The following is a 56,960-nucleotide window of genomic DNA, read 5'->3' as shown; positions in this document are numbered from 1 at the left end:
TCTCGCGGTAGCTGGACTGATCCGAGGGAGAGTGGCCGCTAAACCGGTAGGTGACGGTATCCAGAAGCACCGGCCCTTCGCCCGCTTCGATCAGCGCTTTTTTGCGTGCAATGGCATCAATCACCGCAAGGGGGTTGTAGCCATCCACGCGCTCCGCGTTCATCTGATCCGCGTTCAGTCCGGCTCCGAGGCGTGCTAGGACGCCAAAGCCGCCGGTCTCGCCCACGGGCTGGCCGCCCATCCCGTAGAAGTTATTGACAAAGTTAAAGATAATTGGCAGGCCGCCGCGTACGTGCTCGGGCCAGAGGGTCTTGAACTGGTCCATGGTCGCAAAACAGAGCGCCTCCCAGACAGGGCCGCAGTTGGCGCTTGCATCACCGATATTGGCAATCACGATGCCTTTTTTCTGGTTCACCCGCTTGTAGAGCGCCGCGCCCGTGGCAATATCCGCGGATCCCCCGACAATGGCGTTGTTGGGGAAGACACCAAAGGGGGTAAAGAAGGCATGCATGGAGCCGCCCATGCCTTTGTTAAAGCCCGTTTCACGCCCGAAGATCTCCGCGAGGGTGCCGTAGAGCAAGAAGTCAATCGCGAGGCTCTGAACCGTGTCCGCCGCGGCGTCTTTTTCCACAACTCGCAGTACGGAACCATGGTCATAGCTGCGCATGATCTCCAGAAGTGTCTCGTCGTCGAGCTTATCAATGGCGGAGAGGCTCTTGGCGAGAATTTCCCCATGACTTCTGTGGGAGCCGTAGAGATGGTCGTTGGTGTCGAGAAGATAGGCCTGTCCTACCGCGGTCGCTTCCTGACCAATTGAGAGGTGCGCGGGGCCGCGATGGTCGTAGACGAGGCCACCGAACTGACGCTGTGTCTTGACTTCCTGCAGCAGGCTCTCAAAGACTCGGATAACAGCCATATCTCGGTGGATACGGCGCAGGTCGGAGTCGGAGTAGCGCCCCCGCTCTTCGGTGAGGGACTTCTGGTACTGATTGACGGGAATGGGATCGAAGGTGACTTGCCCCGGTTTTCGAACATCTTCCGGGACAATGGAGATAGACTTTGGCATAGCGCCCCTATTGTACCGTGAGCAGGGTTTTAGAGGTGCTGGGCCTCGGTGCGGGAATGGTGGGGAGCGAGATCAGCCGGGGATAGAGCACTTGCCGGGCTTTCTCCTCTTTCGTCTCGATCCGATCCGCGATCTCGTCGGCCTCACGTGAAGGCAGACCGGCGCTCTTGAGCTGTGTGCGGCTAATTTGTAGGTCTTCCAGAATCGGCTTGCGGATCTTGGACAGATACATCTTGGGGCCGTAGATCCCCGACGCCTCTATCTCCGCACCGCGTTTTTCCCACTCGGGTATCAGGGCGTGTGCGGGCATGGCGAAGTTATCGAAGACATACTTCAGGTCCACAATCGTGCCCTCGGGATCGAGTGCGAGGTAGGTCTTGACACCTTTGCGGAAGAAGTTATAGTGTGCGCTCTCGTCGGCGGAGACCCAGCGCAGGGTTTTATCGAGACAGGGGTCGCCCTCGCCCGTCTGGTGAACCAGGCGGCGCAGGTTGATGTAGTTCAGACCCGTGGCGAGCTCCTGGATCATGGTGTAGCAGATCATCTGGCGTGGTGTCTCGAACGGCAGGTTCCACTCGGCCCCCAGCAGCGAGCGCTCGAAATCCTTCATCTCGTCCTCGGTGCGCTTGCCCGAGGCGATCAGCCAGCGCTCCAGTGCCATCGAGTGCTTGCTCTCTTCGTAGCCCCAGTTGGCCTGGAAGAGCGCCCGGCCCCGCGAGCGGCGAATCAGTGCCATGATCTTGCTGGTGTAGTCCGGCAAGAACGACTCCACGGCGCAGAACGACTCCAAAATCGAGACCACCAGCTCTGAGGCGTTGCCTTGTGCCTCGGCCCAGGGAATGTCGTCCACGACACTCCAGCGACGTTTTTCCTCGGCATTCTGGAAGTAGCGTAGGTACTGCTCGTAGAAAGCCTCCTCAATTTGGCACTGGATACTGGTGCTCTTCTGAGGCGTTAGAGGCTCGTCGGGCCAGTGGGTACGTCCGTTGGCGCAGAGATCAGCTATTGTCTCATCGTCGTTTTGTCCACCGTTTGGCAGCTCGTCATTCTGGTCATTTTTCATGGTCGTTACCAGCATATCGTATCTCTGACAGGGGGCAAGAGCATGGGACCAAAGTCCCTATTTGGGGTCTGCGGTACAATACAAGCCATGCGAAGGATCGGTATCGTGGCGTGTGTGGCGATTGTTGCCCCGGCCCAGGCACAGACCTACCAGGCATCGTTGAACTACGCGGTGGCGGCTGACCAGACTGTTGCCTCCCCAGCGGATGGGAAGGCGGCGGCGATGGAGGGCTGGCAGCAACCTCTTGCCGCCTGGGCGGGCCTGGAAAACCCCGTGGCCGGGCAGGCATCCCGAAGCGACTCTGTCGTCTGGGTGACACGGGGGGCGGCGTATCTCGGGCTGGCAGTTACCAATCCTAGCCCCACGGAAAATGCGATGGTGGAGGTGAAACTCAAGCTCAAGCGTGGTGCGTGGCGGCTGGAGTTCGCGGCGGGCAGCGAGAACGAGAGTACCCGTGCCTGGAAAGCGGGCGGTGTGTTTTTTGCCCAGCCGGGCACTGTCTCAAAGACTATCTTTGTTCGTGCGGGGGAGACGCTCTTTGTCCGCGCTGTGGAGACTCTGGCGGAGGCTGATGCTGCGTGTCGAGCCGCGCAGCAGGCACTGCCCGGGAAGCTTATTAGCACACGTGCAAAGATTGGCGAGGCTCAGGAGTTCTGTGGGCGTGCCAAGCCGGACCGGGTGATCGAGCGGGTGCACGAGGCACTCTCGGATATCGAGGGAGTGGCTGGCCTGCCCGTTGCACGGCTGCGGACGGCGCTCTCCGAGGTCAGTGCTGCTGTCTTAAATCTTCGCGTGCAGGCTCGTGTACAGGCCGTGGGGACAAAGCTGCTGTTAGTCAATGGAGAGAGCCGGGCATTGGCAGGAGGACGATTCTTCCTGGGGACGGCGGCGAAGCCCTTTGGGAAGACCTTGCCCAAGGCCGTGGCCTCAGCGGATTTCCCCGGGAGCGGATTGGGGCTCGTCCAGTATAAAGTCGGTGGCGGGACGGCAACCCTCTCCGCACGCGTCGGACCTGGCACCGAGCTGCCACTCATACTCTCACAGGCCACGGCGGCTCCCGGGAAGGTGGCGGTTGCAGTTGCCACACCGCCGACTCCTAAACCCACCCCTAAACCCAGCGCCTCGCGCACAGTAAACCCGATTACTCCTATGACCAAAGTGATTTATCCGACCTCCCGAACGGTAGACGTGACCGATACCTACCATGGCACGAGCGTGGCCGACCCCTACCGCTGGCTGGAAGATGCCAACAGTGATGAGACGGCGGCCTGGGTGAGCGCGCAGAACGAGGCGACGGGGGCGTTGTTAAAAGCTCTCCCTGCCCGCGAGGTGCTCCAGAAACGCCTGACGGAGCTGTGGAACTACGAGCGCTACGGTCTGCCGAGCCGCCACGGGAGTCGCTACTTCTTCAGCCGCAATGATGGTCTTCAGAACCAGGCGGTGCAGTATGTCGCGGACGATCTGGAGGCGGAGCCGCGTATCTTGATTGACCCCAACACCCTCTCTGAGGATGGCACGGTGGCGCTGGGAGGGATGAGCATCTCCGAGGACGGTGGCCTGGTTGCCTACTCAATTGCACGCTCCGGCTCGGACTGGCAGGAGTGGCATGTCCGCGATGTGGCCACAGGAAAAGACCTCTCCGACAAGATCGAGTGGGGCAAGTTCAGCGGCGCCTCGTGGCGCAAGGACGGTTCTGGATTTTACTACAGCCGCTACGCCGCCCCCGAAGCGAGCACCGCACTTCAGGGAGCCAACTACAACCACAAGCTCTACTACCACGCGCTGGGAACGCCCCAGAGCGCCGACACTCTGGTCTACGAGCGTCCGGACCACCCGGACTGGAACCTCGGAGGAAGCGTTAGCGAGGATGGTAAGTGGCTCGTGATCTATGCCAGCAAGGGCACCGAGCGGCGCAACTCTCTGTTTCTCAAGGACTTAACCCGGCCTGATGCCCCTGTTCGCGATTTTTTGACCGCCGGGGATGCGTCTTATAGCGTAGTGGGCAACGACGGCTCAGTGTTCTATGTGATTACCGACAAAGAGGCACCGCTTAAGAAACTCATTGCCGTAGACAGCCGCACCCCGGGCGCAGCCGCGTGGCGCCCCATACTCCCCGAGAGCCGCGACACACTTCAGTCGGCAAGCATCTTTGGCGATAAGCTGATTGTCAGCTACCTTAAAGATGCACGCTCACAGGTTCGGCTTCATAGCCTTGCTACGGGAGAGCTGCTGCGTGAGGTGGCTCTGCCAGGAATCGGAACCGCGAGTGGCTTTGATGGCAAGCGAGAAGACACGGAGACGTTTTTTGCCTTCTCCAGCTACACCAGCCCGACCACTCTCTACCGCTACGATATCGAGGAGGGAGTGAGCACTGTCTTCCGATCTCCCAAAGTCGCCTTCGACCCGCGCCAGTTTGAGACAAAGCAAGTTTTTGCCACCAGTAAAGATGGCACCAAAGTACCGATGTTCCTCACCTACAAAAAGGGGCTAGAGCTCACGGGCAACAACCCGGTCTATCTCTATGCCTACGGGGGCTTCAATATCTCGCTGACACCGGGTTTTGCGCTGAGTATGGTGCCATGGCTGGAGCAAGGGGGAGTCTACGCCGTGGCGAACCTTCGCGGTGGCGGCGAGTATGGCAAGGACTGGTACGAGGCGGGGACGAAGCTGCGTAAGCAAAATGTCTTCGATGACTTTATCGGCTGCGCGGAGTGGCTGATCGCGCAGAAGTACACGCGCCCGGGGAAGCTCGCGATTGCGGGCGGTAGCAACGGTGGTCTCTTAGTGGGAGCGTGCATGACCCAGCGCCCGGAGCTTTTTGCCGTGGCACTGCCCGCCGTGGGCGTCTTAGACATGCTGCGCTTCGATCAGTTCACGATTGGCTGGGCCTGGAAGAGCGACTACGGTGACCCAGCTAACAAGGCGGACTTCAAGGCGCTGCTGGCCTACTCGCCGTACCACAATCTCAAGCCCGGCACGCGCTACCCGGCGACACTGATCACGACATCGGATCATGATGATAGAGTGGTGCCCGCGCACTCTTTCAAGTTCGCGGCACGGCTCCAGGCCGCGCAAGACCCGAGCGGCCCGCCCACGCTCATTCGGATCGAGACCAAGGCGGGGCATGGCGCGGGGAAACCCACTGCAAAGATCATTGAGGAGCAAGCTGATGTCTTTGCCTTCGTGATGCGTGCCCTGGGAATGTAAGTCGTCTCCCCGGGTGGGCTTATCGGGCTACGGGTTATCCACGCCGTGAGTGCGAGTTTTGATGGCGTAGAGCCCTTTGCTGGCGGTGATAAATAGGGTTTTTCGATCGCGGCCTCCGAAGCAGACATTGGCGCTCCAGCCCTCGGGGACGGGGATGTTCTCGATAAGCTGGCCGTTTTTATCCACCACGGTGACGCCTTTGCCCGTGAGGTAGAGATTGCCCTCGTTATCGAGCGTCATGCCATCGGAGCCGAGTGCGTAGTGAAGCTTCTTGCCCGAGAGGGAGCCGTCTTTCTCGATCTTGTAGGAGTAGGTCTTATTGTCTCCGATATCGGCCACGTAGAGTGTCTTGCCGTCGGGCGTTCCCACAATACCGTTGGGCTTTTTGAGATCCGTGGCCACAGCCTTGAGTGTCTTGAAGTCCGCGCTGACAAAGTAGACATACTCCCCAGCGGGCTGACGGGCAGGGTCGCGCTTCCAGTAGGGGCGGACATAGAGTGGGTCTGTGAAGTAGTAGCCGCCCTTTTTCGGGTGCACCCAGACATCGTTGGGGCCATTGAGCAGCTTGCCGTCGGGATCGCTCTTGACAACAACTGTCACTTTCTTGTCCATCCCAATCTTCCAGAGCTGGTTGTTCTCATCGGCACAGCTCCAGAGGCTCCCGGCCTTGTCAAAAAACATCCCGTTCGAGCGCCCGGCGGGCTGCATAAAAGTAGAAAGCTTTCCGTCAAGGCTCCAGAGCATAATCCGATCATTGGGCTGATCGGTGAAATAGACATTGCCTTTCGCATCAGCGGCGGGGCCTTCGGTAAACGAAAACTCTCCGGCGAGTTTCTCAAGCGCCGCGCCCGGGGCAATCACAGAGGGAGTAGAATTGGTGTTCATGCGCACAGTGTACCCGCCTTGACAAGTGTTAAAACAAATGTTATAACTTTTGCTATGAAACTAAAAATTGTTAGTGTCGGAAACTCGGCAGGAGTGATCTTGCCAAAAGATGTTTTGGATCACCTGAAGCTGGAAAAAGGCGATACGCTCTATTTGCGAGAGACTCAGAATGGCTATGAAGTCTCCCCCTACGACCCGGATTTCGATGAATATATGGAGGCGGCTCGTATTATCATGCGTGAGAACAGGGACGCTCTGCACCGTCTGGCAGGTCATGATGACTGAGCCAAGATGGGTTTCTTTGCGCTGGGTAGTGGCAGTTCATGACGAACAGCTTGCAGAGCATGGGGGTGGGACGGGAATGCGTGATCAAGGGCTTCTAGAGTCGGCACTAGCTCGTCCACAGCATCTCTGGAGCTATGGTGAGCCTGCACCCGATTTAGCGGCACTAGCAGCAGCATATGCCTATGGGACCGCTAAAAATCATGCCTTTGTTGATGGTAATAAACGTACGGCTCTTGTAGTATCCTTCGGTTTCCTCTGGGTGAATGGTTATCGCGTGACGACACCACAGAGTGAAAACGCAGTTGTCTTTGAGCAGCTTGCGGCAGGGGAGCGGGACGAAGAGGAACTGGCAAGCTGGTTCAGGAACCACTCGGAGCCGAGGCAGAGATGAGACTACTACCGATTCAATACGAAGACACCGTTCGGGCGGCGCTGATCGAGGACATTGGTGCGGGGGATGTGACGACGCTTCTTTCCGTGCCCGCCCAGAACACAGCAAGTGGCGTTTTTCTCGTGAAGGCGGAGGGGGTGATCTGTGGTTTAGAGATCGCGGCCTGTGCATTTAAGCTGGTAGACCCCACGGTGATTTTCACCCCATTGGTCGCTGATGGCACCCGAGTGCAGTACGGCGATATCGTTGCAACTATCTCGGGCCCGGCGCAGAGCTTGCTCACGGGGGAGCGGGTGGCGCTGAACTTTTCGCAGCGGCTCTCTGGAACGGCGAGCTTGACCCAGAAATTCGTGGATATCGTGGCCGGGACGAAAGCGCGGATCGTGGACACGCGTAAAACCACACCCGGCCTGCGAACGCTAGAGAAATATGCCGTGCGCTGTGGCGGCGGGCACAACCACCGCTACGGTCTGGGTGATGGTGTGCTGATTAAAGACAACCATCTGGCGGCGGGTGGTGGAGTTACTGCGTGTGTGGCACGTGCGCGGGAGCATGCCCCGCATCCTCTGCGAATCGAAGTCGAGTGCAAGAATCTAGCGCAAGTGGACGAGGCAATTGCTGCGGGCGCGGATATTTTGCTGCTTGATAACATGAGTAATGAAATGCTGCGCGAGGCCGTGGCGAAGATCGCGGGGCGAGCGCTTGCCGAGGCATCGGGGGGCGTGAGCCTTGCCACGGTGCGTGGGATCGCGGAGACGGGCGTGGACATTATCTCCGTCGGGGCGCTCACGCACTCCGCGGCGGCGCTGGATATCTCCCTGGACTTTACCGAGTGAGGTTTGGGGAGCCGCTGATCGCTCTGGAGAGCTGTGTTTCCACACAAGACAGCGCCCGGGAGTTCCTGACGCAGCCCGGCGCAGTTGTTACGGCACGGAGCATGACGGTGGGGCGGGGGCGGCTCGGGCGGCGCTGGACAGCACCTGTCGGTGCAAATGTCGCGTTTACAGCAGTCGGGGAGCCTGTTGCCCCGGAGCAGCTCTGGGAGCTGGCACCCCTGGTGGGATTGGCCGTCGTGGAGGCCGTACGTCGCTTCGGATTCGACGTGAGAATACGCTTTCCCAATGATATTTTCCTGAATCACCGCAAGCTCGGCGGAGTGCTGATCGAGGCGCAGAACAACACGCCCCTCATCGGAGTGGGGGTGAATGTACTCCCCCGCGTCTGGCCGCAAGAATTGGAAGGAATCGCTATTGCGCTGGAGACCGGCCCGAACGTCCAAGTGCTGCAAGAGGCGATCTGGGAGCGCCTCACCGAGCGCTGGAGGGCGTGGCGGCAAGAGGGATTGTACACGGCTCTTCCAGACTGGCACGCGCTTCTTGACACCGAGGCCCGGCGGATTTTTGTGCTCGATAGTCAGCCCATGCTCTGCAAAGTGGCTCTGCTTAGCGCCTCGGGCCATGTCACATTGGAGCTCCCAAACGGCTCGCTCCATACGATTCTAGCCTCCGAGGTAATCTTCGGTGAGGACTGAGCTGATCGTCACCACCAGCCATAAGCCCGATGCCGCGCTTCGGGCGCGGGCGGAGCACTTTGCAAGAGAGCTTGGCTGCGAGGTGGCAGGACGGCACGCCGAGGGAATGCCCGTGGTCTTTGGGCGCTACCCGGACGCGCAGAAAGCGCTGGTTGTCCAGAGTGGGCGCTTGCTGTTGGTAAACCGTGCCGGAAACGAAGTCTTCTTCCACCCTAATTTAGGTGCGATGCGCCTGCGTAATGTGCTGCGGGGCCAGCCCGATTATCTCCTCGAAGCCATGCAGCTTGTGCCCGGGGAGTCGGTGCTTGACTGCACGCTGGGCTACGCGGGCGAGGCGACGCTCTGTGCCCATGTGGTGGGCGACACCGGCGAGGTACACGGAATCGAGGGCAGCCAGGAGCTAGGGGTTGTGGTGCGTGAGGGCTTGAAAGTGTTTGAGACCGATAAAGCGGCGCTGAACGAGGCGATGCGCCGGGTGCAAGTGATCCATCTGGGCCATCATCTGGAGTTTCTGAAAACCTGCCCGGACAAGCGCTACGATGTGGTCTACTTCGATCCGTTCTTTGATGTGGCGGTGGATACCGAGGAGACACTCGTGCCGCTGAAGGCTTTTGGCGACCATAGCCCGCTCACAACCGAGGCACTCACCCACGCCCGGCGTATCGCACGGCGGCGCGTGGTGGTGAAGGCGGCGCGCTGGTCTGCGCAACTGTCGGACTTTGGGATCACGGAGCTGGTAGGGGCAAAGGCTCGCCGCGTGGTCTACGGGATCCTCTCTGTGCAAGATTCGGAAAAATCTGCACCAGAAGAGTGAGAATGCTGTCTTAAGAAAGCGTGAGATACACTGCCCCCTTCCTCTGCCTGCTCTTTTCGGGTTGTGTGCCGCGTCAGCCGCCCACCGTCATCTCCACCCCGCGCCCGCAGCCATCGTCCACTCCGTTTCCCGTTTCCGGGGAACTCTCTGGGGCAAAGACCGTTCTCTCGGATGGAAAGGGGAACCGTCTGCTGGAGCTCACGGGCCTGCGTGCCTCCGTGGCTCCGGGAGCCACGGAGGCAACCCTGGAAGGGACACGTGCTGTCCTCTATAAATTGGGGAAGCCCGTCTTGATCATCACTGCGAAAAACGTTCGTGTGGAGGCTGGTGCCTCTAAACTAACCGCTCAGGGCAGTGTCTCCGCACAGACACCCGATGCGCGGGTCGTGCGCTGCGATAGCCTAACCTGGTTTCCCGGGGGAAGCCTCACGAAAGCGATCGGGAAGCTGGAGGGGGTCGGGAATGTTGCCTTTCTCGCTGGTTCAAACTTCGCACTCTACGGCTCCCGATTCACAGCGGATACACTGTTACAGACACTTAAGATCTTGCCATGAAAAAACGTACTCTTGCCTTGCTGCTTCTCACTCTGCCTTTGCTTCTCACTCTGCCGCTGGCGGTTGCCGCCCAGAAAACCACGGATACTTCTGCGAAAGCGAATATCTCGCGCATTGGCGAGTTTATACTCGATTGGAAAGAGGGGGTCATTGAGATTGTCGGCCCCACCCCGAGCGGGAAACTTACCGCGACTCTGACAGGCGGCACTTCTCCCGTTTCGCTGGTTGCGCGGGAGAATGGCGGTGAGGTTCTCAAAAAGACAAGTCTGAAATCACGACGTCGGGAGCTCAGTGGGCAAAAAATTGTTGTCGGAGCCGTTAACGTAGGAGTCAAGGGCAAGAAGCCCTTGGTGACAGGGGCGACCCTGGCTCGCAATGTGACTATTATTGTGGAGCAGATCAGCCTGGCGGATGAAAAGACCAGCATTAAGGTGCGTTGCGATAATGCAAGCTACAAGGCGGGGGCCAAGCTAGGCACGGGGCGAATTGACTTCTCCGGCAATGCCCGCATCTGGTACTACGGCGGTCTGGAGCTAGAGACGACGATGCAGAGTGGGTGGATTGATCTGGGCGATCCCGATGATGCCGAAAACAAGCCCCCCACGCTGAACCTCAGTGGAGGCAGCACAACCGGGACACCGGGTAAGGGCAAGGGATGAGCGCCGTGACACGTCGGATTGAGGTGACAGAGCTTACTAAGGTCTACCGAAAGCGCCGTGTGGTGGACGGGGTCTCGCTAAATTTTGAGCAAGGTGAGATTGTCGGGCTACTCGGCCCAAACGGCGCGGGTAAGTCCACGACATTTTATATGATTGTCGGGCTGATCCGGCCCGATACGGGCAAAGTGATACTGGATGGAAAAGACGTGACGAAGATGCCGATGTACCAGCGGGCCCGTCACGGGATCGGCTATCTGGCGCAGGAGGCCAGTGTTTTTCGCAAGCTCACGGTGCGTGAGAACGTGATGCTGGTGCTGGAGATGACCGGCTTCCCTCGCAAGGACCGCAAGGCGCGTGCGGAGCAGCTCATGGAGGATCTTAAAGTGACTCACCGTGCCACGGCGCGTGGTGCCGAGCTCTCAGGCGGTGAGCGGCGGCGCGTCGAGATCGCTCGGGCCCTGGCCGCGAACCCGTCGTTTTTGCTGCTCGATGAGCCCTTCGCCGGAATTGATCCGAAGGCTATTGAAGACATTCAGGAGATGGTTCAGCAGCTAAAAACACACGGCTACGGTGTCCTTATCACCGACCACAACGCTGCCGCTACTCTGAACCTCACGGATCGGACGTACGTGATCGTGGATGGCAAAGTGGTCTTTGAGGGCACGCGCGATGCCGTGGCGGAGAACGAGGATGTTCGCCGGTTCTACCTCGGGGAGAACTTCAAGCTGTGACTCGCACAGATCGAGTCGTGCTAATGGAGATTGTTGGGCCGTTCTTCGGCTCGGTGATGCTCTTTACGAGCTTGTTTCTGGCCGCCGGGGAGCTACAGAAGCTGGCAGAGTTCTCGCAAAAAGGTGTCTCGCCGACCTACTTGGCGATCATGGTGCTCTTCACTTTGCCCTATGTCCTGGCCTACACCATTCCCATGGCGATGCTGCTCGCAACCCTGATGGGCTTTGGGCGGCTCTCGGGCGACTCGGAGATTGTGGCGCTCTTTGCCTCTGGGACGAGTTTTCCGCGCATCATGGCTCCAGTGATTGTCTTCGCGTTGGCGGTCGCCCTGCCCATTATCGCCGTCAACCAGAGCCTGATCCCCGCCGCGAACCAGAAGCGTGAGCAGATGGCGCGGGAGATTCGCCAGCGTGGCTCCACCGCTGCGACGACAACCGATGCCTTTACGCTGGTGGTGAAAGTGAGCGACGATCAGCAGTATGTGGTTCATGCGGCAGGAGGGGTGCGCTTCGGCGCAGGGGGGACGGCCTCTCTGGATCGGGTCGGCATTCTTATTTATGACGAAGGCTTACCCACGGCGGCTGTGGGAGCGCGGCGGGCGGACTGGAAGATAGGGACACGCTCGTGGGTACTGACCGAGGATAAGAAAGGCGAGCTGTGGATTGCGGATAAGAGCACACTTCAGGTAATGACGAGCGACAGTGTCAAGCTGCGCGAGGTGGAACTGGGCGCTCCTAAGGACCTGGAGAGCCTGGAGGGCCGGGTCACGGAGCTCTCGACGGAACTGCTCGCACAGCGGGCACGCCTGCGCCACGCGGAAGGGGACCATGCGGTGGCGCGTGAGGCAGAGATCGAAGCACAGGGGCGTGTCTCGTTTCCGCTAGCGGCGCTCGTCTTTGCCATGGTCGGGGCACCGCTAGGAGTCCAGCGAACCCGCTCGGGCAAGGGGCTTGGTTTTGGTCTCTCGGTGCTGGTGACTTTTGTTTATTGGACGACGGTGCAGATCTTCCAGGCGATCGGTAAAGGCGGGGGGCTTCCTGCGCTGGCAGCCTGTCAGATTCCCAATGGGGTAGGAATCGGGCTGGGAATCTGGCTGATCTGGCGGGTTGCGCAGAAGGGCGCGGTAAACTAGAAATATCGTGAACACGACACTGCTCTTTTTTGCTCTCCTGGTACCAGTCTCAGGCTTTATTGCCTGGGCAGGGGACAAGATCGGCCACGTGATCGGTAAACGTCGCCACTCCCTTTTCGGGCTGCGACCCCGGCATACCGCAACACTCATCACCATTCTCTCCGGGGTCGGCATCACCGCTGCCTCTTTTGGGGCGATGTTTTTCTCATCGGAGAGCTTTCGCGATGTGGTGCAGCGTGGCAGCCAGCTCCGTCGTGAGAACGAGCAGCTCAGTGAGCAGATTCGCCAGAGTGGCCAGCGTGTTCGTCTGCTGCAGAGCGATGCCACACAGGCCGATCAGGAGCGCCAGAAAGCTGAGAAGGCACGCGATGAGGCGGCCCAGCGGCGCACCGAAACGGAAGGGAAGTTCGTCACCGCCACGAAGACACTTGCTCAGGCCGAGGCTGCCCTCACCGCTGAGAAAGGCCACCTGGGGCGAACACAGGGCTCACTCGAAGCGGCGCAGCGGCAGGTGACTCTGGCACGCAATGCAATGACAGAAGCCCGGCTCCGTCGTGAGCGCGCAGAAGCGGCGGCAAAGCTCGTCGAAGGTCGGCTGGCAGCGGCGCGGGGAGAAGCCAAGAGAGCCCAGACCCTCGCCGAGCGTGCGACAAGTGATTTCAATCTGGTGGTGCAGGAACAAAAACGGCGACTTGAGGGGCAAAAAGGTGAGCTGGACAAGCTCAGTGGGCGAGTGGCCGAGCAGACACAGCGGCTGAGTGAGCAGCAGCGGACACTGGATATCCAGGTTGGACAGGCCGCGCTTCAAAAACAAGAAGTGGCGCGTCTGGCAGCAGAACTAGAGCAATTGGAGAAGCAGCGCAAGGAGCTGGAGAAGCGTCGTGACGAAGCACAGGAGTCCATCAATGACGTGTTCAAAGTCACGGTCGCTCTTCGCAATGGGCAGATTAGCTACCGGGTGGGCGAGGAAGTGGTTCGTCTTTCCGTGGCGACCGGAAATGAGTGGAAGGTTCACAATATTTTAGAGGGCTTGCTGACCACCGCTTCCCGTCAGGCGGAGCGTCGTGGCGCACGAACCGCACCCGGCGCGATCCGCTCGGTATGGATTCCAGATCGCCGTATCGCCGATGATAGTGGCAAGCTCCAGACCATGGACGAGGTTTCCGCGATCCATACCGCCGCCCTAAATATCAGCAAGTCCAAAGAGGAAGTGGTGGTGGTAGTGACGGCGCTGGGCAATGCCGTGGTGGGGGAGCCGGTGCCCGTGGACATCCGCACCTGGCGCAACCCGCTGATCCTGACCGCCGGGCAGTCGCTTGGAGAGCTCACTCTGGATGGGAACAGGCCTGGGGCGGAGATTGCAGATCGGCTCTATAACTTCCTGCGCGGCGAAGTGCGTAAGAAACTCCTCGACGCGGGGACGATTCCCATTGGGGAGCTGGGCCAGCAGAGTGTGGGGGAGACCAGCATGGACACCTTGCTCAAGGCGCTCGACTCCGTGCGGGCGATCCATGCCCGTGCTCGGGTGACGGTTCGTGCCGCCAAAGACCTGCGCGCCGCCGATCCCGTGGCGCTTGAGTTTGAGGTCAAGCCCATGGAACCTCCGATTGTCACGATTCCTCCGGGCCTCCGGTGAGCAAGATAAAGATAAGAGTGCTGGCAATAGACCCAGGAAGTGCCAAGTGCGGTGTGGCCGTGGTCGAGCCAGGCCGAACGCTTCATCAGGAAATCACTCTCACCGACAAGCTTCTTACCCGCGTTTCTGAACTCCGCATCCAGTTTTCTCCTACTCATATTGTGCTTGGCGATGGAACCCAGAGCAAGCCTATTGCCGCCCTCCTCCCCGACGCCGTTCTGATCCCCGAAGCCTACACCAGCCAGCGCGCCCGCGAGCGCCTGCGCAAAAATCGCCCCTGGTGGCAGCGCTTTCTCCCGCTCCCGCAGCCCTACGACGATCTCGTGGCCGTGATCCTCGCCGAAGACTGGCTGGAGGCAAACGCTGGCTGAGGGGCGGTAGGGGTACAATGGCGGCTATGACACTTGAAGAGATTGTTGGTGGCTCTAAGTCAGGCTATTCGCTGGAGACGTTTCCTGAGTCGGCGTTGCTTTCGGTGCGGATGCGGCAGACGGAGAAAGGGGGGAAGGACTACCTGAACTGTCTGGTGCGCAAGAAGGAGGTGCAGGCAAAGCCCGAGGAGGTGATCCGGCAGCTCTGGTTGCAGTTATTGCTGACGGACTACGGCTACTCTGCGTCACGGATTACGGTGGAGTATCCGATTACGTTTGGGCGGGACTCGTCCAAGCGAGCCGATATTGTGATCTTTGACAAAGACCGTCCGACCGTGCCGTATATCATTATCGAAGTAAAGCAGCCCACGGCGCGGGGTGGGAAAGATCAGCTCAAGTCCTACGGTCATGCAACGGGCGCACCGCTGGCGCTCTGGAGCAACGGACTGCAAACGGTGTCGTGGCACCGGAAGAACCCGAACTACTTTGTGGAGATTCCTGATCTGCCGACGGCAACCCAGACCATTGATGATGTGGCGGGCCAGCCTTGGACAATGGATGATCTTGTCAAGTTTGAGCAGCAGCGGGAGAGAGAGGGCGATAGCGCCCGGTCGCTGAAGCAGTTGATTCTGGACATGGAGGACGAGGTTCTCGCCAATGCGGGCGTGGACGTGTTTGAGGAAGTGTTCAAGCTGGTGTTTACGAAGCTCTACGATGAGATGTCGTGCCACCGGAAGAAATATAAGCATCTGCGGTTTCGCAATGTCAATACGGCGGCGCAGGTGAAGGAGTCGGTGCAGAAGCTTTTTGATGATGCCAAGCAGGAGTGGGAGGGGGTCTTTCTCAAGGATGAGCGGATTCGTCTAACGCCGGATCACTTGCAGGTGTGCGTGGGGTCGCTGGAGGAGTACAAGCTCTTTAATAGCAACCTGGACATCGTGGATGAGGCGTTTGAGTACTTGGTCAATAAGTCCAGCAAGGGAGAAAAGGGGCAGTATTTCACGCCGCGCTGGGTGATTGATATGTGCGTCAAGATGCTTAACCCGCAGGAAGAAGAGACGCTGATTGACACGGCCTGCGGCTCGGCGGGCTTTACCGTGCACGGCATTTTCCATGTGTGGCAGGACATTCTCAAGGATGAGGGGCTGGCGCAGTCGCATTTGTTCACGATGGACGACAAGCCGTACCGGTGTATCAACTATGTGCGCGAGAAAGTCTTTGCGATTGACTTTGACGAAAAAAGCGTGCGGGTGGCGCGGTGTTTGAACCTAATCGCCGGGGACGGGCAGACCAATGTGTTGCACCTGAATACTCTGGACTATACGCACTGGGATGAGGCCGTCAAGGAGCAGGAGTGGCAGGATACCTATGGGATTGGTTGGAAAAAGCTTCGCAAACTGATGGCAGGCAAGGCGGGGGACTACCGCAACTTTCAGTTCGATGTGCTGATGGCAAATCCGCCGTTCGCGGGGGACATCAAGCAGAGTGATATGCTCTCGCCCTACGAGCTGGGGCATAAAGAGAACGGGAAGGCGGAGTCGGCGGTCGGGCGGGACTTGCTCTTTATCGAGCGGAACCTGGACTTTCTGAAACCGGGCGGGCGTATGGCGGTTGTCTTGCCGCAGGGGCGCTTTAACAATGCCACGGACAAGCGGGTGCGGGAGTATATCGCTCAGCACTGCCGGATTCTGGGGGTGGTGGGGCTGCATCCCAATACCTTCAAGCCGCATACGGGAACCAAGACCAGTGTGCTGTTGGTGCAGAAGTGGAACGACGATCCCAAGGCGGATAACTACTGCCCGAAGGTGGACGACTACAATATCTTCTTTGCCACGCAGCGGCTCGCGTCGAAGGACAACTCTGGGGATAAGATTCTGACCTACCAGAAGCGGGTGCGCTGGTCAGACCACACCGACCCTGCCAATGTGATTGTGGATGATCTGGGTTATCCGGCGTTCGTGGCAAAGTACGGCGACCCGGTTGAGGTTTCGGAGTACGTCGTCACTTCCCCGGAGGGAGTCGAGAAAGTCTGCTCGCTGGCGTGGATCAACGCGGAGTACGGCTCGCTGGCACAGCTAAAAGCGCTGGAGTTCTACAAAGTCGAGCCGCGCAAGACCGCGCTTCTGTACCAGCGTCCCGCCCGCGACAACCACGGCCACTGGGTCTGGCAGCACGATTTGTTCTCTACAGAGCTTACCGACGGCGAGCACACGCCGGAGGGAATCGCGGAGGCGTTTATTGAGTTCGCCAAGAAGGAAAGTCTAAGTTTTTTCTAGGAAGCCCCTTTGATAGCGCCAAATATGAGGCGCTTTTAGAGGGGCTAGAAGTTGCCATTATTCCTCGGAGTCAATTGAATGAGGAGTTTCGTTACGATGCTGAGTATTTCAAGAAACAGTATCTGAAAGAAGACTCTGCACTTAGTAAGTGGAAAACGGATGCCGTTGGAGCTTTTGCCTTTGTGACTGACGGGCCGCATGGTTATCATGTGGTGGACGAAGATTCGCCCGTCATTATGCTCACCGCCAAAAATGCACGTGGTTGGTTCTCCGAAGAAGATGGAGCAGAGCCGATTCACCAAAATACACACTTGGCAAATCAGCGATCATCTCTGAAAGAAAACGACATCATTCTTTCGACGCGTGGCACCGTTGGATTATGTGCACTCGTTACCTCTGAGGTTTTGCCTGCAAACATTGACCAAGACGTAGCGCGAATTGCGCCAAGTGAAGGTTCCCCCGTTTTACCTGAGTTCTTGTTGGCCTACCTGAATTCTACGTTTGGGCAAGATCACATAAAACGAAACTCCACCGGCATGGTTCAGCAAGGGCTATCCTTGAGCAAGGTTCGCCAGATTCCCATTCCACAGATAGGCAAAGCTACACAGGAGGCGATTGCTTTCACTGTCCTGCTCGCACTCAAGTTACGGCGAGAGGTAAAAGCAAAACGTGAGAGCGCCGAACAAATCCTCCTGCAAGCGCTGGGGCTGGAGAACTGGTCGCCGCCGGAGCCGTTGAGCTACACGCGCAAATCGTCGGAGGTGTGGGAAGCGGGGCGGTTGGATTCTCAGTATTTCACGCCTGACGTTGACGCACTACGGGAGGAACTTTCGCAACGCTTCGTGTTGGTGGAGGTCGGGAAGCGCGTGACAAAGGGCGTGACGGTTCCCTACTACGAGGATGGCACCATTCCTATCATCCGGTCGGGAGACTTAGCCGACATTAGCGACGATGAGCGGTTCCAGCGTACCCATCCCACCGAAGCCGTGTTTGAGTTAAAGCGTGGCGATGTGCTGATTTCCTCCATTGGCTTTGGCTCTATCGGTAAGGTGCAGGTATTCGACAAGCCGGGGAAATACGGCACTGTTAGTGAAGTTTCCGTAATCCGTCAGGAGGAGTTCAACCCGTACTATCTGACTCTCTTCCTACGCTCCAAAGCAGGGCAGATGCAGATTGAAAAGTACATCACAGGAGCGACGGGACAGCTTCACCTTTACCCACGCGATATTACTAAAATCTTCATTCCGGTGTTGCCACCGGACGAGCAGAAAGCCTTTGAGACGCTGGCACTCTCAGCCGGAACAGCACGGCGTACGGCGGCGGAGCTTTTGGAGCGTGCCAAGCGCGCGGTGGAGATCGCAATCGAGCAGTCCGAAGAGGCGGCGCTGGAGTATCTGCATCGTCCCTAGCCCCTCTTCCCAGTGAGGCACGAACGGCAGGGGAAGAGGGGAGCCGAGGCACGAGGCGGAGAGATGGCCGCGAAGCGGAGGAGATGGCCGGTTTACCCGCCCGTTTCCACGCGGCGATATAACAGAGAGACAGAAAGGACAGGAGGTTTTAGAGAAATGAGCACGATTACATTAGCGGTTCCCCCCGATGTGGCGGCACGGTTAGAGTCCGACAGCGCCGCACGGGAGCGGCTGGAGGCAATGGCGGTCGCGATGTTTGGGGCGCTCAAGCCACGCGAAAAAGAGGACGAGTTTAGACTGAGTCCCGAAGACATGGAAGCTCTGCGGCGTGGGGCGGAAGACAGCGACGCAGGACGGGTGAGTGAGGGAGCGGAGGTAATGGCTCGCCTGAAAAAGAAGGTTGGCCTGTGATCCTTACTCTCAATGTGGAGTATGCCCAGCAGGCGGAGCGTGATCTGGAGAGGATAACGGATCGCCTGCTAGAAACCTCGGAGGCGGCAGGACAGCGCTTTACGCTCGCGCTTGAAGCAACACTTCAGGAACTATGCCGGAGCATTCCCGAGAAGATTGCCCAGGGCTACCCGCCTCAAATCAATGATGATGCCTCGCTAGGTCTCTCACGACCAACCTACCGAAACCGCTTTGAAACGTCCCCCAAACGTGCTCGACGCTCTTCCGTAGGAGTATGGTATGTCTTCTACTGGCTCATTGATGGCGATGGTGATCGAGTGCCCGAGACGCTGCGCGTTCTTTCGATTCGGCATGGAAGCGCACCACCACTATGGAACGAACCACGGGATTAATAGGAACTTTTGGAGCGTGCCAAGCGCGCGGTGGAGATCGCAATCGAGCAGTCCGAAGAGGCGGCGCTGGAGTATCTGGCGGGGTAGTGCATGATGGTGAAGAGGGCGCTTTAGCCTCCTTGCCGCAACAGCGGGCCGGTTTACCCGCCCATCTGCAAACGCCGCCCGAACACAAACGCCCGACCGGATACGCCCGTTTCCACGCGGCGATATAACAGAGAGAAAGGACAGGAGGTTTTAGAGAAATGCCACAGACATTGGAAGAGCGCGTGACGCTTTTAGAGCGAGAGATGGTACAGGTTAAGGCGAAGACCAAAATCAAAGATACACGGCCCTGGTGGGAGCGGCGCTTTGGAGCCTTCAAAGATGATCCCCTCTACGACGAAGCCGTAAAAGCCGGAGAGGAATACCGTAAGGCGCAGGTGCCGGACTACATGATGGAGGAACCCACTCCCGATGTACCTGCTTGACACAGGCCATATCAGCCTGATTGACCGAGGCGGTGACGAAGGCCAGAGGATCCTACGACGGCTTGCGGGTCTTCCCGAAGAAGACGTTGCTATCTCGGTTGTCAGCTACGAAGAACAAACGCGAGGTCTACTGGCACAAGTTGCCCGAATCCGTGCCGTTGATCTACAAGTTCCCTGGTACGAGCGGATGGAACGGCTTCTCAGCTTTTATAGTTCGATGCCCCTGGTTTCTTTCGATGCAGTGGTGGTGAACCAGTTCCAGGAGCTTTGGGTACAGCGAATCCGTATCGGGACGATGGACTTGAAGATTGCCGCCACCGCACTTGCCCAGAATGCCACTTTGATTACCCGCAACACACAAGATTTTGCCAAAGTTCCCGGCCTACGGCTGGAGGACTGGAGTATCGAGTAGCACAAGGGGCAAGTGATCCGGCAGGAAAAAACTCGTACTTTGCCGAACGTTCCCTCATGAAACGAATGCTTATTCTCGCAGCCAGTGTCGCGCTTGCCGCTGCTGCCCACGCCGATGTTAAGTTGCCCGCGATTCTCAATGAGGGCATGGTGCTCCAGCGGAGCGCTCCCCTGAAGTTCTGGGGCTGGGCCGATGAGGGCGAGCAAGTGAGCGTGGAGTTCCTCGGGCAGAAGAAAACGACGACGGCTAAAAATGGGAAGTGGGAAGTGACTCTCAAGGGGACTCGCACCGCTGGTGGCCCGTTTCCTTTGAGCATCTCGGGGAAGAATCGGATTGAGTTCAAGGATATTCTGGTGGGCGAGGTCTGGGTGTGCTCGGGGCAGAGCAACATGGAGCTGACCCTCAAGACCTCGTTCCAGTCCGAGGGGGATATCGCCAAGTCCGCCAGTCCCACGGTTCGCCTGTTCATGGTCAAGAACACACGCTCCGATAGCCCCAAGCAGGATGTCGAGGTGCAGCAACCCTGGAGCGCGGCGGCTCCGGAGAGTGTGCCAGGCTTCTCCGCCGTGGGCTACTACTTCGGGCGGATGCTGAGCGAGAAGCTAGGGGTTCCGATTGGCCTGATCTCGTCGGACTGGGGGGGGACTCCTGCGGAGGCTTGGACACCCGAGGAGAAGCTGGCGAGCACGCCAAGCCTCAAGACGATTGTGGAGAACTACCCGGTGGCGCGTGCCCGCTACGATGAGCAGCGCAAGAAGTGGGAGACCGACTCCACGCAGGCACGCCTGGAAGGCAAGACCCCTCCCGCTGCGCCCCGCGCCCCGTGGCGCTACGCCGAGCTCTACAACGCCATGATCGCACCGATCACAAACTACGGGATTCGCGGCGCGATCTGGTACCAGGGCGAGGCTAACGCTAGCCGCGCAATGCAGTACCGCGAGCTCTTCCCCGCCATGATCGAGAGCTGGCGCTCTGTCTGGGATAAGAAAGACATGCCGTTTTATCTGGTGCAGCTAGCGCCGTTTCAGGCTAGCGGCTCACAGAAGACCGAGTACGCCGAGCTACGGGAAGCGCAGATGCTGGCGACTCAGAAACTCAAAAATGTAGGGATGGCGGTCATTACTGATGTGGGTGAGGAGAAAGACATCCACCCCAAGAAAAAACAGCCCGTTGGGGAGCGGCTTGCGCTGCTTGCGCGGCGAGATATTTATCGAGAGAAGAGCCTCGTGGCGCAGGGGCCGAGCTTTAAGCGCGTCCGCTTCGAGGGCGAGAAGGCTATAGTGAGCTTTGACAATACCGGCGGTGGCCTGCTGGCCTCCCCAACGGACTCGCTGGGAGGCTCTATCGAAAACGGCAAGGTAGTGGGCTTTGCGCTCGCGGGTACGGATGGCGTTTTCTACCCCGCCACTGCCGTGATCGAGGGCGGCGATAAGGTGGTGGCCACGTGCGCCCAAGTGACTGCACCCAAGGCCGTTCGCTACGCCTTTATCAACTTTCCTATCACCAATCTTTGGAATAAAGAGGGCCTGCCCGCGGGGCCGTTTCGCTCGGATATGCCAAAATGACACGCCATCAGGGTCTTGTGCCGCCGCCGCTTAATGCGTTCCTGGAGACGGAAGCGTAGCGTGCTCGGCTTAGGCGCGTGCCTTCCGGCTGAGCTGACTGCTTTCGATTCCCGGCGATTTTTCCATTTTCTCCATTTCTAGGTTCTCACGGTACTGTTGACGCGCCTTGGCAAAGAGCGTATGCTCCTCAGGAGAGACAGGCTGTGTTGGTAGGGAGCGCGGTAGGGTAAGGAGGAGCTGCTCATTGCTTTTGTGAAAAACAAAGGGGCGAAAGTACCCCGTGAGCTCCGTGACCCAGCGCAGATCAACCGAGAGAACCACTCTTAGGGTTTTGGGAGGGGGCGCGTTTTGGGGCAGGGGTGTCTCCCGAAGGAGGAGGTACTCCGTTGCCGAATCCTCTGGTGTAAGGGGCAGGTACTTGATATAGATTGCCCCGTGCTCATCACGGACGCGCCTCATTGCGAGAGGTGGTGCCCCTCCCATACCGCCTCCGCCCCTACCCACTCCTCCGTCGGGCCGCACCAGACGTGTGCTGTCGGGGCCAAGCAAAGGGAGAGGTATGGGGCGCAAGGCGAGGGGGATTGCATACTCGTTTTTACGAAGCATAAAGGGGAGGTTCTTGGGAGCACCAGGCTGACCGGGTTGGAGTGCAATGCGGATCCGGAGGTTGCCTTCAGTATCTTGGGAGAGCACCTGCCCCTGAACCATGAACCCATGGCCTGAAGCGAAATTCTCCTGAGGGGGAACGGTCTGTAGTGGCTTCGCGAGATCGAGGGAGTATCCGGAAAAACGAGGGAGAGCCTGGATTTCCTTGGGGATCGGAAGGTTGTAGTGGGCGGTTAGCTCCGCCTCGCCTTGCGTCTTTTTACCTTCCGTCTTTTCCGTGGTGGAAATCCGGTAGTGCAGGGGAAGCCCTGTCGCCGGATCGTCTTCGCCCTCGCCCCAGTGCTGGAGCAGAAGGAGGCGGTTGTTGGGCAGAGCGGGCAAGTTTTTCACGAGTATCTGCGCGTAGCCGGGAAGGGGTGGCGTCAATAAGCTCTCTTTTTCGTCTTGGACGAGCCGCAGGCTCTCTCCAATGCGCTCGTAGCAAAACAGGGGCTGGCTCTGACCCCAGATCTCCCAAGCGACTTGCTTACCGGCAATCTTGCGCCACCCTGTCAGATGCCAGGTCTGAGGCGCGATAAATTTGTGGCGGAGCGGCGGGGATGGTGTCGGCTTGGTGAGCCTAAGGACGAGTGCGAGTCCTAAAAAACTTAGGAGACAGACTGAAAAAAAACGCAATTTTGACATGGGATATTCCACAGAGCGGGGGATACCGTCTCTGGAAGCATTATAACAGCAGGCCCATGGAAAAAGAATTCTCTTGTGGGAGCAGCCTTGCCTGCCGAATCAAGAGTAGCGTATCTATATTTTTACCAGGATGGCAGGATGAAACTGAATACATTGGTTGTGGATGACTCACGTGTGATGCGTAGCGTCGTTATGCAGGCTCTCGCAAAATCCGGCATTGCGGAGTTCCAGTTTTTTGAGTCCGATGATGGCGAAGATGCCCTGGAGACTGTGGTGTTTCAGAGTGTGGATATCGCTTTTGTGGACTGGAACATGCCCCGGATGACGGGCATTGAGTTTGTCACAAAAGTACGCGCCCGAGAGAAGACCTATCATATTCCTATCATCATGGTGACCAGTGAGCGCGTTGTGGGGAAAGTCCAGGAGGCGCTGGATCACGCGGGCGCAGACGCCTACATCACCAAGCCCTTCACCCATGTCGATCTGCTTCGGCAAGTGGAGCCCCTCATGGAGAGAATTCGTACACGGCATGTACCGCAAGCGGCAGGGGCGAAGAGTAGTGGCTTTTTCAGCAAGCTTAGGGGGGGATAGTTCCATGACCAATTTTCAGAGCACCACCCCACCCGCTTCCCACCTCAAGCCCTTACTGCCCCGCATCGAGCCCTTACTGGTTGATATCGTGCAAGCGGCTGTGTCCCAGACGGTGGCGATGTTCGTGGGGACAGAGCCCAAGTGCCTGCACGTCGAAGAGGCGGTACGGATCTATGATGGTATCTGTGGGACTATCTCGTTTGTCGGGGATCGGAGCTACTCCATTACGATGTGTTGCTCCCGTGAGTCTGCCGTTGAGCTGGCGCTCGCGATGGCGGGCTTCGAGATTGACTACGACAGTGCGGATATGGGCGATGCAATCGGTGAGGTGGCCAATATCATTGCGGGCAATATTGTTGCCCGGATGGAGGATCAGGAGCTGGCGGTTGCAATGTCGTTGCCCACTGTTTTCCGAGGCCATGATGTCGAGAGAATACTGCCTCACAACATGGTCTCTTGGTGTAGCATCTTTGAGCTGACCGGTAGTGTGTTCTGGGTAGATGTGATTGCCGGGCGGACAGCGCTGATGCAGCCTACCCAGGAGATTTGCGCTATATGTGGACGATAGACGAAGAAACCCCGAAAACGCTCCGTAGTTTAGGGATGCGCTTGGCAACTCTAAAAGTGGAGAACACCGACGAGCTGGCGAGGATCGGGGCCGAGCTTGAGGCGGTTCTGACGGGCTTACCGGAGGAGCTAATTCGCCCAAGTGCACTGCTTATCCTCTGTTTGGAGATACTGCAAGAGCTCTACCTGGGCAATATCGGCGACTCTGTGTCAGGCATCCAGACGACCCGAGATGCGGTGGGAGTCCTGGAGCGCTACTTCCGTTCCGGTAAGTACGCTAGCCTTGATCCTCTGGATCGTATTGAAGGGGAACTCCAGCAGATACTGGCGCGCCTGCGCCCTGTGAATGACGACGAGCTTTCGAGAAGCTTGCTGATAGATGAGGAGGGGATTGTTCAGGAGTTTCTTGTGGAGAGCTACGAGAACCTAGATCTTCTGGACTTGGACTTGCTCGCGCTGGAGAAAGACCCGCAGGATCATGAGACGATCTCTAGTATCTTCCGCACCATTCACACGATCAAGGGAACCTGTGGGTTTCTGGGCTTCTCGCGCCTGGAGTCGCTGAGCCATGCGGGGGAGAGCTTGCTGAGCCTCCTGCGCACCGGGGATCTCCGCCTTAGCCCCGCGATCACCGATGCACTACTGGCCATGGTGGATGCCATCCGCCAGATATTGGGCAGTATCGAAATCACGCATTCCGAGGGCACTGTGGACTGCATGTCGCTCATTCAGACCCTCACGCGTCTTCAAGACAGTGAAGCTACTCGTGCGCTAGTGGCTAGGGAGGCAGTCTCGCGGGAGCCCCAGAGCGGTTCCAGAATCGTGGTGGCTGCTCAGGCGGAATATGTCCCGATTCATGGTCGCCTGGGAGATGTGCTCATCAGTCAGGGCTACATCCAGATAGGGGATCTGACCCGGGTACTCCGGGAGCAGGAATCGGGCGATCAGCGCCGCCTGGGAGAGATCCTGATCACCAGGGGGCTTGTCACCAGTGACATTGTCGAGCGCGCGCTGCATAGTATTGACAGTGCGTCGGTTGGAGCACAGGGGGCCGTAGGTGAGGCGAGTATCCGTGTGGATGTTGGTCTGCTCGATAGCCTGATGCACTTGGTCGGGGAACTGGTGCTCACCCGTAACCAGATTGTCCAGTTGCTTCAGGGGCAGGGTAGCTCTCTCGACACGGCGCTTGCGGCCACTGCACAGCGGCTCAATCTGATCACCTCCGAGCTGCAAGAAGGCGTGATGAGGACCCGGATGCAGCCTATTGGCAATGTCTGGAATAAGTTTCCGCGTATCGTGCGGGATCTGGCTCATACCTGCGGCAAGCAAGTTCGCCTGGAGATGGAAGGCCGCGAGACCGATCTGGACAAGACCTTCATTGAAGCGGTCAAAGACCCGCTCACACACTTAGTCCGTAACGCGATAGACCACGGGATCGAGTACCCTGAAGTGCGTGTCGCTTTGGGTAAGTCCGCCGAGGGGCTACTGTTGCTGCGCGCTTACCACGAAGATGGTCAGGTCAATATCGAGATCACCGACGATGGCGGCGGAATTGACTCAGGCCGCATCAAGGCAAAGGCGATTGAGCGCGGCTTTATTACGTCGGAGCATGCCGCCCAGATGAGCGAGTGGGAGCTACTCCAGCTTATCCTCTTACCCGGATTCTCCACGGCAGCGACAGTGACCAATGTCTCGGGGCGTGGTGTGGGGATGGATATTGTCAAGACCAATATTGAGAAGATTGGGGGCACGATTGATATCCAGAGCCAAATAAAGGAAGGGACGACCATCAAGATCAAGATTCCTCTTACTCTAGTGATTGTTCCTGACCGTTCTGGGTGCAGGCTGCCAACTCAAAAGTGTGTCGCTGGTCGCTACTAATGTGACCCCACGTGAGTGGATGAAGGCCAAGCTCACAGCGATCATGGCGGCATCTCTCAGGCAAACTTGCTGGCAAACGGGTGGGGTTGGCGATAGGATGAAGGCCCATGTCCGACTCTCCCCAGTCTTCTCCCACGCCTAAATCCATTGATGTTGCCGATCTCGCCGCCGGGCTGAACGAGCAGCAGTACGAGGCGTTTGCTCATACCCACGGGGCGGCCCTGGTGCTGGCAGGGGCCGGTTCAGGCAAGACCACGGTGCTCATTCGGCGCATTGCACGCCTCATCGCGGAAGGGGTGCCACCGGAGCGTATTCTGGTCACGACATTTACCCGCCGCGCCGCCGACGACATGGGCGAGCGCTTGGCTAAGCTTCTTGGGGAAGAGGCAATTGTGGGGCTGTGGATCGGAACCTTTCACTCCCATTGCCTGCGGATTTTAAAGAAAGAGTGGGCGGAGCGCTTCGGCAAAGAGGGCCGCTTCGATCTGGCCGACGAGTACTGGCAGAAGCGTGTCTGCCGTGCGATTCTGGGAAAGACCAGCAACTACAAGTCGCTGCCCCAGCCACCCTTTGGGCAGAATATGAAGCTCGATCCGAAGCTTGCCTTGCTGGCGATCTCGGCCTCCAAGAACTGCGGCCATAGCTGCGAGCTGGCCGAGACCGCCCTCGCTCAGCTCTACCCGGACTGGGAGCTGCCGCTGATTCAGAACGTCGCGAAGTTTTGGCGTTGCTACGAGAAGGCAAAAGAGAAAGAGCTGGACGTGCTCTCGAAAGTTCCTGCCAAGCGTCTGGACTTCGATGATCTGCTGCTCGAAGCGTTTTATCTCATCCGCGATGATGCCAAAGCCCGCGACGAGTACCAGAGCAAGTTTGACTTTCTCCTTGTGGACGAAACGCAGGACACCAGCGAGGTACAGTGGCAACTGGCACGGCTTCTGTCAAAAAAACACGGGAATCTCTTTATTGTGGGCGATGTGGGGCAGAGTATCTACGGCTTCCGTGGCTGCGATCCCAAGCGCACCGTGATGGGATTTCAGACCAGCTACCCCAACGGCCAGATCATCCGCTTGCCCGCCAACTACCGCTCGCAGGGCACGATTGTCACGGTCGCCAACGAGCTCATTGCCCATGCGGATCTCGATGATCGTTACCGTCTGCTGATGGAGCCCACTCAGCTCTCGGCACAAGAGCCCTGGCTCTCGCAGCACCTAGATGCCGAGGCCGAGGCGCTCTGGGTGGTGGAGCGTCTGCGGGAGCAGATGAGTAGTGATGGCACGATGGCGTTCCGGGACTTTGCCCTGCTCTACCGCACTAATGCCTACTCGCGCTGCTTTGAGGACGGGCTGATCAATGCGGGGATCCCGTATCAGATCACGGGGGGCACGAGCTTTTACAATCGCAAGGAAGTGAAGGACTTGCTTGCGTATCTTCAGCTCTCCGTGGACCCAAACTCTGAGGCGGGTACCGAGGCGTGTAAGCGTATCCTCAATATCGCCAGCACGAAGTTCGGACGGCCCACCCGCTCACTGGGGCTGGGCTTCATCAAGAAAGTGGAGGAGCTGGCGGAGAAACAGAAGTGCTCTTTCTATGAGATGCTCAAAAAAGGTGTCTTCACCACCCAACAAGAAGTGGCGATTTTAGACTTTCGCAAGCAGATTAAAGAGATCCACGAGTCCGGTGAGACGGCCCAGACACGCCTCATGACCGCCCGGCTCTCCGGCTACGACGACTATATCGTGAACGAGGATGGTGACAGCGAGGACGAAGGCGAGGGCTCCAGCCGTTTAGACAACCTCGATGAGCTTCTGACGGCCAGCAAGCGCTTCTTTGCGCCCGAGGGAATGCTGACCTTTGTGGGCGGGCAGATCCGCAAGGCCAAAGATGCGGGTAAGGGCCAGGATGCGGTGAATCTCATGACGGTGCATAAGTCCAAGGGCCTGGAGTGGCGCTGCGTCTTCGTGGTTGGTTTTGCCATGAACCTGCTCCCACACCACCGCAGTCTGCGCTACGTAGACGGCGAGCTGCTCCTAGATAGCCTCGAAGAGGAGCGGCGCATTGCTTATGTCGCCATCACCCGTGCCAAAGATCAGTTCGCTCTGTCTTGGCCGCAGTACCACAACGCCAAGGCCCTCGGCCCCTCGCCCTTTCTCATTGAGATGCCCACGCTCGCGCCCTTAGTGGACGATGCCCTGCGCTCGCAACACAAAGACGACGACGACTCCCAAGCCCTCGCCGACGAAGAGTATGAGGAGTAGGCACGCTACAGCCGCCAGATGTTGATCTGGGTGTCTCGATAGTTGACTTATAGTTGTTTTCAAACTATAGTCCTTAAACATTGGCACCATTCTTGCAGGGGCTTGCTCTGGGGATTGACTTTAATCTGTTAAGGTCTCCTAGACTAATCTCCTAAAACAAGCGAGTGGGCATCATGAGACTTTATCTTTTTTCTTCTCGGTGGAAGACTATACTTATGGCTGGGGGGCTTCTTCTCACTGCGAGCGCTCACGCGCAGGATCCGCAGAGTGCGCTTCAAGAACGAGCCTTCGCCGATGTCTCAGGGCTGAGCCTGCCATACCGACTTTTTGTGCCGGAGAACTACGACCCTAACGAAAAATACCCCCTAGTGCTCTATCTCCACGGGAGCGGTGAGCGTGGGACGGATAACCGTCTGCCGCTAGACATTGGACAGTTTGCCCAGACGTTTTACTCCTCTGAGGTTCAGGCGGCCCATCCGAGCTTCTTTCTGGTGCCCCAGTGCCCCTGGGAAGTAGTAGGTGGCGACCCTCGTGGAGAGTTCTGGGTCAATAACTTTGAGACCTATCCTGATGAGACGCCCCATCCGGGCTGGTCTTGGACTTCGTACAGCACCGCCGACTATCCTGTCTCCACCAGCCTCCAGGCGGTGACAAATCTGATTCCCTCGCTCTTGAGTGAGTTCTCCATTGATCCCTCGCGCCTCTACGCCACAGGCTGGTCCATGGGCGGCGATGGTACCTGGGATCTTCTGGCGCGCAACCCAGGGGTCTTTGCGGCCGGGGCACCCGTGGCAGGAATGGGAGACCCAACCCAGGCTACCAACCTAGCCAAAATCCCTCTATGGGTGTTTCATGGGGGCCAGGATACGGCTATCTATCCGGATGTGGCTCAATCCATAGTCACTGCGATACAGGCAGAGGGTGGCAATATCCGCTACACGGAGTATGCCGATGGTGGGCACTACATCGTGGCGGAAGAGGGGCGTGTCTATCAGGAGCCTGGTTTTATGGACTGGCTCTTCGCGCAGCAGCTACCCTCCTCTGGTGGGCACGTGCCTAATTCTGGCCCCTCAGGAAGTGTCCCTGAGCCGGGAACTATGGCGCTACTAGCGGTCGGAGGGGCGGCGCTTGTTAGAAAGTCGTGCCGAAGAGCGACGCGCCCGTGAGATCAGCGTCGGTGAGGATGGCGTTCTCGAAGGCCGCTCCTTCAAGGTCGCTGTTGGTGAACTTCACGCGGGAGCAGTTTGCATTTTCCAGATGGGCGTTGGAAAGATTCGCGCGGGTAAAGTCCGCATCGGTGAGGTTTGCGCCCTCGAAGTGCGCATCGCGGAGCTTGGCATCCACGGCTTTGAGGCCCGTGAGGTCGCGCCCCTGAAGCTCCACACCGCGCAGATCCAACCCCGAAAAGTCGCGTGTCGCAAGCGCTCGCTCCAGAGTTTTGGGGTTGGTGTTTGCGGCGATGTAGCGCTCCTCGCGCCAGGGATCGGCATGGTTATGGTAGCCGATCTCGTCTTCCCAGTAGCCGAGGCGATCTTCTGTGAGTAGCTCGATGCGCTCCAGCCACTTGACCGACTTATAGAAGTAGCGCTTTGGTGTGATCACGCGCACGGGCCCACCATGAACCTCTTCCAGTGGTGCTCCATCGGCGGTGAACGCGATCAAACAACCCAATTCTAGCGCCTCGGTCAGTACCAGCGATGTGCTATGTTCCCGATCTGAGCGGGCGACAAACGAGACGAACTTTGCATCGGGAAGTGGGCCGCCGCAGAGGGCAAGCAAGTCGGCTAGCAGAATCCCGGTAAACGTCACGCCCAGCTTGCTCCAGCGCGTGACGCAGTGAATATCGTGGGTCTGCGTGAGCTGTGGCAGGTTCAGAAGCTCCTCCTGCCCAAACGTCCGCCGCTCGGCCACCAACCCGTGGACCGTCACGCTCCACGGCGACAAGTCCACCACCCGTGGTGCTTTCTCTCCGACCACGGGCCACTTCCCTGGCGCAGCGAGTTTTTGATGAGGAGGCAAGTGCATGGAGAGATTGTACCTGGGGACGATGCCGAGATTTTTATTGACCGGCATCCGCGTAGATTTCTAGCACACGCGTAAAGATGGCATCGGAGTTTAGCCAGGCTATGTAGCGCAGATACGACGCGCGCTTTTTATCCCAAAAATGGTTCTGACCACCGTCTTCGTGGAGCGTGAGCAGGTTCTCCCGAGCGGCGTGTGTGTCCTGCAAGAGAATGCAAAGACGCTCGGTCAGATCGTCTAATAAGCCTCCCACACCACAGATTCGGTCGGCGATGTCCCCCTGCACTTCTTCGACAAAGGAGGTAATCACGGCATCAAGGTACTTCTGGAAAGCTTCTCGGCGTGGTATAGGCCAGTCCTGCCAGCGATCCTGAATTGCTTTCTGATAGGTAAGCTCGATGTGCAAAATGCTCTGCTCATGGTGGGTGAGCTCGATTAGACGCGGAAAAAAGTAGGCAAAGTCGGCCTCGTCTACCGTATTGAAGACGCTAAACGCATAGCTGGATAGCTCGTCGTCGGTGAGAGTACGCAGAGGCTTAGTAAGCAGTGGCGTGGTGTCGAGCTGCTTGAGGGGGCTATGGTAAATCTCCGTGGGCCGAGGGGCACTGGCAAAGGCGGCATAGAGCGTCTCAATGGCAAGGGAAACGGCGACGGTCATCTCGCCAAAACTATACCGCCTTTGGGGCAGGCGCGGTATCATTGGATGCAATGAAGCAATACCATGTTGCCTTGGCGGGCGCGACGGGCGCGGTCGGGGCGGAGTTTTTGAAACTGTTGGAGCAGCGGGACTTTCCGCTCGCCTCGCTGAGCCTGCTGGCGTCGGCGCGCTCGGCGGGCAAGACGATTACGTTTAAGGGGAAAGAGCTTCCCGTTACCGAGCTCACTGAGGATTCTTTTACGGGCTGCGATATCGCGTTTTTCTCGGCGGGTGGCGGGCGCTCGAAACAGTACGCCCAAGCGGCAGTTAAAGCTGGAGCCGTGGTGATTGATAACTCCTCGGCGTTTCGGATGGATCCCGACGTGCCGCTGATCGTCCCCGAGGTCAACCCCGACGATGTACTAGCGCACAAGGGCATTATCGCCAACCCGAACTGCTCGACCATTATTCTCCTCATGGCGCTCGCGCCGCTCCATCGGCTCTGGCCGGTGAAGCGCGTGGTTGTCAGCACCTACCAAGCCGCGTCGGGCGCGGGGGCGGCGGCGATGCGTGAGCTGGAGGTACAGGCGGGCGAGCTGCTGGCTGGGAAGCCCCCGACAAAAGAAATCTTTCCACACCAGGTGGCGTTTAACCTATTTAGCCACAATACCGCGATCAACGAGACGGGCTACAACGAGGAGGAGCTGAAGATGGTTAATGAGACCCGCAAGATTCTCCACGAACCTAATCTCGCCGTCACCGCGACTTGTATCCGCGTCCCCGTGCTCCGGGCACACTCGGAGAGCGTCAATATTGAGTTTTTGGGTAAGCGCCCCACGGTAGACGAAGCCCGCGCGGCGCTGGCGGCGTTTCCGGGCGTGATTCTGGTAGACGATCGTGAGGGCAATAACTTCCCGATGCCTATAGATGCCACGGGCCGTGATGAGTGCTTGGTCGGGCGGATTCGTGAGGATCTGTCGCACCCTAAGGCGCTCGATCTCTTTGTGGCAGGCGACCAGATATTGAAAGGCGCGGCTCTCAACGGCTACCAAATCGCCGAGCTTTTGATCCAGCGAGGAGTTATTTAGATGCGTGGAATGCGGCCCCGGTGGGGGTATGTGGTGACGGCGATGGTGACACCTTTTCAGGTGCACGGTGCGATTGACTTTGTCGAGGCTGTGGCGCTGGCAAAGTGGCTCTTAGACAATGGCTCGGATGCGCTGGTGATCAATGGCACCACGGGCGAGTCGCCAACCACGAGCCGCGACGAAAAAGCAGCGCTGGTGAAGGCGGTTGTGGACGCGATAGGCTCCGATAGAGTGATCGCGGGTATCGGGGGGAATAATACGGCGGAGGTGATCGAGGCCGCGCACGATGCCAAAGCCGCCGGTGCCGGAGCGCTCTTGGCTGTGGTGCCCTACTACAACAAGCCGAGCCAGGAGGGGCTGTACCAGCACTTCAAGGCCGTTGCCAGCGCCACGGAGCTGCCCGTGATGCTCTACAATGTCCCTGGGCGCACGATCACCAACTTAGAACCCGCCACAGTGATTCGGCTCGCCACGGATTGCCCGACTATCGTGGCGATCAAAGAAGCGTCGGCGAATCTGCAGCAAGTGGGAGATATTCTGCTGAATACCCCGGAGAGCTTTGATGTCTACTCCGGCGATGATGGGACGGTTCTCTCGACGCTGGCACTGGGGGGGGCGGGCGTGGTGAGCGTGATCTCCCATGTGATTGGCCCGGAGCTTCAGGCGGTGCACCAGGCATGGTTTGCCGGCAATCAGGCTGAGGCGGCAGAACTCTTCCTCAAGACATTGCCCGTCGCGAAAGTGATGTTCTCGGTTCCCTCGCCCGCCCCGACCAAGTGCGCACTTCGGGCATTTGGCCTGAATGTCGGGAGAGTGCGCCTGCCACTCGTGGACTGTAATGAACACGAGACGGAGTCAATCCTGAGTGTCTTGCGGGAGCATGGGCTTTCCGTATGAGTCTGACGATTCACTCGCAGCTAATTGGGCAGCCACAGACCCGGACCGATAGCAAGGGCGAGTGGCGCACCGCGATCTATCGGATGGAGGTGAGCGGGCCGGTGACGCTGGGGCTACGTGGGCTTGAGGGCGATAAAGTGGCCGATACGAAGCACCATGGCTCGAAAGATCAGGCAGTCTGTGTGCATCCGCTGGCGCACTTTCACCACTGGAACAGCGTCTACGGCGTTGTGCTTGCGCCTGGAGCCGTCGGGGAGAACTGGACACTGACGGGCAGTGAGGCCGACGAAACTCTGGTCTGTATCGGGGATATTTATGCCATTGGGACGGCGCGGGTGCAGGTCTCACAGCCGCGCTTTCCGTGCAGCAAACAAGAGCGTAAGCTGGGGATCAAGGGCTTTCTCAAGTCAGTGATGGCGACGGGGAAGTCTGGCTGGTACTTGCGTGTTCTCACGCCTGGGGTTACTCAGGCAGGTGATCTGCTGACTCTGGAGAGCCGCCCGCAACAGGCAATGAGCGTGGACGATGCCAACCGAGGGCTGCTGGGTAAAGAGATCAATGTCGCTCTGATCGAGCGTCTGCTGGAGATACCGGAGCTGTCTGCCGTCTGGAAACGCGGCCTACGGCGACGATTGGGTAGTTTACAGGAGTAAGAAACGCATGACGACACGACGGCAACGGCGACGGATTAAGCTCTATGCTTGGGGAGCACTGTTATTTCTTTGCCTGGTGCTTGTACTGATTCCCGTTCAGAGTGGCATGGTGCGTAAGCTTCTTGTCGGGAGTGTCTTTGTCGCCTGGGCGGGTGGTTTATTTTTGTTCTGGAACTTGATTGTCGCGCGGGTTGTCTTTCTTCTCCCGCTTGCCGCTGCCGTCGGGCTGGCGCTGATGCCCTACCGAAATGCCGATGGGGTGCGGATGCAGACTACCTACACCACGGCGCTCAAGAGCTATGAGGGCGTCCCGTATATCTGGGGGGGCGAGAGCCGGTGGGGGATAGATTGCTCCGGCCTGATCCGTTGCGCCATGATAGACACGTGTTTCTCGGAGGGTTGGCGCACCAAAGACCTCGGGCTCCTGCGCTCTGGTGCCGCCCTCTGGTGGTACGACGCGTCGGCCAAGGAGATTGGGGAAGGCTACACGGGGCGCACCTACGTGACCAACGCCCGTACGACGCTCAATACGGCGGACTACACCAATCTCCACCCTGGCGACCTTGCCGTCACTGAGAGTGGGCAGCATATCTTAGCGTATCTGGGCGAGCAAACCTGGATCAACGCCGACCCCAAGGGCAAGTTTGCCGTCGTAAGCAAGACTGCCCCTGATGAAAAAGACGCCTGGTTCAGCACCCCTGTCAAGCTCGTTCGCTGGTATCGCCTTCAGTAAGCCAGTGTGCTTCGTCGGGCGTGAGTGTGAGCGATGCCGCCCCAAGAATCTCCCGAAGATGTGCCTCGTCGGTGGTGCCAAAGAGCGGGAGCGTCGGTAGGGGGAGGCTACGAAGCCAGGCCAACGCGATCTGTGTTGCTGTCGCGCCGTATTTTTCGGCCAATTGCTCTGCCCGCTCTTTTCTTGCCGCGTTCTCCGGCGTGTCGTAGAGCCGTGCGGGCTTTCCGGCAAAGTAGCCACCCGCCGTGGCGGAGTAGAACATCAGGGGCAGGCCAAAGGCAATTTCCGTTGGGGTGAGGTAGCGTGTGGTCGGGTCAGCGGTGATGGGCCACGAAGGAGTCGCAAGGCTGCCCTGAATCTGTGAGAGGGCAAAACCCTTCCTACCCTGTGCCGCAGCCACAGCATTGGCCTCCGCGATGCGCTCCACCGACCAATTGCTCACGCCAATCGCCCCGAGTCGGGCATCTTGCAGGGGCTCTAGAATCTCCACAACGGGCGTGATGCCATCGTCGCGGTGGAGGAGATAGATCGGAATGCGCTCCACTCCGAGGCGCTCGCAGCTTTCGGTGATATCTTGCTGGAGCACCTCGGGCGCGAGAAAGTGCGCAGGTCGCGGGTACTCGGTGCCAAACGCCGGGTGCCCGCCCTTGGTCACAATCACCGCCTTCTCTAAAACGCCGAGCTGCTTCAAGACGTGTCCTAGCTCCCGCTCGCTCGCCCCCACGCCACCGGGCTGCCAGCAGGCATAGACATGCGCCGTGTCAAAGACATTGCCGCCCGCCTCCAGATAGAGTGCGACATGACGGATTGCGGCATCACCCGTCAGCGCTGTACCCAGCGAGCCCGCACCGTAGCCCAGCGGAAATAAATGATCAAAGTTCATGGTCTTACCTTTTTGATGAACACTTCGACAGTAGCCCGATCAGGCAGTCCAGCGCGGTTGCCGTAGTGCTGGACGCGCAGCGCGACTGTTGCTTGGGCGAAGTTGGCAGCGGCATGTGGGGGCATTCCGGTGGCGTAGGCCCAGCAAAATGCGCCGTGGAAGACATCGCCCGCCCCGCAGGTGTCAACCACGTTTGGGATCGGGAAGGCGGGCAGAAAGACCGGCTCGGGCTGCTCGTGCGTGGCGAGCAGCACGCCTTTCTCTGCCAGCGTGACGCCTGCTACTTTGACACCTGCCGCAAGAAAACCGCGCACTTGCGCGGCGGGATCGCCCGTATGCTCTGGGAACGCCCCCGCGCCGCCGCCCTTGCTGGCAAGAAGGATGTCGCAGAGGGGGAAGAGCGCCTCACGGCCCGGGCGCATGGTTCCCAGATCAAACGAGACCTGGCCGCCTGCCGCTTTGACGAGCTGCGCGGCGTGGAGTGCGCCGCCCAGGTCGCGGCCATCGAGATGCAACAGGCTTGCCTGGCTGAGGAGGTCGTCGTGGGCGGGTGTGAAGGTCATGCAAGGCAGCTCCTCGGCGTAGTTTGCCAGAGTACGGGAGCCATCGTGCGCATCTAGGAGCACGAGAGAGCGGCTTGTCACGGTGCCCGACGCCCGCTGTAAGTCGGAGGAGACACCTTGTTCCTCCAGACTGCGTGCCAGATCATCTGCATCTCGGTCATCGCCGACCACGCCTAAGTGGACACAGGCCAGCCCGCCCAGCTTTGCCACGGTGGTGAGTGCCACGGGAACCGGCCCTCCCACTTGCTCGAAGTAGCGCGTTGCTCGCACTTTGGTGTCGGGCTTCCAGCGGGGAACGACGGCGACGAAGTCTTTATTGAGCAGCCCGAATCCAACAACCATGACTTTAGGGTACCCTTTTTAACGATGACCCTGCAGGATTTAATTGCCCGACAGCTTGCCCCGCTGCTGCCCCCCGCAGACCTGAGCTCCGGGCTTTTTAAGCCCGTGGGCTCAGTGCCCATTTTTCAGATCACGGTAGATCCGGCGAACCTGGATCTACTGGGAAAAGACCCACGCAAGGCCGTTCGAGCCCAGCTTCGCATTGGACAGCAGGAGTTTGCCGATGTCGGACTGCACCTCAAAGGTGCAGCGGGTTCCTGGCGCGACTGGAACGATAAGCCAGGCCTTACCCTGAATTTTGATAAGTTTGTGAAAGGCCAGCATCTCTTTGGGGTGGAGAAGATCCATCTCAATAATGGTGTCCAGGATGGCAGCTACTTGCACGAGCTACTCGCCAATGAGCTTGCGCTCGCCATGGGGGTTCCCGCGTGTCGGTGTGCGCACGCGCTGGTGGACCTCAATGGCCGCAAAGTGGGGCTCTCTGTCTTAAAAGAGGGCTTTGATAAGATTTGGCTGCGGCGCAACTTTCCCAGCCCTGAGGGGAATCTCTACGATGGGGGATTCTGCACGGATATTGACGGCGCGCTAAAGCTGGATACGGGGACAGACAATCAGAGGCGCGACTTGAAGGTTCTGGTGGAGGCGTGCAACCAGGGCTACGCCGCTGTGGAGCGGGTGGTGGATGTGGAGCGCTTTTGTGCCAATGCGGCGCTGCAAATTATTACCACGGACTGGGATGGCTACGTACGCAAGCCCAATAACTACCGAGTCTTTCTGCCGAGCAGGGGCAAGGCGGTTTTTGTTCCGCATGGGATGGATCAGCTCTGGGAGGCCAGCCAAACACACTTCACGCTGGCAAAGCTCCACGGGCACATTGACAGCCGCGCACCACGCACGCTCGATGCGCTGAAGGCGACCGGCCACCCAGAGTGGGTGGGTGGGTTTGAGAACGAGCTACGGGGGCTCAAGGAGCGGCTCGCCCGACGCGTGGCCTATGTGCGCAGTGAGCTGCCCAAGCTGAGCTAGTCTAGTTTAGGGAAGGCCGCAGATCCAGAAGCGTGAGCTCGACACTGACTTTTCCGTTCCACTCGTTGAGCTTGGGGCTGTAGACAATGTCCACGCGCTCGCCTGGCTGGACACGCTCGGTCCAGTCGCCGGACTTGAAGCGCACGGCCTTGGTGGGCCACGGCCGTCCCGGCAGCTTGATCTGGAAGATCGCGGTGTTGTTATCTTTGCCGACGCGCCTCGCCTCCGTGACAATACCACCACACGTCAGAAACACGGGGTCGGGGTTGTCGCGGCCAAAAGGAGCGAGTGCCTGGAGCGACTCCACTAGGCTCTGGGTGAGAAGGCGCGTGTCGGCAAGCTCGGCATCTATCTCCAGCGTAATGGGCTCGGGTTCGTCGCTGATGAGTCCCTCAGCCACCTCGTGGATGCGCTCGCGGAACGCCTCCAGGTTCGCGGCGGAGACATTGACCCCCGCACTGGCCGAGTGCCCGCCGTAGCGCCCAAGAAGATCGGCGCAGGCATGGAGTGCATCCAACAAGCTGAAGCTGCCGTAGGTTCGCCCGGAGCCGCCGTAGCTGTCGGTCTTTTCGTCGTAGCTCAGGATCAGGGTAGGGCGGCGTAGAGTCTCGGCGATCCGGCCCGCGACAATCCCTACCAGGCCCTTGCCCCAGCGCGGGCGCGCCAGCACGAGCACGCGCCGATCGTCCTGGGTCAGCGCCTCCGCCATGGCTTCCTGCACCACACGCTCCGTCTCGCTGCGGCGCAGGTCGTTGAGCGACTCGATCCGGGCGACAAGCTGCTCCGCTTCGTCGGGATCGCGGGTGATGAGCAAGCGGTACGCCAGATCGGCGTCCTCCATGCGCCCGGCGGCATTGAGGCGCGGCCCGAGCTGGAATCCAATATTCTCCGCGGTTAGCTCGCGGCCCTCCAGCCCGGCGCGTGCGAGCAGCGCCTTCACACCCGTCTTCTTGCCGGTCGCCAGCATCGCGAGGCCGTGCAGCACCAGAATCCGATTTTCACCCGCCAGCGTGCTTGCATCAGCAACCGTGCCCAGTGCCACTAAGTCCACGAAGTTACGCCGAAAGGCACTCTGGTGCGCAGGCATGAGCCGCGCCGTGAGGGCATCGAGAACCTTGAAGGCGACACCCGCGCCGCAGAGATCCCGAAAAAGCACCGTGGCATCATCGCGGTAAGGGTTTACCACGGCGACGGCATCCGGGAGTGTCTTGCCCGGGCGGTGGTGATCGGTGACAATCACATCAATGCCCAGGGAGTTGGCGTGGGCGACGGCTTCCAGGGCGCAGACACCGCAGTCCGCTGTCAGGATCAGCCCCGCCCCAAGCTCTTTTGCTTTGTCCGCGCCGTAGGGCTGGAAGTCGTAGCCGTCGGTGCGCCGTGGGACAAAGCCCACTACATTCGCCCCCAGGCTAGTAAGGGCTCGGAGACAGAGCGCCGCGCTCGTCACGCCGTCGGCATCGTAGTCACCGTGGACAAAGATCAGCTCACCGCTCTGAATCGCCTTTGTGAGCCTGTCTACCGCCTTTGCGACATCGGGGAGCGTGTACGGATCATGGAGATCCTCCAGGCGGGGCGAGAGATACTGCGTGGCCTGGTTCACTCCCGTGATTCCCCGATTGATCAGCAGCCGCGCCACCAGCGGCTCCACCCGAAGCGCCCCCGCAAGCTGTTGCACCAGGGTCTCGTCGGGAGCGGCCAGTCGCCAGTGGGCTTCGAGCAGGGTCGGCGCTGTCATCACTACGGCTTACGCTTGGGACGTGGTCCCTGTGCCCAAGTTCCGGTGCGCTCGGTGGCTTCAACAGGCGCTCCTCCGTCGGATGGGGGCGTCGGGGGGACGGGTTCGCTCTGGCTTTCTTTGCCTTCCTTGACCTCCGCTAGACCCTGACCCTTCTTGCCGAATCTACGCTGCCAGTCAAAGACCATCGGGGCTGCGTTGAAGATCGAGGAGTAGGTGCCCGAGAGGATCCCCACGAGCAGCGCGGCGTTCAGGGGCCGGATCACCGAGCCGCCAAAGATCAGGAGCGCGAGAAGTGTTAGCACCACAGTGCCGCTGGTGAAGAGCGAGCGCGCAAAAGTCTCGTTGATTGAATCGTCAATCAGATTACCCAGATCGGCTTTCTCGCCTCGGTGCTGCAAGTTCTCCCGGATTCGGTCAAAAATAATGATTGTGTCGTGAACCGAGAAGCCCACCACGGTGAGCGCCGCCGTTAAGAACAGCGAGTCAATCTTCCAGTTGAGAAACCACCCTAAGAAGCAAAAGACGCCCACCAGCACAGCGACATCGTGGAGCATTGCGATAATCGCGGCCACGCCGAACTTCAGGCCGTTCTTGAAGCCTCCAATGGCAAACCGAAACGTCAGATACAGAACGATAAAAAGCGATGAGAGGGTGATAGACGAGAAGGCGTTCTGGGTCAGCTCTTTAGAAATCGAGGCCCCGATGCGCTCAAAGCCCTGCTTGGTGATACTGGGGAACTTGGCCTTGAGTTTCTCGACCAGGGTCTCCGCCTCACGGACATCCATCTCTTTCTTGCCCGCTTCCGCAGGGAGCCGCAGCAAGACGGTATTATCACCCGCGATCTGTGCCGCCGCCTCCTTGAAGCCCGCCTCACTCACCGCACTCTCGATCTCAGCGCGGGTGACCGGCTGGGCGAACTTCAGAGTGAGCTCGGAGCCCCCGGTGAACTCGATACCCTGCTTGAAGCCGCCCATGAACGCAAAGGCGACACCGGGGACAATGATCGCAAGCGAGAGGATATACCAGCGGAAGCGGTGGCTGATGATCTTGAAGTGCGGTCGCCAGAGGTTGTTGACCCCCCAGGCTTCCAGATTGACGGTCTTGTTCTCGCCGACCAGCAGCAGAAGAAACGAGCGCGTGACCGTGATCGCGGTAAACATCGAGAGCGCGACACCGATCATCAGGGTGAGAGCGAAGCCACGGACACTGCCGTTGCCAAGCTGGTAGAGCAAGAAGCTCGTCACCGCCGTACACATGTTGGAGTCGAAGATCGCGGAGAAGGCCCGCTGGAAGCCGGTTGTGATCGCCACTTTGAGGCTCTTACCCGCCTTGAGCTCCTCTTTAGTGCGCTCAAAGATCAGGATATTGGCGTCCACCGCCATACCCACCGAGAGGATAAAGCCCGCGATCCCCGGGAGCGTGAAGGTCACCGGGATCAGCACGAAGATCGCGTAGGTGAAGAGGGTGTAGAGGAGCAGGGCACAGACCGCCACAAAGCCGGGCAGTCGGTAGATCCCGATCATGAAGACACCGATAAGAACCAGGGCGACCACACCAGCCGCGAGACCGCTCTTGACCGCATCTTTGCCAAGAGTCGCCTCTAAGCTCTGTTGTTGGACAATATTCAGGGTGACGGGCAGGGCGCCGCCGTTGAGATAGTCTGAGAGCTTCTTGGCGTCCTTGAGAGTGGGGAAGGGGGAGATCTGCGCCCGGCCATCGGTGATGGGGTCGTTGATCTTAGGGGCCATTAAGATACGGCCATCCAGATAGATCATCAGGATCTCATCGGTATGGGCCTTGGTAAAAGTGGCGAACTTCTCCTGACCTTTTTTGTTGAACTCCAGCTCCACAATAGCGTTGGTGCCGTTGCCAAAGCTGGCCCGGGCGCGGCCCGGGGCGAGGTCGGAGCCATCGAGCTCTCGGCGCGACGCCGCTAGAAAGGCATTGAACTGGCTTAGCTCATCGCCCAGTGCTGCCAGGGTCTTGAGGTCGCTCTCCTGGATCTTGACTGTCTGTAAGCCCGCAAATGCGCCCAGCGTGTTGAGTGGTGCAGTGAGAGCGACAGGCTTGGCACCGGCTCGCTCGCCCGCATCCACTAGCTCACGCAGCGCTCCAAGAATGTGGAACGGGTCACGGAAGGTCTTGTTTGCCGTTTTGTCTGTGATCTCATAGCTCTCGCGACTGCTGTCCGTGGACATCTCAAAGGCGTAGCGCCCGAGCTTGTTCTTCTCCGACGTGTACCAGTCCTGGCTGTAGTAGAACACAAGCTGCGCGGTCTTCTGGAGCTGGTCGAGGATGTCCTTCTCGTTCTTGACGGCGGGAATCTCGACGACAAACTGGGTGTCGCCCTTCGGCGTGATCACCGGCTCGGCGACTCCGTTGGAGTTGACCCGGTTGTCCAGTGTTCGTAGCACAGACGAGCGGGTTTCGTCGTTCCACTTCTGGCCCTTGGGCAGTGTGGAGAGATCCGCCTCCAGCACCACACGGGCACCACCCTGGATGTCGAGCCCCAGCCGTGGGGTGACCTTCTTTCCAAAGGCGCTGTTAGGAGCCACAAGCGGCGCAAAGGTGACAACTGCGGCCAGCAGGGCGAGGACGATGACGAGAAGAACTAATTGTCTGGGTTTCAACACGTTTACCTTGTGCCAGAATTGCCTGGCACTAAACGGGCATTATATCAGATAAGAACCCCCGCCTCCGTTCGAGGATGGCTTATTTCGGCGGCAGAGTGAGAATGACCGGGCCGTTTTCGGTGACGGCGATCGTGTGCTCCCAGTGGCAGGCGATGCTGCGGTCGGCGGAGACAATGGTCCAGGGGTCTTCGTCAATGTGCGCAACATCGGATTTTCCAAAGATCACCATGGGCTCGACACAGAAGGTCATCCCTAGCTGGATCACGGTCTTGTCGGCCTCGCTGCCCACGAAACACGGCACGTCCAGGCCATCTTCGTGCGGCTCACGGCCAATTCCATGCCCGACGAGCTCGCGCACGACACTCATGCCGTTTTTCTCCACATGGTTCTGGATCGCCCAGGAGACATCGCGCATGGTGTTGCCGGCGACGGCCTTCTCGATCCCCAGATACATTGCTTCCCGCGTGACCTGGTTGATCCTCTTGGCCTTGGGGAGCACTTTCTTACCGACAATCGTGCTGATCGTGGAGTCGGCGCACCAGCCATCGAGCTGCGCTGTCATGTCCAAGCTGACGAGCTCGCCCTCACGCAGACGCCGCTTTTTGTGGGGGATGCCGTGGATCACCTCATCGCCCACCGAGATGCAGCTGTTGTGCAGGTAGACATCCTCGGTCCAGGGCGGCTTGTAGCCAAAGAGCGCCGACTTTGCCCCGTAGCGCTTGAGTACCTCGCCTGCGATCTCATCGAGCTCACCGGTTGTTGTCTTGCCTGGCACAATCGCATCGCGCATGCTGCGCAGAGCTGCCGCCAGCGCGATTCCTGTCGCGCGCATCGCCTCGATCTCACCGGGCGTCTTGAGAGTCCACTTCTGAGCCACTTTTCTGACCATCCTCCATTAATCGAATAAACGCGTCCTCAAGGCTCAGCTGGGCCGGGATCACCGCGCGGATTTGTGCGCCGACTCCCACCAGTGCCGCCACCAGCGCCGAGATGTTCTCCGTTGCCACCGTCAGACGATTCTCCCGCTGCTCGGTCGCACCAAACGTTTCCGCTGCCTGAAACTGCGTCTCCGAAATGCCTTCCAACTCTACCACAACCGACGCGGGCTGCGCTGTGAGCTCGGCGAGTGTGCCCTGCTTTATAATCTGTCCGCGCCGGATAATAGCGATGGCATCACACGTCGTCTCGACTTCCGAGAGCAGGTGGGAGTTGAGCAAAACCGTGGTTCCCTTGGCCTTGAGCGCAAGAATCAGCTCACGCACAATGCGGCGACCGATGGGATCAAGCGCACTGGTCGGCTCATCTAGGATCACTACTCTAGGCCGATGTAGCACGGCTTGCGCCAGCCCGACCCGCTGCTGCATGCCCTTCGAGAACGCCTTCAGTGGCGTCTTCGCTTTTTCCGCCAGCCCGACCCGCTCCAGCGCTTCAGGAATGCGCGCCGCTCGCGTCTTGGCATCTAGTCCGTAGAGGCGCCCGTGCAGGTCTAAAAACTCCGTGGCCGTGAGAAACTCATGGAACTGGAATTTTTCGGGCAAGTAGCCGATAAAGCGCCGCGTCTTGCGATCCCCAATTGGCTTGCCTAGAACGGTTCCTGAGCCACCTGAAGGCCGGACATTGCCAAGAAGCATCCCAATCGTCGTGGTCTTGCCCGCACCGTTTGGCCCCAGAAACCCAAAGACCGCCCCTTCCGGCACACTCAAGTCCAGCGCCTCGACAGCGGCCTGCGCCGCGCCGGGATATATCTTGCGTAGCTGATGGGTTTCAAGGGCTAACATCTGCATCTTAAGAAACGGCTGACACCGCGGCGTTTATGACAGAAGTACGTCTAAAGGCAACTGTGACAGAGCGGGAAGTGCAGCGGGTCGCCCTACGGTCGTTTGCATCGCGTAGTGGGTGCCGCTCTGGGAGGCGGTGTGGAACCCGATCATTGCCTCGAGTACATGGCAAGCCAGATCGCCTGAGCAGCGGTGGGCGCGGCCTGTCTGAATGGCGATTGCGATATCTGCGGCTCCGATCCCACGGCTGTTGCTCGTAAAGCCATGCGTCAGCGCGATCTCTTCCCACTCCGCCTTGCCGCGCTTGAGCTTTACGGTGCCGCCAAAACCATTTGGGTCAGGAACGGCGAGCGTGCCCTCGGTGCCGAAGATGACAATAGGGGAGAACGGAGGAACACCATACACATCGAAGCTCTGGACAATTTGTGCGATGGTGCCATTCTCGAAATCAAGCACGCCGGAGTAGTGAGTGGGCACTTCGACATCAATAATCGTCCCCTCAAGCGGTTGGCTGGTGATCGTGCGCTGTGGGAAAGTGGTGCGGGTGCTTCCCGTGAGGCGCTTGATCGGGCCGAGCAGGTTGACGAGTGCCGTTAAATAATACGGTCCCATGTCCAGCATTGGGCCGCCGCCGGGCTTGTAGTAAAACTCGGGCGCGGGGTGCCAGGTCTCGTGGCCGCGTGAGAGCATGGTCGCTATCGCGGCCACGGGCTCGCCAATGGCTCCATCGTCAAGGAGCTTGCGGCAGGTCTGGTGCCCGCCGCCCAGAAACGTGTCCGGGGCGCAGCCGAGCCGTAGATTTTTCTCGCGTGCCAGTGCCACGAGCCCCGCGCCCTCGTCAGACGTGACGGCGAGCGGCTTCTCTAAGTGCACGTGCTTCCCTGATTCCAACGCCGCCTTGGTCACGGCGAAGTGCGCTTTGGGAATGGTGAGGTTGATGACTATTTCAATCTCCGGGTCGGCCAGCAGCGCGTCCACGGAGAGCGCACGGCAGCCGTTTTTCTCGGCGGCAGCTTCGGCGCGGGCCAGGTCGAGATCCGCACAGGCGGCAATCGAGAGAGTCGGGAAGATCTTGGTGGCGTTGAAGTAGGCTCCGGAGATCGCTCCACAGCCAATGACGCCGAATTTCACGGGACGCAGTTCGGACATGCCCTCAGGTTCGACACAGGGCGGGGTTTTCCTGCCGGGAATTGAAGCCTTGGCTCGGGAATTGAAGCCTTGGCTACCGATCCCGCGCGACGACATAATCTGCAAGCCGAATCAAGGCATCCCGATACGGTGAGTCAGAGAAGCGATTGAGCTCGCCTAGGGCGCGTTCCATGCGCCCTTGTGCTGCCGCACGAGCGACTTCGAAGCCGCCGTGACGCGCAATTGTAGCAGTGAGGGCAGCGACATCGGAGTCGGTGAGGGCTTGGCCGCGCTCCAGCGTGGCGAGAAGCTCGGTGCGGGTGGCGGCGTCGCAGTGCGCGAGTGTATGAATGAGCGGGAGTGTGACTCGGCCATCTTTGAGGTCCGTGCCTAGGGGCTTGCCGGTGCGTTTAGGGTCGCCCAGAAAGTCTAGCATATCGTCGGCGATCTGAAATGAGATTCCTAAATGGTGCCCGAAAGCGCGCATCGCCGCCGTTTCTTGCTCGGTGCCACCGCCCATGAGTGCGCCCGCCTCGGTGCAGCCTGCCAGAAACCGCGCCGTCTTGCGCTCAATGACCTGCTCGTAGGTGCTGAGATTCAGGTTCCAGTTACGCGCCACGGCGGCTTGCAGCACCTCGCCCTCCGCCATCGCAATCGTGACATCGGCAAAAAGCCGCACCATGGCAAGATTCTCTTCGTCGCGCGAGAGGAGCCAGATGGCTTTTGCCAGCAGAAAGTCGCCCGTCAAAATCGTGATGCTATTGCCGTAGACCGCGTTTGCCGTGGGCCGTCCCCGGCGCTCGGGCGCTTCGTCTACCACATCATCGTGCATGAGAGTCGCCATGTGGATCAGTTCCACAGCGGCGGCGGCGGAGTAGGCCTGACGCGTGTCAAACTTGCGGCCCACGCAGCGTGCAGCAAGAAGTGCGATGGCGGGGCGCAGGCGCTTGCCACCGGAGAGCAAGGTATGCCCGGAGATCGCGCGCACTTCTCCAATGTCGGAGTGCGTCTCTTCGAGCAGGCGTTCCTCAACCTTGGCCAAGTCGTCTTCGATGCACGCAAGCAGCCCTTCTGGGCGAGTGGCTGTCATATTTCGTTTCCTTTGAGCCCCTGGTGGATCACCACCGTTCCAAAATTGAGATCCGTCACACGAATGGAGTGCAGTCCCGCCGTTTCCATCAGGTCTGTCAGCTCCTCGCGGGAGTGAAAGGCATCAATCGAGGCGGGAAGATAGGCGTAGGCGCTGCGCCTGCCCGAGATCAGGCCTCCGATCAGGGGCATGAGCTTCTGGTAAATACCGTAACCCCAGGCAACGAGGGGATTTCTTGGACGATTAAACTCCAGAATCACCACGCACCCTCCGGGTTTGGTGACACGTGCCATCTCGGAAAGCCCACGCTGGATATCGGCTACATTACGAATCCCGAAGGCGACTGTCACCGCAGCGAAGTGCGCATCGGGGAAAGGGAGTGCTTGGGTGTCGGCCCACTGAAGCGTCACATTAGGGAACTCCACCACTTTGGGCTCGCCCCAGCGCAGCATCTCCCGGGAAAAATCCGTTCCGATCACCTCGCCACTTGGCCCGACCCAGTGTGCCAGCTCACAAGCGAAATCACCCGTCCCCGTGCAGACATCCAGCGCTCGGTCTCCCACCTTCAGATTTGTCTGGCGGGCCGCCACACGTCGCCAAGAACTATCGAGACGCAACGAGAGTACCGAATTCAGTAAGTCGTAGCGCGGCGCGATCGCATCGAACATCGCCTCGACGTACTCATGCTTGGTCTCGGGAGTGGGGAGCGGCTCAGGGGCGGGGCGTGTCATTTGCTTTCATCAGTTCTGGACTTTGTGAACATGTTCACAAAGTCTTGTAGTGGGATTATACCGTCCCTTACGGGGCAATGCAATGGTCTCCCCCTACAAATTTTGTTGTAGTCTTGCATCGTAAAGTAAGGTGTGATATAACCCTGAACGCCGTTCCCTTGTAGCTCAGCGGTAGAGCATTCGGCTGTTAACCGAAGGGTCACTGGTTCGAATCCAGTCGGGGGAGCTTTCCTGAGTTTCTCTTTTCGAGAGGTGCTGTTAAAATATTTAACAGCACCTCTTGTTGTTTTGGGGGGCACATAGTCGTGAACCACAAGGATAATAGAACCGTCGTCAAGAAATTAGGACGAGGAAAAACTATGACGAGACGACTAGCCTTTGCGGCTACCCTCACGCTGACCCTTGGTGCCCTGGCGGCGGAGCCCCAGAAAGTGCCCCGAAATCCGCCCGCGAAAAACAAACCATCCCAGAGCCTACCGGGGCAGGATTTTCTGAAGGCGAACTGTGTCGCCTGTCACAATAGCTCCACTAACGAAGGCAAGCTCGACCTGACGACACTGAAGCTCGAACAACTGGACAATCCCAAGGTCTTTGCTCTCTGGGTACGGGTGTACGACCGGGTCAGCAATGGCGAGATGCCGCCCAAAGACGTGGCCCCACCGAGCACTACTGCACGAGCGGCATTTCTGAAAAGTCTGGAAGCGCCGCTGATTGCAACCGACGACGCACGGGTGCGTCGTGAGGGGCGGGCGATCTGGCGGCGCATGAACCGCTACGAGTACGAGAACACGCTGCGTGACCTGCTCGATGCCCCCTGGCTACAAGTCAAAGAGATGCTCCCCGAGGACGGTGAGGTGTCGCGTTTTAATAAAATTGGCGAAGCACTTGATGTCTCGTATGTGCAGATGGGGCGCTATCTCGCTGCCGCAGAGTATGCGCTGCGGGAAGTGCTTGCTCGGGAGACCACTCGCCCGACAAGTACCCGACGGCGTTTCTATGCTCGTGAGCAAAATGCGTTCACGGGTAAGGTGAAGTTTGGCGTGTTCAATACCAGCCCCGAGCGCGCGACATTTCCGATGATTGGCAGTACTGCCGATATCCCTGCGCTAGAGGGCACGGCCCCCATGACCGTGGGAGCCGCAGACCCGCTGGTGCGTGAGCAAGAGGCAATGGGGGTTGTTGCCAGCACCTATGAGCCCCTAGAGATCAAGTTCAGTAGCTTTAAAGCTCCCGCCGCCGGACGCTACAAAGTCCGCCTGAAGGCCCACTCGTTCTGGGCCGCACCGGAGAGTGAGAAGCGCTGGTGGCGGCCCAGTCGGCAGCTTCTCTCTGCGGGACGTACCCAGGAGCCGGTGAGTCTCTACGCGGAGACACCGCCACGGCTCTTACGTAAGCTGGGAAATATCGAGACGGGGCCAGAGCCGTCTGTGAGTGAGCTGGATGTCTATTTGCTCAAGGGGGAGACAGTTCGGCCCGATGCGGTGCGCCTCTTCCGCTCACGCCCCCCAGGAAGCTGGCACAACCCGCTGGCACAAAAAGACGGACAGCCGGGAGTCGCGTTTCAGTGGCTCGAGGTGGAAGGCCCGATTATTGAGAGCTGGCCGAGCAGGGGGCACACACTGCTCTTTGGCGACCTGCCGCTCAAGATGGGGGCAAAGGGCAGGGTCGAAGTTCTCTCCAGTAACCCGAGCGCCGATTTGGAGCGCTTGCTACGGGGCTTCCTGACGCGTACCTACCGTCGCCCGGTACGCCCCGAAGACATCCAGCCGTTTCTAAAGCTCGCACAGGCTGCTCTCGTCGGTGGCGATAGTTTTACCGATGCACTAGTGACGACCTACTCGGCTGTGCTGTGCTCGCCCGCGTTTGTGACACTGGAGGAGAAGCCAGGGCCGCTGAATGACCACGCGCTGGCGACTCGTCTGGCCTACTTCCTCGGGAACTCAGAGCCCGATGTGGCGCTCCGCTCGCTGGCCGATCAAAAAGCACTGCGAAAACCGGGCACACTCTCTGCCCAGACCGAGCGCCTGCTGACTGACCCAAAGTCCCAGCGCTTTGTTGAGGCTTTTCTGGACTACTGGCTCGATCTGCGCAAGATCAATAACACCTCACCCGATGCTGAGCTCTACCCCGATTACTATCTGGATGACTATCTGGTGGAGTCGGCGACCGAGGAGACTCAGCGCTTCTTTTCGGAGCTTGTCAGAAACAACCTGCCTGCCCGCAACTTGGTGGCATCGGACTTTGTGATGGTCAATCAGCGCCTAGCGGAGCACTACGGTCTGCCCGGAGTGAAAGGCATTGCGCTACGCAAAGTTGTGCTGCCACCCGACTCACCGCGTGGTGGTCTGCTTACCCAGACCAGCATCCTAAAGGTGACGGCCAATGGGACAACTACCTCGCCGGTGCTGCGTGGTGCCTGGATCATGGAGCGCATTTTGGGCCAGCCGGTTCCCCCGCCGCCTGCTGCCGTGCCCGCCGTGGAGCCCGATACCCGTGGCGCGGTGACGATCCGCCAGCAGCTCGACAAGCACCGCACCAACGCCTCTTGCAATCGCTGCCACGCCAAGATGGATCCGGCGGGCTTCGCGCTGGAGAGCTTCGATGTTGCAGGCGGCTGGCGCGAGCGCTACCGTGCACTGGGCGAGGGCGCAAAAGTGGCGGGTTATGGCAAGAATGGTCAGCCTTTCGAGTTCCATCCCGCGCAGCCGATTGACGCCACGGGAGTCCTGCCCGATGGCCGCCACTTCCAGGATGTCCGTGAGCTAAAAACACTCCTCCTCAAAGATGACCGCCAGCTTGCGCGGAATCTTGTGCGCCAGCTTGTTGTCTACGCCACGGGCGCACCGATACGTTTCGGGGATCGTCCCAAGATCGAGGCCATCCTCGCCCGCGCCGCCCCCAGCCGCTATGGCGTCAAGTCTCTGATCCATGCTATCGTGGAAAGTGAGCTCTTCCAAAACAAATAAATGCCGACAAATATGCCCATGAAAAATGTCTATATCTCCACTCTGCGCCCTCTCTCACGCCGCCATCTGCTGCGAGGAACGGGCATTCTTCTTGGTCTGCCGCTTCTGGAGGCGATGCAGCCCGCGTTTGCCCGCGCCGCCGCGCCCGCGCCACCCCGTCGTTTTCTGGGCATCTGCAATAATTTAGGGCTGCTCCCGGAGAAGTTCTTCCCGGATGCCACCCAGACCGGGCGTGGCTACGCGCTCTCGCCCTATCTGGAGCATCTCAAAGACTATCGCGACGAGTTCACGGTTCTGAGCGGTGTCTGGCACCCGGATGTGGACGGGGGCCATCCGGCGGACAACTGCTTTCTGACGGCGGCACCGCACCCGGGCAGTGGCGGTTTTCGCAACACAATCTCCCTGGATCAGTTTATCGCCGAGCGCTTGGGGCACTTAACACGGTTTCCCTCGCTGACTCTGGGGGTCAATGTGCAACAAGGCGCACGTAGCCTCTCCTGGACCGGTGGGGGCGTGCTGATTCCCTGCGAGGAGAAACCCTCCCAGGTCTTCAAGAAGCTCTTTCTGCGCGGCTCGGATGAGGAGATCAAGGAGCAGATGCGGCGGCTCGCTCTCGGGCGGAGCATCATGGATAGCATTGCCGAGCAGACTCGTGGCCTCCAGAAGGGCATCGGTACCCGCGACAAAGAGCGGCTCGATCAGTACCTCACGGGCGTGCGCGACTTAGAGAAACGCCTCGCCATGGCCGCCGAGTGGGAGACAAAGCCCAAGCCCGCGGTGAAAGAGAAGCCGCCGCTCGACCCCGCCGATCCTCGTGAGTACATGGATAAAGTGCGCCTCCTGTACGACATGGCACGCCTCGCTTTCGAGACCGACTCCACCCGCGCGATCACGCTCCTGCTCGATAGTGTTAACTCTCCCGCGATTCAAGTGGCGGGGCAGGCTGTCAGTGATGGGTACCATAACCTCTCGCACCACGGCAAGACCCCGGCCAAGCTCGCGCAGCTTGAGCGGATTGATCGTGAGCACATGAAGCTGCTCCATCAGCTCTTTGGCGACCTGAAAGCGCGCAAGGAAGACGGCGAGAGCCTGCTGGATCGGACGATGATTCTCTATGGCAGCAACCTGGGCAACGCTAACACGCATGTCACGACGAATCTGCCTGTACTCTTTGCCGGGGGAGGCTTTAAGCACGGCCAGCACCTCGGCTTCGACCGGGAGCGCAACTACCCGCTCCCGAATCTTTTTGTCAATGTTTTGCAGCGTTTCGGGCTGGAAGCGGATCACTTTGCCACGAGTACGGGGACGCTGCGTGGTCTGGAAGTGGCGTGATTCTCTGGCCGGACAGGGTCGTGATAGAATAATTCGACGATGCGCGACGGTTGATTTTGCAACCGCCGCGCGTTTTTTCACATCTTAGGGATCGAGGGAACTAATCGGTATGTTGCTGGGGACGCAGCGAGTAAACGCACAGGGGCACTTGGAGATCGGGAGCTGCGACACGCTCGCGCTGGCCGAGGAGTTTGGCACGCCACTCTACGTGATGGACGAGGCGCTGATCCGCCAGAACTGTCGCCGCTTCACACAGGTTTTTACCGAGCGCTATCCGGGCGAGGTGGAGGTCTCGTTTGCGGGGAAGGCGTTCCTGACCATGGCGATGGTGCGCCTTGTCGAACAAGAAGGACTCGCACTCGATGTGGCATCGGGCGGCGAGCTCTACACCGCGCTCAAGGCGGGCTTTCCGGCGGAGCGGCTTCTCTACCACGGCAACTTCAAGAGCGACGAGGAGCTTCGGCTCGGTGTGGAAGCCGGAGTGGGGCACTTTGTAGTAGACAATCCTTATGAGCTGCGGCGCCTCTCGGAGCTGGCGGCGGCGCAGGGCAAGACCCAGGCAATTCTGCTGCGAGTGACCCCCGGAATTGATCCCCATACCCACGCTAAGATCTCCACCGGCCAGGAAGACAGCAAGTTCGGTATCAGTGTCGCCTCCGGTCTGGCGCTTGCCACGGTCAAAGACGCGCTCTCGCTGCCGGGCATTGACTTCCGGGGAATCCACTGCCATATCGGCTCACAGCTCCTCGACAGCCATACCCACGAAGACGCGGCGGAGATCATGGTGAGCTTTCTGGCCGAGATTCGCGCCGCGACGGGCTTTGTCTGCGCCGAGCTGGATATCGGAGGTGGTCTGGGCGTGCGCTACCTGCCCAGTCACAACCCGCCCAGCTACGAGGAGTTCGCGGACTCCGTGGTGGCCGCCGTGGTGGGAGCACTGAAAAAATACGACCTGCCTACCCCGCGCCTGATGCTGGAGCCGGGCCGTGCGCTGGTCGCCGAAGCTGGAACCACTCTCTACACCGTCGGCCCGATCAAGCAGATCGAGCTGGCGGAGCGCACCAAGACCTTTGTTTCCGTGGATGGTGGCCTCTCGGACAACCCGCGCCCGGTGATGTACGATGCCCGGTACTCCGTGCTGGTGGCTGGGCGCGCGGCGCAAGCAAAAGACAAGGTCGTGACAGTCTCTGGCAAGCACTGCGAGACCGACACGCTCTTCCCCGATCTTGCACTGGGCGAGATTCACTCCGGCGACATCCTCGCGGTGCAGACCACGGGAGCCTACAATCATGGTATGGCAAGTAACTACAACCGTTTCCGCCGACCTGCGGTGGTCTTTGTTCAAAACGGACAGGCCGATATTGTCTGGGAGCGGGAGAGCTACGACGATTTGCTGCGACAGGAGCGGCTCCCGCAGCGCTTTTTGGAGAGTTAAAAAATGAAAGATTTTCTGCTTCACACACTGCACTCCGTTGGGCTGTCCGAGCAAGCCCTGCCCTGGTGGTTCTGGCTGATGATGCTTATCGGGATCATCTCCTCAACCGTTGTGCATGAGTTTGGTCACGCCTGGATGGCGGATAAGCTGGGCGACCCGGGGCCACGTGAGCAAAGGCGGCTTACTCTCAACCCTATCGCGCACTTCGATCCCCTGGGCTTTACCCTGATGGTGGTAACGACATTTTTGAAGATGCCACTCGGTTGGGGCAAGCCGGTCAAGACCGATCCCGATAAGTTCACGGCAGTGGGCCGACGGACAGGAATGGCGCTGGTGGCGATTGCGGGGCCGCTGATGAACCTGTTATTAGCCTTTCTCCTCTCGTTTATTGTCCGCCTGGCATTTGGTGGGAGCCTGGGGAGCCTGCCACACTGGTTTGAGTATGTCTTTATCGGCATGATTATCGCCACGATGATCAATATTCTGGTCTTTGCCGAGAACCTGATTCCCGTGCACCCGATGGATGCCTCCCATGTGGTCGCCGCGCTCCTGCCCGAAGGTTTGGGCCGAATCTATGTGGCTTTCATGCAGAAATTTGGCTTTTTTCTTCTGTTGGCACTCTCGTATTTCGAGGTGATCGGAGCCTTTCTCCTGCCGATTGTTAAGTTCTTCATCCGTCTGCTGCTGCCCATGTTGCCCGTCGGCTAGATCTCCCCAAAATGCAAAAAAAACGACTGCTCTCTGGGATGCAGCCGACCGGTGGTGGGCGGCTGCATCTGGGTAACTACGAAGGCGCACTCAAGCCCTGGACAAGGCTCCAGGACGACTACGAGATGTTTTGCTTCGTCGCCGACTGGCACGCCTTCACCACGCTCACCGCCGCTCCCACCGATATTGCCGCCGCAAGCCGTGAGGTGGTACTCGACTACCTCTCCGCCGGGCTGGATCCTGAGAAGTGCGCGATTTTTCGCCAGAGCCAGGTTCCCCAGCACGCCGAGCTTGCCGTGCTCCTCGGCATGGTGACACCTGTCTCCTGGCTAGAGCGCGTTCCCACCTACAAAGAGAAGCGTGAGTTTGTGAGCGAGGGTGGCGGCGACTCGGGGCCGAGTTTCGGGCTTTTAGGCTACCCCGTGCTCCAGACTGCCGATATTATTGTCTACCGTGCGCATGTTGTGCCGGTGGGAAAAGATCAGGCACCGCACCTGGAGATCAGCCGTGAGATCGCCCGGCGCTTCAACCATCTCGTGGGTGAGGAGATCTTCCCAATTCCTGATGCGCTCATCTCCGAGGCGACCGGTGTCCTGCCCGGGCTAGATGCCGATGAGAGTGGGCAGCTTCGTAAGATGAGCAAGAGCTATAACAACTGCATCTATCTCACCCATACGCCAGAGGAAGTAGTGACGCGGCTCAAGACAGCCTTCACGACTCCCACCAAGATTCGCAAAGATGATCCCGGCATTCCCGAGGGCTGCGCCGTTTGTCAGCTCCGCAAACTCTACGATCCGGCGGGCTTCCAGCCGCAGTGGGACGAGTGCCGCTCAGGAGCACGGGGCTGTGTACAGAGCAAGCGCGAGACCGCCGAGATTCTCAACGCCATGCTGGACCCCATCCGTCAGCGTCGCGCCCTCTACGGAAACGACCCGGCGGAGCTGGATCGCTTGCTCAAACGCGGGGCGGAAAAAGCGACCGAGGTTGCCGAGGAGACCCTCCAGCATGTCCGCCGCGCACTGCGCTTGGTCTGATCGGAATACTGATGTAGACACTGGTGCGGGGCGCGTTGCTGAGAGCGGGCAGTGGAATCGGTTGCTGGCTGAGGATTGCTTTCTGAACCTGGCTTTGATAGAGCGCATCGGCGAGGGGGCGTGCGGCCTCCTGAACAAGCTCACGATCTCCGCTTTGACAGGCGAGTATCAGGATCGCTGTCAGCTCCACATCAAAGCTTTTAAGGGGAGAGAGTGCTCTGAGGGCGGCAAGAAAGCGTTCGCGGAGCTCCTGGCTGACCGCAGGAGGAAGCGCCTTGCGAGATGCAGTGAAGGACTCCCCAGAAATAAGAATGGTGCTGGGAACGGTTGTCCCCCCCCAGTAGAGGCAGGCGAGTGTGCGTACCTTGTCTGTGGGGCTTTCCTGATCGGTTGCCCGTATCGAAATCAGAGGATCTCCGAAGTGGAACTGAAGGACAATCGCTCCATGGTAGCTTTCCGATCGCCCTCCCTCCGGGCCACGCATGAGAGCAAATTCCAGGCGAGATTCAAGGGCTTTTTGAAGTGCGCGGCGCGGCCCTTTGTCCCAGAGACTCACCACCAGGCGAGGTGCCAAAAAGATATCGGGACTCTCGAGGCGCTGGATTTCAAGCGGGGTCAGGGTGATTCGTGCGAGAAGCTGCTGTGCTTGCGGCGAGCTACCCTGGTAGCGAAATTCCCCCAGAGCCTCGCGTGCCTTCTGGGGGGCGTTCATTGCCAGGTACTGCTCCGCTACGGCAGTACGCTCAAGGCTCTCCTGGTTCGTGGGGAAATCACTATTTTGCAGGCTTATCATGGCTTTGTCGAGTGTTTTCAGAGCAAGGTCATGGTTCCCTTGGTGGTGCTGAATCCAGGCGAGACGCCGCCAGAAATATGGCGCGGGTCTGCCATCTTTCTCCACGCGACGCTGTGCTTCCTCAAGCAGGAGCGCAAGCTGTGCCGCCCCTGTTTCGGGTAAGGGGGGCAGGGGCAGGGGAGGAGGGGCGCTCCTGGGTGGTGAGCAACCGGCTAAAAGAGCGATTCCTGCGATGCCTAGCAGGGGAAGGGTAGGGGGCAGAGGAGCTTGCATCTATCAAAAACCTGGCGGGGTATCTCTCATGCGGGTATTTGGGATATACTTTCGGTATGCAGTATAGCCGCTTTGTCGCGTTTATGGCAGTGAGTTGCCTTAGTCTCCCCCTGCTTGCTCAGGTAACAACGCTGGCGGGAGTCTCCTACGATCCCGTTGCGCCTCTGCAGACGAGGCTTACCCAGCGCAAGGATGCTGAGGGAAAGCCACTCTCACTCTATAATTTGACGTTCTCAGGTGGGGGGGAGGCGAGTGTCCCCGCGCTGGTCTCCGTTCCCGTTGCTGCGGCAAACGGCAAGCGCCCTGCGGTCATTCTGCTCCACGGCCTGGGCGGTGATAAGAACCAGCTCCAGGCACTGGCGATGTTGCTGAATGGCAAGGGCTACCTCACGGTGGCTATTGATGTGGCCGGGCATGGGGACCGGCCCCGGGTGAATGGCAAGCCCATTGCGGAGCAGGATCTGGCGGGGATGCGCACCGTGGCGGCGCAGACCGTGCAGGACCTGCGGCGCACGGTGGATTATCTCGCCACGCGCCCTGATGTGGATGTGAGGCGTATTGGCTTTGTGGGTGTCTCGCTGGGCGGCGTGCTGGGCGCACGCTTCTTGGCCGATGAGCCACGGGTGGCCGCAGCTGCTCTCTGGGTGGCGGGTGGCGACTGGGGAACCCTCATTACGACCAGTGCCCATCCCTTTGCGAAGCGCTTCCGCGACAGTGGCGAGACCGATGCGGCAAAAATTCGGACTGCTCTCGCCGACGTGGACCCGGTGCCCGCAATCAGCCGCGCTGCCCCGCGCCCCTTGCTCTTTCTCACAGGAGCCACCGACGATGTCGTGCCTCGGGCGTGCAGTGACGCACTTTTTGCCGCCGCGAAAGAGCCCAAGCAACGAGTTATCTTGCCGGGAGGGCATATCCCTAATCTTTTTGATATGGCCAGCCGTACCATTACGTTCCTTGAGAAGGGGCTCAGCAAGCCCCCGATGCCCAGCCGTAGCAAGCTCTAATCGGAGAGACCGAGGCCAGAGTCTATACCGTTGCGGACGAGTGCGCGGGCACGGTGGAGGCGGGATTTGACGGCGGCAACGGTGATTCCGAGGCGCTCTGCCACCACGCTCGCGGGGAGGTCTTCTAGGTCGCGCAGCTCGTACACCTCGCGGTAGACGGGAGGGAGCGCCTGCATCACGCGCAGAAGGCAAGCTTTGGTCTCCGCCTCTATGACCTGCGTCTCCGGTGAGGGAATCCCTGACTCTAGTTCCAGTCCCCGCTCACTCAGCTCCGCGAGGTGGAGCACCGGAGCCAGTGCCTCACGGCGCTTCAGACGGCCACAGGTTCGGCGAGCAATAATGGCCAGCCAGCTCTGGAAGGCGGCCTCATCATGGAGCTGATGCAGAGCGCGGTAGGCACTGAGCAGCGACTCCACGAGCACATCTTCGGCGTCGTCCGGGTTGCCGCACATCCGTACCATCTGCCGATAGACCGCATCTTTGTGCCGGGCCATGAGCTGGTCGAATTCCATAGTTGCATAGTACCCTACGAAAAAACGGCAGAGATTTCTCCCTGCCGTTATTGCGTTATCGTGGGGGAGACGGATGGTAGGTATGCATCCCCGCCATTCCCTTTTTGACGAAGTCACTGACGGCTTGTGCATGGCTCTGAAGGAGCTTGACCGTGTACGCATTGTCTGAGGTCTTGATCACTTTCACCCCGCGCTTCGTGGGAATTACCGTGATCTTGATCTTGTCCGCGTTCTGAAACAGTGCGGCAAAGAGCGGATCGCCTTGACGAATAGGCTGGTTTTTCTCCAACCGGGTCTTCATCGCTGCCACATGCTCTTGTAGCAGTTCCACGGTCTTGGGGTCACTCGACTCGGTGACCGCTTCGATCCCATTGGGCAGAATCTTCACCGTCCGGCTGATGGTGCCTGACTGAGCGAACAGGGAATGGATCGTTCCCATGTCCGCCATGCCGCCACCTCTGATGCCCATGCCACGGCCCATCTGCTTCCTGTTCATGTGGCCCATCATTCCCATTCCGCCTCCCCCCATTCCCATCATGGGGCAGTCTCTACTGCCTTGCTGGGCCAAAGCAGCTCCGCTGGCAACGAGAAGCGTTGCTAGGGCAAACAAACCTGCGGGAAAGACCCGCAACTCACGTCGAATAGTCATTCTAAAACTCCCTTCGCTCACCTGACAGTTACTCCGAAATTTTGCTACTCGCGCTATTCTCATCTTTGTGAAATCCTCCTACAAAGACAGAGGCTGCTAGACTCGGAAAGGATTCAGGTCAGGATAAAATCTCTGAAATCGAAGGTCGGTCTGCGGGATCGTCGCTGGGGTGGGCAAAGAGAACTATACCCTGCTGGTCAATGAGAAAGTCACCGCCGAGCTGGTAGGGATTGCCCCGCACCGGCATGAGCTTGCGGCCCTTTGCCAGCAGACGGAAGTAGTAGAGAAACATCTTCGGATGCCACGCCGCCAGCACCGACGAGCCCAAGCCAAACGCCGTGTAGGCAGGGCGCTTGGGATCAAGGAGCGTGACGACTCCCCCCGCTAAAGCTGGGGGCTTCTTGGGAAATCCATGAGGCAATCCTCTTGATTAACTCCCAAAGGCTCCGTCCGAGCCGTAGGCAAAG

54 protein-coding genes and 1 tRNA gene (1 of these 55 running past the window's edge) are annotated in these 56,960 nt (G+C 59.2%); 36 read left to right on the top strand and 19 right to left on the bottom strand.

All coding sequences use genetic code 11. The features are described 5' to 3' along the window. Positions 1-1,066, bottom strand: the start of a protein-coding gene (locus tag ACH2ED_RS23945; protein WP_395095272.1) for a thiamine pyrophosphate-dependent enzyme. It extends 1,412 nt beyond the left edge of the window; the window shows 1,066 of its 2,478 coding nt (coding positions 1-1,066); it begins with the start codon at positions 1,064-1,066; the stop codon falls past the left edge of the window. A gap of 7 nt (positions 1,067-1,073) precedes the next feature. After that, positions 1,074-2,129, bottom strand: a complete 1,056-nt coding sequence (locus ACH2ED_RS23940) for an acyl-ACP desaturase (protein WP_395095271.1) — start codon at positions 2,127-2,129, stop codon at positions 1,074-1,076. A 1,149-nt stretch (positions 2,130-3,278) separates the two neighbouring features. Between ACH2ED_RS23940 and ACH2ED_RS23935 the strand changes: the two genes are divergently transcribed. Continuing rightward, positions 3,279-5,336 (top strand): prolyl oligopeptidase family protein, encoded by a 2,058-nt coding sequence (locus ACH2ED_RS23935; RefSeq protein WP_395095305.1) that lies wholly within the window; start codon positions 3,279-3,281, stop codon positions 5,334-5,336. 27 nt (positions 5,337-5,363) lie between these two features. Here ACH2ED_RS23935 and ACH2ED_RS23930 read toward each other — a convergent pair whose 3' ends face one another. Then, positions 5,364-6,221 carry an SMP-30/gluconolactonase/LRE family protein gene (locus ACH2ED_RS23930; RefSeq protein ID WP_395095270.1) on the bottom strand — a complete coding sequence of 286 codons (858 nt, stop codon included), beginning with the start codon at positions 6,219-6,221 and terminating at the stop codon, positions 5,364-5,366. 54 nt (positions 6,222-6,275) lie between these two features. Here ACH2ED_RS23930 and ACH2ED_RS23925 point away from each other — a divergent pair, with 54 nt between their 5' ends. The 18 genes from ACH2ED_RS23925 (at position 6,276) to ACH2ED_RS23840 (ending at position 21,261) form a co-directional block, all read left to right on the top strand. Then, on the top strand, positions 6,276-6,506 hold the full coding sequence (locus ACH2ED_RS23925) for an AbrB/MazE/SpoVT family DNA-binding domain-containing protein (protein WP_395095269.1): 231 nt from the start codon (positions 6,276-6,278) through the stop codon (positions 6,504-6,506). Beyond that, a complete protein-coding gene (locus tag ACH2ED_RS23920) occupies positions 6,499-6,897 on the top strand; it encodes a type II toxin-antitoxin system death-on-curing family toxin (RefSeq protein ID WP_395095304.1) in 399 nt (132 codons plus the stop codon). The genes ACH2ED_RS23925 and ACH2ED_RS23920 overlap by 8 nt, the downstream gene beginning before the upstream one ends. Further along, a complete protein-coding gene (gene nadC, locus ACH2ED_RS23915; RefSeq protein WP_395095268.1) occupies positions 6,894-7,733 on the top strand; it encodes a carboxylating nicotinate-nucleotide diphosphorylase in 840 nt (279 codons plus the stop codon). Before ACH2ED_RS23920 ends, nadC begins: the two co-directional genes overlap by 4 nt. Beyond that, positions 7,730-8,428, top strand: a complete 699-nt coding sequence (locus ACH2ED_RS23910; RefSeq protein WP_395095267.1) for a biotin--[acetyl-CoA-carboxylase] ligase — start codon at positions 7,730-7,732, stop codon at positions 8,426-8,428. Before nadC ends, ACH2ED_RS23910 begins: the two co-directional genes overlap by 4 nt. Next, positions 8,418-9,242, top strand: coding sequence for a class I SAM-dependent methyltransferase (locus tag ACH2ED_RS23905; protein ID WP_395095266.1), 825 nt, complete (start codon positions 8,418-8,420; stop codon positions 9,240-9,242). Before ACH2ED_RS23910 ends, ACH2ED_RS23905 begins: the two co-directional genes overlap by 11 nt. Before the next feature lie 20 nt (positions 9,243-9,262). Beyond that, positions 9,263-9,796: a hypothetical protein gene (locus ACH2ED_RS23900; RefSeq protein WP_395095265.1), complete on the top strand. Its 534-nt coding sequence runs from the start codon at positions 9,263-9,265 to the stop codon at positions 9,794-9,796. Continuing rightward, on the top strand, positions 9,793-10,455 hold the full coding sequence (locus ACH2ED_RS23895; protein ID WP_395095264.1) for a hypothetical protein: 663 nt from the start codon (positions 9,793-9,795) through the stop codon (positions 10,453-10,455). Before ACH2ED_RS23900 ends, ACH2ED_RS23895 begins: the two co-directional genes overlap by 4 nt. Beyond that, positions 10,452-11,186, top strand: coding sequence for an LPS export ABC transporter ATP-binding protein (gene lptB / locus ACH2ED_RS23890; RefSeq protein WP_395095263.1), 735 nt, complete (start codon positions 10,452-10,454; stop codon positions 11,184-11,186). Before ACH2ED_RS23895 ends, lptB begins: the two co-directional genes overlap by 4 nt. Next, positions 11,183-12,319, top strand: coding sequence for an LptF/LptG family permease (locus tag ACH2ED_RS23885; RefSeq protein WP_395095262.1), 1,137 nt, complete (start codon positions 11,183-11,185; stop codon positions 12,317-12,319). The genes lptB and ACH2ED_RS23885 overlap by 4 nt, the downstream gene beginning before the upstream one ends. Positions 12,320-12,326: 7 nt before the next feature. Further along, positions 12,327-13,955, top strand: a complete 1,629-nt coding sequence (locus tag ACH2ED_RS23880) for a DUF3084 domain-containing protein (protein ID WP_395095261.1) — start codon at positions 12,327-12,329, stop codon at positions 13,953-13,955. Positions 13,956-13,972: 17 nt separating this feature from the next. Continuing rightward, a complete protein-coding gene (locus ACH2ED_RS23875; RefSeq protein ID WP_395095260.1) occupies positions 13,973-14,326 on the top strand; it encodes a pre-16S rRNA-processing nuclease YqgF in 354 nt (117 codons plus the stop codon). Positions 14,327-14,352: 26 nt separating this feature from the next. Further along, entirely contained in the window at positions 14,353-16,602 is a 2,250-nt protein-coding gene (locus ACH2ED_RS23870; protein ID WP_395095259.1) for an N-6 DNA methylase, read from the top strand. Positions 16,603-16,676: 74 nt separating this feature from the next. Next, positions 16,677-18,011, top strand: a complete 1,335-nt coding sequence (locus tag ACH2ED_RS23865; RefSeq protein ID WP_395095258.1) for a restriction endonuclease subunit S — start codon at positions 16,677-16,679, stop codon at positions 18,009-18,011. A 156-nt stretch (positions 18,012-18,167) separates the two neighbouring features. Continuing rightward, positions 18,168-18,422, top strand: a complete 255-nt coding sequence (locus ACH2ED_RS23860) for a hypothetical protein (RefSeq protein ID WP_395095257.1) — start codon at positions 18,168-18,170, stop codon at positions 18,420-18,422. Beyond that, positions 18,419-18,814 carry a type II toxin-antitoxin system RelE/ParE family toxin gene (locus ACH2ED_RS23855; RefSeq protein ID WP_395095256.1) on the top strand — a complete coding sequence of 132 codons (396 nt, stop codon included), beginning with the start codon at positions 18,419-18,421 and terminating at the stop codon, positions 18,812-18,814. The genes ACH2ED_RS23860 and ACH2ED_RS23855 overlap by 4 nt, the downstream gene beginning before the upstream one ends. A gap of 245 nt (positions 18,815-19,059) precedes the next feature. After that, positions 19,060-19,284, top strand: a complete 225-nt coding sequence (locus tag ACH2ED_RS23850) for a hypothetical protein (protein WP_395095255.1) — start codon at positions 19,060-19,062, stop codon at positions 19,282-19,284. Further along, positions 19,271-19,696, top strand: coding sequence for a type II toxin-antitoxin system VapC family toxin (locus tag ACH2ED_RS23845; RefSeq protein ID WP_395095254.1), 426 nt, complete (start codon positions 19,271-19,273; stop codon positions 19,694-19,696). Before ACH2ED_RS23850 ends, ACH2ED_RS23845 begins: the two co-directional genes overlap by 14 nt. Positions 19,697-19,752: 56 nt before the next feature. Beyond that, positions 19,753-21,261 (top strand): sialate O-acetylesterase, encoded by a 1,509-nt coding sequence (locus tag ACH2ED_RS23840; RefSeq protein WP_395095253.1) that lies wholly within the window; start codon positions 19,753-19,755, stop codon positions 21,259-21,261. Positions 21,262-21,330: 69 nt separating this feature from the next. Here ACH2ED_RS23840 and ACH2ED_RS23835 read toward each other — a convergent pair whose 3' ends face one another. Continuing rightward, complete coding sequence (locus ACH2ED_RS23835; RefSeq protein WP_395095252.1) at positions 21,331-22,551, bottom strand: hypothetical protein; 1,221 nt, start codon at positions 22,549-22,551, stop codon at positions 21,331-21,333. Between the two features lie 138 nt (positions 22,552-22,689). Here ACH2ED_RS23835 and ACH2ED_RS23830 point away from each other — a divergent pair, with 138 nt between their 5' ends. The 5 genes from ACH2ED_RS23830 (at position 22,690) to ACH2ED_RS23810 (ending at position 29,011) form a co-directional block, all read left to right on the top strand. Further along, on the top strand, positions 22,690-23,142 hold the full coding sequence (locus tag ACH2ED_RS23830; RefSeq protein WP_395095251.1) for a PleD family two-component system response regulator: 453 nt from the start codon (positions 22,690-22,692) through the stop codon (positions 23,140-23,142). Between the two features lie 4 nt (positions 23,143-23,146). Next, positions 23,147-23,710: a chemotaxis protein CheX gene (locus tag ACH2ED_RS23825; protein ID WP_395095250.1), complete on the top strand. Its 564-nt coding sequence runs from the start codon at positions 23,147-23,149 to the stop codon at positions 23,708-23,710. Continuing rightward, positions 23,698-25,590, top strand: a complete 1,893-nt coding sequence (locus ACH2ED_RS23820; RefSeq protein ID WP_395095249.1) for an ATP-binding protein — start codon at positions 23,698-23,700, stop codon at positions 25,588-25,590. Before ACH2ED_RS23825 ends, ACH2ED_RS23820 begins: the two co-directional genes overlap by 13 nt. A gap of 107 nt (positions 25,591-25,697) precedes the next feature. Then, entirely contained in the window at positions 25,698-27,845 is a 2,148-nt protein-coding gene (locus tag ACH2ED_RS23815; RefSeq protein WP_395095248.1) for an ATP-dependent helicase, read from the top strand. A 215-nt stretch (positions 27,846-28,060) separates the two neighbouring features. Next, positions 28,061-29,011: a dienelactone hydrolase family protein gene (locus tag ACH2ED_RS23810; protein ID WP_395095247.1), complete on the top strand. Its 951-nt coding sequence runs from the start codon at positions 28,061-28,063 to the stop codon at positions 29,009-29,011. Here the strand turns inward: ACH2ED_RS23810 and ACH2ED_RS23805 are convergent. After that, a complete protein-coding gene (locus ACH2ED_RS23805) occupies positions 28,977-29,870 on the bottom strand; it encodes a molybdopterin-dependent oxidoreductase (RefSeq protein ID WP_395095246.1) in 894 nt (297 codons plus the stop codon). The two genes, ACH2ED_RS23810 and ACH2ED_RS23805, sit on opposite strands and share 35 nt — an antisense overlap. Positions 29,871-29,904: 34 nt before the next feature. Further along, on the bottom strand, positions 29,905-30,525 hold the full coding sequence (locus ACH2ED_RS23800) for a hypothetical protein (protein WP_395095245.1): 621 nt from the start codon (positions 30,523-30,525) through the stop codon (positions 29,905-29,907). Positions 30,526-30,575: 50 nt separating this feature from the next. Here ACH2ED_RS23800 and ACH2ED_RS23795 point away from each other — a divergent pair, with 50 nt between their 5' ends. Genes ACH2ED_RS23795 through ACH2ED_RS23780 form a run of 4 tightly spaced genes read left to right on the top strand, consistent with a single transcriptional unit; the run spans position 30,576 to position 33,875 of the window. Next, positions 30,576-31,592: an aspartate-semialdehyde dehydrogenase gene (locus tag ACH2ED_RS23795; protein WP_395095244.1), complete on the top strand. Its 1,017-nt coding sequence runs from the start codon at positions 30,576-30,578 to the stop codon at positions 31,590-31,592. Then, entirely contained in the window at positions 31,593-32,489 is an 897-nt protein-coding gene (gene dapA, locus ACH2ED_RS23790; RefSeq protein WP_395095243.1) for a 4-hydroxy-tetrahydrodipicolinate synthase, read from the top strand. Next, positions 32,486-33,142 carry an MOSC domain-containing protein gene (locus ACH2ED_RS23785; RefSeq protein ID WP_395095242.1) on the top strand — a complete coding sequence of 219 codons (657 nt, stop codon included), beginning with the start codon at positions 32,486-32,488 and terminating at the stop codon, positions 33,140-33,142. The genes dapA and ACH2ED_RS23785 overlap by 4 nt, the downstream gene beginning before the upstream one ends. Positions 33,143-33,149: 7 nt before the next feature. After that, complete coding sequence (locus ACH2ED_RS23780; RefSeq protein WP_395095241.1) at positions 33,150-33,875, top strand: NlpC/P60 family protein; 726 nt, start codon at positions 33,150-33,152, stop codon at positions 33,873-33,875. Here the strand turns inward: ACH2ED_RS23780 and ACH2ED_RS23775 are convergent. Both ACH2ED_RS23775 and ACH2ED_RS23770 read right to left on the bottom strand, forming a co-directional pair. Next, positions 33,844-34,758, bottom strand: coding sequence for an aldo/keto reductase (locus tag ACH2ED_RS23775; RefSeq protein WP_395095240.1), 915 nt, complete (start codon positions 34,756-34,758; stop codon positions 33,844-33,846). The two genes, ACH2ED_RS23780 and ACH2ED_RS23775, sit on opposite strands and share 32 nt — an antisense overlap. Continuing rightward, positions 34,755-35,663 carry a carbohydrate kinase family protein gene (locus ACH2ED_RS23770; protein ID WP_395095239.1) on the bottom strand — a complete coding sequence of 303 codons (909 nt, stop codon included), beginning with the start codon at positions 35,661-35,663 and terminating at the stop codon, positions 34,755-34,757. The genes ACH2ED_RS23775 and ACH2ED_RS23770 overlap by 4 nt, the downstream gene beginning before the upstream one ends. Positions 35,664-35,687: 24 nt before the next feature. On the opposite strand from ACH2ED_RS23770, the gene ACH2ED_RS23765 reads away from it, so the two are divergent. Further along, positions 35,688-36,689: a CotH kinase family protein gene (locus ACH2ED_RS23765; protein WP_395095238.1), complete on the top strand. Its 1,002-nt coding sequence runs from the start codon at positions 35,688-35,690 to the stop codon at positions 36,687-36,689. 1 nt (position 36,690) lies between these two features. Here ACH2ED_RS23765 and recJ read toward each other — a convergent pair whose 3' ends face one another. The 7 genes from recJ to ubiE form a co-directional block, all read right to left on the bottom strand. Further along, positions 36,691-38,424, bottom strand: a complete 1,734-nt coding sequence (gene recJ / locus ACH2ED_RS23760) for a single-stranded-DNA-specific exonuclease RecJ (protein ID WP_395095237.1) — start codon at positions 38,422-38,424, stop codon at positions 36,691-36,693. 2 nt (positions 38,425-38,426) lie between these two features. Then, positions 38,427-41,057 carry a protein translocase subunit SecD gene (secD, locus tag ACH2ED_RS23755; protein ID WP_395095236.1) on the bottom strand — a complete coding sequence of 877 codons (2,631 nt, stop codon included), beginning with the start codon at positions 41,055-41,057 and terminating at the stop codon, positions 38,427-38,429. Positions 41,058-41,139: 82 nt separating this feature from the next. Then, positions 41,140-41,937, bottom strand: coding sequence for a type I methionyl aminopeptidase (map, locus tag ACH2ED_RS23750; protein WP_395095235.1), 798 nt, complete (start codon positions 41,935-41,937; stop codon positions 41,140-41,142). Further along, on the bottom strand, positions 41,903-42,838 hold the full coding sequence (locus ACH2ED_RS23745; RefSeq protein ID WP_395095234.1) for an ABC transporter ATP-binding protein: 936 nt from the start codon (positions 42,836-42,838) through the stop codon (positions 41,903-41,905). Before ACH2ED_RS23745 ends, map begins: the two co-directional genes overlap by 35 nt. Before the next feature lie 33 nt (positions 42,839-42,871). After that, positions 42,872-43,987, bottom strand: a complete 1,116-nt coding sequence (locus ACH2ED_RS23740) for a Gfo/Idh/MocA family protein (protein ID WP_395095233.1) — start codon at positions 43,985-43,987, stop codon at positions 42,872-42,874. A 73-nt stretch (positions 43,988-44,060) separates the two neighbouring features. After that, positions 44,061-45,056: a polyprenyl synthetase family protein gene (locus ACH2ED_RS23735; RefSeq protein WP_395095232.1), complete on the bottom strand. Its 996-nt coding sequence runs from the start codon at positions 45,054-45,056 to the stop codon at positions 44,061-44,063. Continuing rightward, a complete protein-coding gene (gene ubiE, locus ACH2ED_RS23730) occupies positions 45,053-45,787 on the bottom strand; it encodes a bifunctional demethylmenaquinone methyltransferase/2-methoxy-6-polyprenyl-1,4-benzoquinol methylase UbiE (protein ID WP_395095231.1) in 735 nt (244 codons plus the stop codon). The genes ACH2ED_RS23735 and ubiE overlap by 4 nt, the downstream gene beginning before the upstream one ends. 154 nt (positions 45,788-45,941) lie before the next feature. Between ubiE and ACH2ED_RS23725 the strand changes: the two genes are divergently transcribed. The 6 genes from ACH2ED_RS23725 (at position 45,942) to trpS (ending at position 53,262) form a co-directional block, all read left to right on the top strand. Further along, positions 45,942-46,013 (top strand) — tRNA-Asn (locus tag ACH2ED_RS23725). Between the two features lie 133 nt (positions 46,014-46,146). Beyond that, positions 46,147-48,753, top strand: coding sequence for a DUF1592 domain-containing protein (locus ACH2ED_RS23720; protein ID WP_395095230.1), 2,607 nt, complete (start codon positions 46,147-46,149; stop codon positions 48,751-48,753). An 18-nt stretch (positions 48,754-48,771) separates the two neighbouring features. After that, on the top strand, positions 48,772-50,085 hold the full coding sequence (locus ACH2ED_RS23715) for a DUF1552 domain-containing protein (RefSeq protein WP_395095229.1): 1,314 nt from the start codon (positions 48,772-48,774) through the stop codon (positions 50,083-50,085). Between the two features lie 109 nt (positions 50,086-50,194). Next, complete coding sequence (lysA, locus tag ACH2ED_RS23710; RefSeq protein WP_395095228.1) at positions 50,195-51,520, top strand: diaminopimelate decarboxylase; 1,326 nt, start codon at positions 50,195-50,197, stop codon at positions 51,518-51,520. Positions 51,521-51,523: 3 nt separating this feature from the next. Then, positions 51,524-52,228 (top strand): site-2 protease family protein, encoded by a 705-nt coding sequence (locus ACH2ED_RS23705; RefSeq protein ID WP_395095227.1) that lies wholly within the window; start codon positions 51,524-51,526, stop codon positions 52,226-52,228. 11 nt (positions 52,229-52,239) lie between these two features. Further along, a complete protein-coding gene (trpS, locus tag ACH2ED_RS23700) occupies positions 52,240-53,262 on the top strand; it encodes a tryptophan--tRNA ligase (RefSeq protein ID WP_395095226.1) in 1,023 nt (340 codons plus the stop codon). Here the strand turns inward: trpS and ACH2ED_RS23695 are convergent. Next, entirely contained in the window at positions 53,183-54,328 is a 1,146-nt protein-coding gene (locus tag ACH2ED_RS23695; protein WP_395095225.1) for a hypothetical protein, read from the bottom strand. The two genes, trpS and ACH2ED_RS23695, sit on opposite strands and share 80 nt — an antisense overlap. Positions 54,329-54,384: 56 nt before the next feature. Here ACH2ED_RS23695 and ACH2ED_RS23690 point away from each other — a divergent pair, with 56 nt between their 5' ends. After that, positions 54,385-55,332, top strand: a complete 948-nt coding sequence (locus ACH2ED_RS23690) for an alpha/beta hydrolase (protein ID WP_395095224.1) — start codon at positions 54,385-54,387, stop codon at positions 55,330-55,332. Here ACH2ED_RS23690 and ACH2ED_RS23685 read toward each other — a convergent pair. From ACH2ED_RS23685 to ACH2ED_RS23675, 3 genes are all read right to left on the bottom strand, one after another. Beyond that, positions 55,329-55,844 carry an RNA polymerase sigma factor gene (locus tag ACH2ED_RS23685; protein ID WP_395095223.1) on the bottom strand — a complete coding sequence of 172 codons (516 nt, stop codon included), beginning with the start codon at positions 55,842-55,844 and terminating at the stop codon, positions 55,329-55,331. The genes ACH2ED_RS23690 and ACH2ED_RS23685 overlap by 4 nt on opposite strands. A 55-nt stretch (positions 55,845-55,899) precedes the next feature. After that, a complete protein-coding gene (locus ACH2ED_RS23680; RefSeq protein WP_395095222.1) occupies positions 55,900-56,493 on the bottom strand; it encodes a hypothetical protein in 594 nt (197 codons plus the stop codon). A gap of 118 nt (positions 56,494-56,611) precedes the next feature. Further along, on the bottom strand, positions 56,612-56,914 hold the full coding sequence (locus ACH2ED_RS23675; protein ID WP_395095221.1) for an AhpC/TSA family protein: 303 nt from the start codon (positions 56,912-56,914) through the stop codon (positions 56,612-56,614). Positions 56,915-56,960 lie beyond the last annotated feature (46 nt).

Source organism: Armatimonas sp. (assembly GCF_043757465.1).
Classification (GTDB): Bacteria; Armatimonadota; Armatimonadia; order Armatimonadales; family Armatimonadaceae; genus Armatimonas.
The sequence above is the reverse complement of the archived record's forward strand: the minus strand, read 5'-3'. Positions and strand labels throughout refer to the sequence as shown.

Coding starts and splice junctions, on each gene's coding strand:
- ACH2ED_RS23940 (WP_395095271.1), bottom strand. CDS start 2,129: ATGAAAAATGACCAGAATGACGAGCTGCCAAACGGTGGACAAAACGAC.
- ACH2ED_RS23935 (WP_395095305.1), top strand. CDS start 3,279: ATGACCAAAGTGATTTATCCGACCTCCCGAACGGTAGACGTGACCGAT.
- ACH2ED_RS23930 (WP_395095270.1), bottom strand. CDS start 6,221: ATGAACACCAATTCTACTCCCTCTGTGATTGCCCCGGGCGCGGCGCTT.
- ACH2ED_RS23925 (WP_395095269.1), top strand. CDS start 6,276: ATGAAACTAAAAATTGTTAGTGTCGGAAACTCGGCAGGAGTGATCTTG.
- ACH2ED_RS23920 (WP_395095304.1), top strand. CDS start 6,499: ATGACTGAGCCAAGATGGGTTTCTTTGCGCTGGGTAGTGGCAGTTCAT.
- nadC (WP_395095268.1), top strand. CDS start 6,894: ATGAGACTACTACCGATTCAATACGAAGACACCGTTCGGGCGGCGCTG.
- ACH2ED_RS23895 (WP_395095264.1), top strand. CDS start 9,793: ATGAAAAAACGTACTCTTGCCTTGCTGCTTCTCACTCTGCCTTTGCTT.
- lptB (WP_395095263.1), top strand. CDS start 10,452: ATGAGCGCCGTGACACGTCGGATTGAGGTGACAGAGCTTACTAAGGTC.
- ACH2ED_RS23870 (WP_395095259.1), top strand. CDS start 14,353: ATGACACTTGAAGAGATTGTTGGTGGCTCTAAGTCAGGCTATTCGCTG.
- ACH2ED_RS23860 (WP_395095257.1), top strand. CDS start 18,168: ATGAGCACGATTACATTAGCGGTTCCCCCCGATGTGGCGGCACGGTTA.
- ACH2ED_RS23850 (WP_395095255.1), top strand. CDS start 19,060: ATGCCACAGACATTGGAAGAGCGCGTGACGCTTTTAGAGCGAGAGATG.
- ACH2ED_RS23845 (WP_395095254.1), top strand. CDS start 19,271: ATGTACCTGCTTGACACAGGCCATATCAGCCTGATTGACCGAGGCGGT.
- ACH2ED_RS23840 (WP_395095253.1), top strand. CDS start 19,753: ATGAAACGAATGCTTATTCTCGCAGCCAGTGTCGCGCTTGCCGCTGCT.
- ACH2ED_RS23835 (WP_395095252.1), bottom strand. CDS start 22,551: ATGTCAAAATTGCGTTTTTTTTCAGTCTGTCTCCTAAGTTTTTTAGGA.
- ACH2ED_RS23830 (WP_395095251.1), top strand. CDS start 22,690: ATGAAACTGAATACATTGGTTGTGGATGACTCACGTGTGATGCGTAGC.
- ACH2ED_RS23825 (WP_395095250.1), top strand. CDS start 23,147: ATGACCAATTTTCAGAGCACCACCCCACCCGCTTCCCACCTCAAGCCC.
- ACH2ED_RS23820 (WP_395095249.1), top strand. CDS start 23,698: ATGTGGACGATAGACGAAGAAACCCCGAAAACGCTCCGTAGTTTAGGG.
- ACH2ED_RS23815 (WP_395095248.1), top strand. CDS start 25,698: ATGTCCGACTCTCCCCAGTCTTCTCCCACGCCTAAATCCATTGATGTT.
- ACH2ED_RS23810 (WP_395095247.1), top strand. CDS start 28,061: ATGGCTGGGGGGCTTCTTCTCACTGCGAGCGCTCACGCGCAGGATCCG.
- ACH2ED_RS23805 (WP_395095246.1), bottom strand. CDS start 29,870: ATGCACTTGCCTCCTCATCAAAAACTCGCTGCGCCAGGGAAGTGGCCC.
- ACH2ED_RS23800 (WP_395095245.1), bottom strand. CDS start 30,525: ATGACCGTCGCCGTTTCCCTTGCCATTGAGACGCTCTATGCCGCCTTT.
- ACH2ED_RS23795 (WP_395095244.1), top strand. CDS start 30,576: ATGAAGCAATACCATGTTGCCTTGGCGGGCGCGACGGGCGCGGTCGGG.
- dapA (WP_395095243.1), top strand. CDS start 31,593: ATGCGTGGAATGCGGCCCCGGTGGGGGTATGTGGTGACGGCGATGGTG.
- ACH2ED_RS23785 (WP_395095242.1), top strand. CDS start 32,486: ATGAGTCTGACGATTCACTCGCAGCTAATTGGGCAGCCACAGACCCGG.
- ACH2ED_RS23780 (WP_395095241.1), top strand. CDS start 33,150: ATGACGACACGACGGCAACGGCGACGGATTAAGCTCTATGCTTGGGGA.
- ACH2ED_RS23775 (WP_395095240.1), bottom strand. CDS start 34,758: ATGAACTTTGATCATTTATTTCCGCTGGGCTACGGTGCGGGCTCGCTG.
- ACH2ED_RS23770 (WP_395095239.1), bottom strand. CDS start 35,663: ATGGTTGTTGGATTCGGGCTGCTCAATAAAGACTTCGTCGCCGTCGTT.
- ACH2ED_RS23765 (WP_395095238.1), top strand. CDS start 35,688: ATGACCCTGCAGGATTTAATTGCCCGACAGCTTGCCCCGCTGCTGCCC.
- recJ (WP_395095237.1), bottom strand. CDS start 38,424: ATGACAGCGCCGACCCTGCTCGAAGCCCACTGGCGACTGGCCGCTCCC.
- ACH2ED_RS23745 (WP_395095234.1), bottom strand. CDS start 42,838: ATGTTAGCCCTTGAAACCCATCAGCTACGCAAGATATATCCCGGCGCG.
- ACH2ED_RS23740 (WP_395095233.1), bottom strand. CDS start 43,987: ATGTCCGAACTGCGTCCCGTGAAATTCGGCGTCATTGGCTGTGGAGCG.
- ACH2ED_RS23735 (WP_395095232.1), bottom strand. CDS start 45,056: ATGACAGCCACTCGCCCAGAAGGGCTGCTTGCGTGCATCGAAGACGAC.
- ubiE (WP_395095231.1), bottom strand. CDS start 45,787: ATGACACGCCCCGCCCCTGAGCCGCTCCCCACTCCCGAGACCAAGCAT.
- ACH2ED_RS23720 (WP_395095230.1), top strand. CDS start 46,147: ATGACGAGACGACTAGCCTTTGCGGCTACCCTCACGCTGACCCTTGGT.
- ACH2ED_RS23715 (WP_395095229.1), top strand. CDS start 48,772: ATGAAAAATGTCTATATCTCCACTCTGCGCCCTCTCTCACGCCGCCAT.
- lysA (WP_395095228.1), top strand. CDS start 50,195: ATGTTGCTGGGGACGCAGCGAGTAAACGCACAGGGGCACTTGGAGATC.
- ACH2ED_RS23705 (WP_395095227.1), top strand. CDS start 51,524: ATGAAAGATTTTCTGCTTCACACACTGCACTCCGTTGGGCTGTCCGAG.
- trpS (WP_395095226.1), top strand. CDS start 52,240: ATGCAAAAAAAACGACTGCTCTCTGGGATGCAGCCGACCGGTGGTGGG.
- ACH2ED_RS23695 (WP_395095225.1), bottom strand. CDS start 54,328: ATGCAAGCTCCTCTGCCCCCTACCCTTCCCCTGCTAGGCATCGCAGGA.
- ACH2ED_RS23690 (WP_395095224.1), top strand. CDS start 54,385: ATGCAGTATAGCCGCTTTGTCGCGTTTATGGCAGTGAGTTGCCTTAGT.
- ACH2ED_RS23685 (WP_395095223.1), bottom strand. CDS start 55,844: ATGGAATTCGACCAGCTCATGGCCCGGCACAAAGATGCGGTCTATCGG.
- ACH2ED_RS23680 (WP_395095222.1), bottom strand. CDS start 56,493: ATGACTATTCGACGTGAGTTGCGGGTCTTTCCCGCAGGTTTGTTTGCC.